Source organism: Pseudomonas sp. CFBP2511 (assembly GCF_030209255.1).
Taxonomy (GTDB): Bacteria; Pseudomonadota; Gammaproteobacteria; order Pseudomonadales; family Pseudomonadaceae; genus Aquipseudomonas; species Aquipseudomonas avellanae.
The window spans coordinates 1-57,671 of the sequence record NZ_JARVSI010000035.1 but is presented as its reverse complement, the minus strand read 5'-3'; the positions used below and the strand labels follow the sequence as shown (position 1 = coordinate 57,671).

The 57,671-nt window shown below is 60.1% G+C and carries 42 protein-coding genes, 1 tRNA gene, 2 pseudogenes and 1 riboswitch (1 of these 46 running past the window's edge); of the genes and pseudogenes, 24 read left to right on the top strand and 21 right to left on the bottom strand.

The window, feature by feature from the left end:
* Nucleotides 1-6,983, bottom strand: a pseudogene (locus QRN38_RS26310) (two-partner secretion domain-containing protein) (its annotated part extends 8,539 nt beyond the left edge of the window); the annotation flags it as partial.
* A 39-nt stretch (nucleotides 6,984-7,022) separates the two neighbouring features.
* Entirely contained in the window at nucleotides 7,023-8,732 is a 1,710-nt protein-coding gene (locus tag QRN38_RS26305; protein WP_057418291.1) for a ShlB/FhaC/HecB family hemolysin secretion/activation protein, read from the bottom strand.
* 220 nt (nucleotides 8,733-8,952) lie between these two features.
* Between QRN38_RS26305 and QRN38_RS26300 the strand changes: the two genes are divergently transcribed.
* The gene (locus QRN38_RS26300; protein WP_057418290.1) at nucleotides 8,953-9,828 is read left to right on the top strand and encodes a LysR family transcriptional regulator; all 876 of its coding nucleotides are present in this window, start codon (nucleotides 8,953-8,955) and stop codon (nucleotides 9,826-9,828) included.
* Between the two features lie 37 nt (nucleotides 9,829-9,865).
* On the opposite strand, the gene QRN38_RS26295 is transcribed toward QRN38_RS26300, so the two are convergent.
* From QRN38_RS26295 to QRN38_RS26285, 3 genes are all read right to left on the bottom strand, one after another.
* Nucleotides 9,866-10,291, bottom strand: a complete 426-nt coding sequence (locus QRN38_RS26295) for a VOC family protein (protein ID WP_005770885.1) — start codon at nucleotides 10,289-10,291, stop codon at nucleotides 9,866-9,868.
* Between the two features lie 204 nt (nucleotides 10,292-10,495).
* Entirely contained in the window at nucleotides 10,496-11,737 is a 1,242-nt protein-coding gene (locus QRN38_RS26290; protein ID WP_057418289.1) for a M20/M25/M40 family metallo-hydrolase, read from the bottom strand.
* A gap of 84 nt (nucleotides 11,738-11,821) precedes the next feature.
* On the bottom strand, nucleotides 11,822-13,309 hold the full coding sequence (locus QRN38_RS26285) for a SulP family inorganic anion transporter (RefSeq protein ID WP_057418288.1): 1,488 nt from the start codon (nucleotides 13,307-13,309) through the stop codon (nucleotides 11,822-11,824).
* 422 nt (nucleotides 13,310-13,731) lie between these two features.
* On the opposite strand from QRN38_RS26285, the gene mapR reads away from it, so the two are divergent.
* Nucleotides 13,732-15,141: a GntR family transcriptional regulator MpaR gene (mapR, locus tag QRN38_RS26280; protein ID WP_024668434.1), complete on the top strand. Its 1,410-nt coding sequence runs from the start codon at nucleotides 13,732-13,734 to the stop codon at nucleotides 15,139-15,141.
* 421 nt (nucleotides 15,142-15,562) lie between these two features.
* Here mapR and QRN38_RS26275 read toward each other — a convergent pair.
* A tRNA-Asn gene (locus QRN38_RS26275) sits at nucleotides 15,563-15,638 on the bottom strand.
* Nucleotides 15,639-16,024: 386 nt separating this feature from the next.
* On the opposite strand from QRN38_RS26275, the pseudogene QRN38_RS28420 reads away from it, so the two are divergent.
* Nucleotides 16,025-17,161, top strand: a pseudogene (locus tag QRN38_RS28420) (cache domain-containing protein); the annotation flags it as partial.
* Nucleotides 17,162-17,176: 15 nt separating this feature from the next.
* Nucleotides 17,177-18,022, top strand: a complete 846-nt coding sequence (locus tag QRN38_RS28415; protein ID WP_370687200.1) for a methyl-accepting chemotaxis protein — start codon at nucleotides 17,177-17,179, stop codon at nucleotides 18,020-18,022.
* A gap of 55 nt (nucleotides 18,023-18,077) precedes the next feature.
* Here QRN38_RS28415 and QRN38_RS26265 read toward each other — a convergent pair whose 3' ends face one another.
* The 5 genes from QRN38_RS26265 to QRN38_RS26245 are packed head-to-tail and all read right to left on the bottom strand — an operon-like array spanning nucleotide 18,078 to nucleotide 24,619.
* On the bottom strand, nucleotides 18,078-18,926 hold the full coding sequence (locus QRN38_RS26265; protein WP_057418287.1) for an energy transducer TonB: 849 nt from the start codon (nucleotides 18,924-18,926) through the stop codon (nucleotides 18,078-18,080).
* Complete coding sequence (gene tolR / locus QRN38_RS26260) at nucleotides 18,923-19,369, bottom strand: protein TolR (RefSeq protein ID WP_057418286.1); 447 nt, start codon at nucleotides 19,367-19,369, stop codon at nucleotides 18,923-18,925. The genes QRN38_RS26265 and tolR overlap by 4 nt, the downstream gene beginning before the upstream one ends.
* A gap of 9 nt (nucleotides 19,370-19,378) precedes the next feature.
* Nucleotides 19,379-20,089: a protein TolQ gene (gene tolQ, locus QRN38_RS26255; protein WP_057418285.1), complete on the bottom strand. Its 711-nt coding sequence runs from the start codon at nucleotides 20,087-20,089 to the stop codon at nucleotides 19,379-19,381.
* A 54-nt stretch (nucleotides 20,090-20,143) separates the two neighbouring features.
* Complete coding sequence (locus QRN38_RS26250) at nucleotides 20,144-22,066, bottom strand: phytase (RefSeq protein WP_122223271.1); 1,923 nt, start codon at nucleotides 22,064-22,066, stop codon at nucleotides 20,144-20,146.
* 36 nt (nucleotides 22,067-22,102) lie between these two features.
* A complete protein-coding gene (locus QRN38_RS26245) occupies nucleotides 22,103-24,619 on the bottom strand; it encodes a TonB-dependent receptor (protein ID WP_057418236.1) in 2,517 nt (838 codons plus the stop codon).
* Between the two features lie 479 nt (nucleotides 24,620-25,098).
* Here QRN38_RS26245 and QRN38_RS26240 point away from each other — a divergent pair, with 479 nt between their 5' ends.
* Both QRN38_RS26240 and QRN38_RS26235 read left to right on the top strand, forming a co-directional pair.
* On the top strand, nucleotides 25,099-26,013 hold the full coding sequence (locus QRN38_RS26240; RefSeq protein ID WP_005770863.1) for a GGDEF domain-containing protein: 915 nt from the start codon (nucleotides 25,099-25,101) through the stop codon (nucleotides 26,011-26,013).
* Between the two features lie 9 nt (nucleotides 26,014-26,022).
* Nucleotides 26,023-27,060, top strand: a complete 1,038-nt coding sequence (locus QRN38_RS26235; protein WP_007245917.1) for an AraC family transcriptional regulator — start codon at nucleotides 26,023-26,025, stop codon at nucleotides 27,058-27,060.
* 7 nt (nucleotides 27,061-27,067) lie between these two features.
* Here the strand turns inward: QRN38_RS26235 and QRN38_RS26230 are convergent, their stop codons facing one another.
* Together QRN38_RS26230 and pmrG are read right to left on the bottom strand one after the other, a co-directional pair.
* Nucleotides 27,068-27,742 (bottom strand): response regulator transcription factor, encoded by a 675-nt coding sequence (locus tag QRN38_RS26230; protein WP_057418237.1) that lies wholly within the window; start codon nucleotides 27,740-27,742, stop codon nucleotides 27,068-27,070.
* Between the two features lie 111 nt (nucleotides 27,743-27,853).
* Nucleotides 27,854-28,552, bottom strand: coding sequence for a lipopolysaccharide core heptose(II)-phosphate phosphatase PmrG (gene pmrG, locus QRN38_RS26225; RefSeq protein ID WP_007245918.1), 699 nt, complete (start codon nucleotides 28,550-28,552; stop codon nucleotides 27,854-27,856).
* A 570-nt stretch (nucleotides 28,553-29,122) separates the two neighbouring features.
* Between pmrG and QRN38_RS26220 the strand changes: the two genes are divergently transcribed.
* From QRN38_RS26220 to QRN38_RS26190, 7 genes are all read left to right on the top strand, one after another.
* A complete protein-coding gene (locus QRN38_RS26220) occupies nucleotides 29,123-30,277 on the top strand; it encodes a mandelate racemase family protein (RefSeq protein ID WP_010210634.1) in 1,155 nt (384 codons plus the stop codon).
* An 85-nt stretch (nucleotides 30,278-30,362) separates the two neighbouring features.
* The gene (locus tag QRN38_RS26215; protein ID WP_057418238.1) at nucleotides 30,363-31,985 is read left to right on the top strand and encodes an ABC transporter substrate-binding protein; all 1,623 of its coding nucleotides are present in this window, start codon (nucleotides 30,363-30,365) and stop codon (nucleotides 31,983-31,985) included.
* Nucleotides 31,986-32,025: 40 nt separating this feature from the next.
* Nucleotides 32,026-33,063 carry an ABC transporter permease gene (locus QRN38_RS26210; RefSeq protein ID WP_010220797.1) on the top strand — a complete coding sequence of 346 codons (1,038 nt, stop codon included), beginning with the start codon at nucleotides 32,026-32,028 and terminating at the stop codon, nucleotides 33,061-33,063.
* Complete coding sequence (locus QRN38_RS26205; RefSeq protein ID WP_007245922.1) at nucleotides 33,063-33,968, top strand: ABC transporter permease; 906 nt, start codon at nucleotides 33,063-33,065, stop codon at nucleotides 33,966-33,968. The genes QRN38_RS26210 and QRN38_RS26205 overlap by 1 nt, the downstream gene beginning before the upstream one ends.
* A 62-nt stretch (nucleotides 33,969-34,030) precedes the next feature.
* The gene (locus QRN38_RS26200) at nucleotides 34,031-34,870 is read left to right on the top strand and encodes an ABC transporter ATP-binding protein (protein WP_057418239.1); all 840 of its coding nucleotides are present in this window, start codon (nucleotides 34,031-34,033) and stop codon (nucleotides 34,868-34,870) included.
* Between the two features lie 10 nt (nucleotides 34,871-34,880).
* A complete protein-coding gene (locus QRN38_RS26195) occupies nucleotides 34,881-35,645 on the top strand; it encodes an ABC transporter ATP-binding protein (protein WP_057418240.1) in 765 nt (254 codons plus the stop codon).
* Nucleotides 35,646-35,779: 134 nt separating this feature from the next.
* Nucleotides 35,780-36,502 (top strand): oligogalacturonate-specific porin KdgM family protein, encoded by a 723-nt coding sequence (locus QRN38_RS26190; protein ID WP_005770839.1) that lies wholly within the window; start codon nucleotides 35,780-35,782, stop codon nucleotides 36,500-36,502.
* Between the two features lie 361 nt (nucleotides 36,503-36,863).
* On the opposite strand, the gene QRN38_RS26185 is transcribed toward QRN38_RS26190, so the two are convergent.
* Nucleotides 36,864-37,598: a FadR/GntR family transcriptional regulator gene (locus tag QRN38_RS26185; protein ID WP_005770837.1), complete on the bottom strand. Its 735-nt coding sequence runs from the start codon at nucleotides 37,596-37,598 to the stop codon at nucleotides 36,864-36,866.
* 108 nt (nucleotides 37,599-37,706) lie between these two features.
* On the opposite strand from QRN38_RS26185, the gene QRN38_RS26180 reads away from it, so the two are divergent.
* The 5 genes from QRN38_RS26180 to QRN38_RS26160 all read left to right on the top strand — a co-directional run bounded on the left by QRN38_RS26180 (nucleotide 37,707) and on the right by QRN38_RS26160 (nucleotide 43,704).
* Nucleotides 37,707-38,423, top strand: coding sequence for a FadR/GntR family transcriptional regulator (locus QRN38_RS26180; RefSeq protein ID WP_005770835.1), 717 nt, complete (start codon nucleotides 37,707-37,709; stop codon nucleotides 38,421-38,423).
* Between the two features lie 19 nt (nucleotides 38,424-38,442).
* Nucleotides 38,443-38,640: riboswitch (cobalamin riboswitch) on the top strand.
* Nucleotides 38,641-38,770: 130 nt separating this feature from the next.
* Nucleotides 38,771-39,784 carry an ABC transporter substrate-binding protein gene (locus QRN38_RS26175; RefSeq protein WP_010207498.1) on the top strand — a complete coding sequence of 338 codons (1,014 nt, stop codon included), beginning with the start codon at nucleotides 38,771-38,773 and terminating at the stop codon, nucleotides 39,782-39,784.
* Nucleotides 39,781-40,803, top strand: coding sequence for a FecCD family ABC transporter permease (locus QRN38_RS26170; protein WP_032710978.1), 1,023 nt, complete (start codon nucleotides 39,781-39,783; stop codon nucleotides 40,801-40,803). The genes QRN38_RS26175 and QRN38_RS26170 overlap by 4 nt, the downstream gene beginning before the upstream one ends.
* On the top strand, nucleotides 40,800-41,591 hold the full coding sequence (locus tag QRN38_RS26165) for an ABC transporter ATP-binding protein (RefSeq protein ID WP_044391621.1): 792 nt from the start codon (nucleotides 40,800-40,802) through the stop codon (nucleotides 41,589-41,591). Before QRN38_RS26170 ends, QRN38_RS26165 begins: the two co-directional genes overlap by 4 nt.
* Before the next feature lie 106 nt (nucleotides 41,592-41,697).
* A complete protein-coding gene (locus QRN38_RS26160) occupies nucleotides 41,698-43,704 on the top strand; it encodes a peptidase U32 family protein (protein ID WP_057418241.1) in 2,007 nt (668 codons plus the stop codon).
* Between the two features lie 46 nt (nucleotides 43,705-43,750).
* Here the strand turns inward: QRN38_RS26160 and QRN38_RS26155 are convergent, their stop codons facing one another.
* Nucleotides 43,751-44,245, bottom strand: a complete 495-nt coding sequence (locus tag QRN38_RS26155) for a GNAT family N-acetyltransferase (RefSeq protein ID WP_054090463.1) — start codon at nucleotides 44,243-44,245, stop codon at nucleotides 43,751-43,753.
* A 732-nt stretch (nucleotides 44,246-44,977) separates the two neighbouring features.
* Between QRN38_RS26155 and nirB the strand changes: the two genes are divergently transcribed.
* Nucleotides 44,978-47,539, top strand: a complete 2,562-nt coding sequence (nirB, locus tag QRN38_RS26150) for a nitrite reductase large subunit NirB (protein ID WP_044391615.1) — start codon at nucleotides 44,978-44,980, stop codon at nucleotides 47,537-47,539.
* Entirely contained in the window at nucleotides 47,539-47,925 is a 387-nt protein-coding gene (nirD, locus tag QRN38_RS26145) for a nitrite reductase small subunit NirD (protein ID WP_005770821.1), read from the top strand. The genes nirB and nirD overlap by 1 nt, the downstream gene beginning before the upstream one ends.
* Nucleotides 47,926-47,982: 57 nt before the next feature.
* Here the strand turns inward: nirD and QRN38_RS26140 are convergent, their stop codons facing one another.
* A complete protein-coding gene (locus tag QRN38_RS26140) occupies nucleotides 47,983-48,981 on the bottom strand; it encodes an alpha/beta fold hydrolase (protein WP_007245931.1) in 999 nt (332 codons plus the stop codon).
* Between the two features lie 250 nt (nucleotides 48,982-49,231).
* On the opposite strand from QRN38_RS26140, the gene QRN38_RS26135 reads away from it, so the two are divergent.
* Nucleotides 49,232-50,161 carry a LysR family transcriptional regulator gene (locus tag QRN38_RS26135; protein ID WP_007245932.1) on the top strand — a complete coding sequence of 310 codons (930 nt, stop codon included), beginning with the start codon at nucleotides 49,232-49,234 and terminating at the stop codon, nucleotides 50,159-50,161.
* Here QRN38_RS26135 and pstB read toward each other — a convergent pair whose 3' ends face one another.
* The 4 genes from pstB to pstS form a co-directional block, all read right to left on the bottom strand.
* Complete coding sequence (pstB, locus tag QRN38_RS26130; RefSeq protein ID WP_002553918.1) at nucleotides 50,162-50,941, bottom strand: phosphate ABC transporter ATP-binding protein PstB; 780 nt, start codon at nucleotides 50,939-50,941, stop codon at nucleotides 50,162-50,164.
* Nucleotides 50,941-51,825 carry a phosphate ABC transporter permease PstA gene (gene pstA / locus QRN38_RS26125; RefSeq protein ID WP_005618859.1) on the bottom strand — a complete coding sequence of 295 codons (885 nt, stop codon included), beginning with the start codon at nucleotides 51,823-51,825 and terminating at the stop codon, nucleotides 50,941-50,943. Before pstA ends, pstB begins: the two co-directional genes overlap by 1 nt.
* Nucleotides 51,822-52,817: a phosphate ABC transporter permease subunit PstC gene (gene pstC, locus QRN38_RS26120; RefSeq protein WP_005770815.1), complete on the bottom strand. Its 996-nt coding sequence runs from the start codon at nucleotides 52,815-52,817 to the stop codon at nucleotides 51,822-51,824. The genes pstA and pstC overlap by 4 nt, the downstream gene beginning before the upstream one ends.
* A gap of 81 nt (nucleotides 52,818-52,898) precedes the next feature.
* Nucleotides 52,899-53,924 carry a phosphate ABC transporter substrate-binding protein PstS gene (pstS, locus tag QRN38_RS26115; protein ID WP_005770813.1) on the bottom strand — a complete coding sequence of 342 codons (1,026 nt, stop codon included), beginning with the start codon at nucleotides 53,922-53,924 and terminating at the stop codon, nucleotides 52,899-52,901.
* Nucleotides 53,925-54,420: 496 nt separating this feature from the next.
* On the opposite strand from pstS, the gene QRN38_RS26110 reads away from it, so the two are divergent.
* Together QRN38_RS26110 and QRN38_RS26105 are read left to right on the top strand one after the other, a co-directional pair.
* Nucleotides 54,421-54,705: a hypothetical protein gene (locus tag QRN38_RS26110; protein WP_005770811.1), complete on the top strand. Its 285-nt coding sequence runs from the start codon at nucleotides 54,421-54,423 to the stop codon at nucleotides 54,703-54,705.
* 121 nt (nucleotides 54,706-54,826) lie between these two features.
* Entirely contained in the window at nucleotides 54,827-55,135 is a 309-nt protein-coding gene (locus tag QRN38_RS26105; protein WP_010210992.1) for a hypothetical protein, read from the top strand.
* Here QRN38_RS26105 and QRN38_RS26100 read toward each other — a convergent pair.
* Nucleotides 55,111-56,841: a VRR-NUC domain-containing protein gene (locus QRN38_RS26100; RefSeq protein ID WP_057418243.1), complete on the bottom strand. Its 1,731-nt coding sequence runs from the start codon at nucleotides 56,839-56,841 to the stop codon at nucleotides 55,111-55,113. The genes QRN38_RS26105 and QRN38_RS26100 overlap by 25 nt on opposite strands.
* Before the next feature lie 131 nt (nucleotides 56,842-56,972).
* Between QRN38_RS26100 and QRN38_RS26095 the strand changes: the two genes are divergently transcribed.
* Entirely contained in the window at nucleotides 56,973-57,473 is a 501-nt protein-coding gene (locus QRN38_RS26095) for a nucleoside 2-deoxyribosyltransferase (protein ID WP_024666330.1), read from the top strand.
* The last annotated feature ends 198 nt before the right edge of the window (nucleotides 57,474-57,671 follow it).

The following is a 57,671-nucleotide window of genomic DNA, read 5'->3' as shown; positions in this document are numbered from 1 at the left end:
GAAATTTCTCCGCTCTGGTTGTTGACCGACGTGAGGTTTTTCAGCAGCAATTGACCGGGGGCCGTAATCAGACCGCCCTGGTTGTTCAGCACGCCCTTGCTCAGGTCGAGGCTGACGTCACCGTTGCCATACAGTCGGCCATCGTTGCTCTGATCAAGGCCTGTGACCACGGCGGTCAGGGCCATGGCGCTGGCAATTCGCCCGGCGTCACTGTTGTTGACCTGCCCTGCATCGATCTTCAGGGTGCCGGTACTGGTCAGGCGACCGCCTTGCTGATTGTCGAACGCGCCGGTGGCAAGCGTCACACCCTTGCCGGCGATACGGCCGTTCTGGCTGTTGTCCACGCTGGCACTGCTGAGCGACAGGGTTGAATCACTGAGTATCTGCCCGCCACGGTTCACCACAGCGCCATCGACTTTCAGGACCGAAACGCCGGTACTGGTGATGCTACCCGCCGTGTTGGCCAGAGACGCGCCGCTCACATCAAGCGTGCCATCGCTGCGCACCACGCCCTGATTGTTGTTCAGTGCACCGCTGATCGTCAGGCCCAAGGTGTTTTTGGCGTAAACACTGCCGCTGCCGATGTTGGTCAGTTGCCCCAGGGTGAGTTGCACTTCCTGCTGACCGGAAACCGCACCAGCGCCTTGATTGTTCAGGTTGTCGGCCGTCAACAGCAACGCGCCGTTAGCCAGTAAACGGCCCTTGCCGCTGTTATCGAACTGACCCACAGTGGCGGTCAGTTTGCCCAGGCTGGAGAGCTCTGCATTGCGGTTGTCCAGCGTCGCGGCATTCAGTTCAACGCCGGTGGCGGAAATCAGCCCGCGAAGGTTGGTCAGCAACTGGTCAATGCGCACGATCAGCGCTTTATCGCTGATCACCGAACCTGCGGTGTTGTCCAGCGTGGTCGCGGCCAGTGTGAAGCCGTTGGCGCTGGAGATTTTGCCGCTGCGGTTGTTGACCGATGAGAGATTTTTCAGCAGCAACTGGCCAGGCGCGGATAGCTGACCGCCCTGGTTGGTCAGTACGCCGTTGCTCAGGTCCAGGCTGACATCACCGTTACCGTACAACCGGCCATCGCTGGTCTGGTCCAGACCTGTCACCACAGCCGTCAGCGCCATCGCGCTGGCGATACGGCCCGCCTCACTGTTGTTGACCTGCCCGGCATTCAGTTGCAGCGTGCCGGTGCTGATCAGACGCCCGTCCTGATGGTTGTCGAAGGCACCGGTGGTGAGCACCAGGCCTTTACTGGCGATACGCCCGCTCTGGCTGTTATCGAGGCTGGCGCTGGTGAGCGTCAGGGTTGCATCACTGAGGATTTGCCCGCCCTGATTGACCACGGCAGCATCGGTTGCCAGGCCTGAAACGCCAGCACTGGTCACGCTACCGCCGGTGTTGGCCAGAGAACCCGCTTTCAGGTCAAGCGCGCCATCACTGCGCAGCACGCCCTGATCGTTGTTCAAAGCGCCGGTCAGCGTCAGGCCCAGTCTGTTTTTTGCATAAACACTGCCTGCGCCCGTATTGCTCAGTTGGCCCAGATTCAGTTGTATGTCCTGTTGCCCGGAAACGATACCGTTCTGGTTGTTCAGGGTGTCGGCTGTCAGCAGCAGTGCGCCGTTGGCCAGCAGGCGACCTTTGTCGGTGTTGTCGAACCCGCCGAGGGTGGCAGTCAGGGTGCTCAGGCTGGACAGCTCGGCATTACGGTTGTCGAGCGTTGCGGCACTCAGGTTGACCCCGTTGGCGGAAATCTTGCCGCGCAGGTTGGTCAGCCACTGGTTGATGCGCACAACGAGGGCTTTGTCGCTGAGCAGCGAACCCTCGGTGTTGTCCAGCGAGGTGGCCGCCAGCGTGAAACCATTCGCACTGGATATTTCACCCTTTCGGTTGCTGACCGACGTGAGGTTTTTAAGCAGCAACTGGCCCGGCGCATTGATCAGGCCGCCCTGGTTGGTCAGTACGCCATTGCTCAGGTCCAGGCTGACATCGCTGTTGCTGTAAAGCCTGCCGTCGCTGGTTTGATTCAAGCCAGTGACCACGGCCGTCAGGGCCATGGCGCTGGCGATACGACCTGCGTCGCTGTTGTTGACCAGCCCGGCATTCAGTTGAAGCTCGCCGGTACTGGTCAGGCGACCGTCCTGATGGTTGTCGAAGACGCCGGTGGTGAGCACCAGGCCTTTACTCGCAATACGGCCACTCTGGCTGTTATCGAGGCTGGCGCTGGTGAGTGTCAGTGTCGCATCGCTGAGGACCTGCCCGCCCCGATTGACAACGTCGCCATCGACATTGATCGATGCAACCCCGGTACTGCTGATACTGCCCGCGTTGTTGGTCAGCGACGCGGCACGCAGCGTCAGCGAACCGTCGCTGCGCAGCACGCCCTGGTCATTGTTCACCGCCCCGATGACGGTCAGGCCGAGACTGCTTTTGGCATAGATGCTGCCGCCAGTGGTGTTGGTCAGTTGCCCCAGGTTCAGTTGCACACCTTGCTGCCCGGAAACAATTCCGTTCAGGTTATTCAAACCGTCGGCCGTCAACAGCAGCGCACCGTTGGCCAGCAGGCGGCCTTTTTCGCGGTTATCGAACTGGCCGATATTGGCCGTCAGGTTGCCAAGGCTAGACAGTTCGGCGTTGCGGTTGTCCAGCGTTGCAGCGTTCAGGGTGACGCTGCTAGCGGAAATCTGCCCGCGCACGTTGTTCAGCAACTGATTGATGCGCACGATCAGCGCTTTGTCGCTGATCAGCGAGCCGTCGGTGTTGTCCAGCGACGTGGCTGCCAGAGTGAAACCGTTGGCGCTGGAGATCTTGCCGCTCTGGTTGTTGACCACGTTGAGGTTTTTCAGCAGCAACTGGCCGGGAGCGGAGATCTGCCCGCTCTGGTTGTTCAGCAAGCCATTGCTCATGTCCAGGCTGACGTCAGTGTTGCTGTACAGACGGCCGTCGTTGGTCTGATTCAAGCCTGTGACCACGGCAGTCAACGCCATCGCGCTGGCGATGCGACCAGCAGCGCTGTTGTCGACTTGCCCCGCCGTCAGGCGCAGGGCGCCAGTACTGGACAGGCTGCCGCCCTGCTGGTTATTGAAAGCGCCGGTGCTCAGCACCACGCCGTTACCGGCGATACGCCCGCGCTGGCTGTTGTCCAGGCTGCCACTGGTGAGTGTCAGTTGAGCATCGCTGACGATCTGCCCGCCCTGATTGACAGCTGCGCCGTTGAAGTTGAGCACACCTGTTCCGGCACTGGTCACGCTGCCATTGGTGTTGGCCAGACCGGCTGCTTTCAGGTCCATCGTGCCATCACTGCGCACCACGCCCTGATCGTTTGCCAACACACCGCCCAGCGTCAGATTCAGAGCGTTTTTAGCGTAAAGACTGCCAGCACCGGTATTGTTCAGTTGCCCCAGATTCAACTGCACGCCCTGCTGCCCGGAAACAATTCCGTTCAGGTTATTCAAGCCATCCGCCGTCAACAGCAGCGCGCCGTTGGCCAGCAGGCGGCCTTTTTCACGGTTGTCGAACTGGCCGATGTTGGCCGTCAGGCCACCAAGGCTGGAAATTTCGCCATTGCGGTTGTTCAGGGAACCGGCTGTCAGATCAAGACCGGTTGCAGAAACCAGACCGCGAAGGTTGGTCAGCGACTGGTTGATGCGCACGATCAGCGCTTTGTCGCTGATCAGCGAGCCGTCGGTGTTGTCCAGCGACGTGGCCGCCAGCGTGAAACCGTTGGCGCTGGAGATCTTGCCGCTCTGGTTGTTGACCACGCTCAGGTTTTTCAGCACCAGTTGGCCAGGTGCATTGATCAAACCACCCTGGTTAGTTAGCAAGCCATTGCTCAGGTCCAGGCTGACGTCGCTGTTACTGTACAGACGGCCATCGTTGGTTTGATTGAGGCCCGTCACCACGGCAGTCAATGCCATCGCGCTGGCGATGCGACCGGCAGCGCTGTTGTCGACTTGCCCAGCCGTCAGGCGCAGGGCACCAGTACTGGACAGGCTGCCGCCCTGCTGGTTGTTGAACGTGCCGGTGCTCAGCAACACGCCGTTACCGGCAATACGCCCGCGCTGGCTGTTGTCCAGGCTGCCACTGGTGAGTGTCAGTTGAGCATCGCTGACGATCTGCCCGCCCTGATTGACAGCTGCGCCGTTGAAGTTGAGCACACCTGTTCCGGCACTGGTCACGCTGCCATTGGTGTTGGCCAGACCAGCTGCGTTCAGGTCCATCGTGCCATCACTGCGCACCACGCCCTGATCATTGTTCAACGTTCCGCTTACGTTCAGGCCGAGACTGCTCTTGGCATAAAGACTGCCAGCGCCGGTATTGTTCAGTTGCCCCAGGTTCAGTTGCACGCCCTGCTGCCCGGAAACAACCCCGTTCAGGTTGTTCAAACCGTCGGCCGTCAACAGCAGCGCGCCGTTGGCCAGCAAGCGACCTTTTTCACGGTTGTCGAACTGGCCGATATTGGCCGTCAGGTTGCCAAGGCTGGAAATTTCGCCATTGCGGTTGTTCAGGGAACCGGCTGTCAGATCAAGACCGGTTGCAGAAACCAGACCGCGCAGATTGGTCAGCAACTGGTTGATGCGCACGATCAGCGCTTTGTCGCTGATCAGCGAGCCGTCGGTGTTGTCCAGCGACGTGGCCGCCAGCGTGAAACCGTTGGCGCTGGAGATCTTGCCGTTCTGGTTGTTGACCACGTTGAGTTTTTTCAGCACCAGTTGGCCCGGTGCATTGATCAAACCACCCTGGTTAGTCAGCAAGCCATTGCTCAGGTCCAGGCTGACGTCAGTGTTGCTGTACAGGCGGCCGTCGTTGGCCTGATTCAGGCCCGTCACCGCGGCAGTCAATGCCATCGCGCTGGCGATGAGACCTGCGTCGCTGTTATTGACTTGCGCTGCGGTCAACTGAAGCGTGCCGGTGCTCGACAAATTGCCGCTACGCTGGTTGTCGAAAGCCCCGGTGCTCAGCACCACGCCGTTACCGGCAATACGCCCGCTCTGGCTGTTATCAAGGCTGCCACTGATGAGCGTCAGGCCCGCATCACTCAGGATCTGCCCGCCCCGGCTGACGACTGCACCGCTGGTGCTGACCGACGCCGCCCCGGCGCTGGTTGTGCTGCCGCTGTTGTTGCTCAGTGAGGCCGCGCGCACATCCAGCGTGCCGTCACTGCGCAGTGCACCTTGATCGTTGTTCAGCGCGCCGCTGAGGGTCAGGTTCAGATTGTTCTTACCGTAAACACTGCCGTTGCCGGTATTGGTCAGTTGCCCCAGCGTCAGTTGCACGTTCTGCTGACCGGCCAGCGAGCCGTTCTGGTTATTCAGAGTGTCGGATGTCAGCTGCAATGAACCATTGGCCAGCAGGCGGCCTTTTTCGCTGTTGTTGAACTGCCCCACGGTCGAAGTCAGGTTGCCGAGGGTGGAAATTTCTGCGCTGCGGTTGTCCAGTGTGGCGGCGTTGAGCAGCAGATCACCGTTGGCACTGACAAGGCCCAACTGATTGAGGAACTGACCGGAAATACGCGCGGACAACGCACTGCTGCTGGACAGCTTGCCTTGCTGGCTGTTGTCCAGAGACCCGGCGGTGATCGTCAGGCTACCGCTGCTGCTGATCAAGCCGCTCTGGCTGTTCAGCACCTGAGAGGCGTTGATGTCCACGCTGCCACTCTGGCTCAGTATTCTGCCCGACTGGCGGTTGTCGATCGCGGCAGCCGCAATGCGTGTGCTGGCCTGCCCGTTCAGTGTTGCACCCTGGTTATTCAGGGTCTGAGTAACAGTGGCCTGCAAGGCACGGCTGGCGGTGATGCTGCCGCTGTTGCTCAGCCCTGTGGCCGACAACGTGACATCGCCCGAACCGTTGCGGCTGTTATCGGCGTTGACGCCTGCTTCGATCACCGCCGAGTTGTTGAGCTGACCGCCTGCGGACAGTGTCAGCGCATCGCGTGCGGCGACGTTCTGACGGGTCACGAGATCACCCGCCGTGGTCACGGCCAGCGACGCGCCCGCATAGACCGGCCCGTTGACTTCGGCACTGTTGGCCTTGACCGTAACGGCAGCACTTGCAGCGGTCTGCATTACGTTCAAATGACCGTTGGCATCGATCTGAATATCACCGCCACTGGCCGCCAGATTACCGGCCAGCCTGACGCCGACACCTGCTTCGGTGCCCACCAGACGGATCGTCCCGGCGTACATCCCGCCCAGTGCCGAGCTGTCGATGGCCAGTTCCGGTTTGGCGCTGCCGTCGTCAGCCAAGGCTGTGGCGTTCAGGGTCTGCGCGTCGACATCGTTACGACCGGCAATGATGTTGAGGCGTCTGGCGTGCAGTTCGGCGTTGATCTTCGCGCTGCGGGTGATGATGTCGAACTGGTCAACGTTGTCGGCATTAAGCCCCACGCCGTCGATGGAAATACTTCCGCCCTGAACGTTGAAACGCTGCAACTGGCCATTGGCGTCCAGCACCGGCTTGCCGGTGGTCAGCGTGACCTGCGGGGTGTTGATGAAGCCGCAACCGTTGCAACTGATGCCGTAGGGGTTGGCAACAATGACTCGCGCCGCCTGCCCTGCAACCTCCGTATACCCCTTGAGCTGGCTGGCGTTGGCCCCGACCACTTCGTTGAGAATGGTGGTCGCCGCCGTGCCACGCAGGTTGGAGTTGCCAACGATGATCCCGCCCAGTTGGGTACTCTGGGTCTGGTTGGTGGAGTTGTTGAGGATGACGCCCTGGCTTTCGACGTTGAACTGCTGGTACTGGTTATGCGACAGGCCGCTGGCATTGGGCGTGGCAATGTTGACGATCGGCACGCCATTGCCCGCCTGACTCAGGCTGGTATTTGGCCCACTGACCACAATGCCTTCGGCCTGGACCAGCAACGGCTGCCAGAACATCGCATTGGCGAGAATCAGCGCGAGGCCGCGCTTGGGCATTCCCCAGAAAGACCTGCGTTCGGTCAGCACAGCAGAAGGCTGACGAGCAAGCAGGGCCAGTTGGTGAACGTCCATCTAAATGACCTCGAAACAGTGGGATTGGAAACGGCGTTATTAAAGGAAGAAGTCCACACGGAAATAGACCGGCGCTTCGCGCTCGATCACATCGGGACGTTCCAGGGAGCGAGCGAAGGTCACCGAGGCGGCAACGTGCTGGCCACGGGTAAACAGCTCGAACGAGTTGCTGGACAAGCGACCATGCTGGTCGCCGTTGTAACGGTCATTGCGGATCACGCCCTGGTCGTAACCAGCCGCCGCGCCATATTCGGCAAACACCGGGCGCAGCCAGTCGAACGTCACCGGGCGGGTCAGGCGTATTTCATTGCGCCAATAGCCGCCGCTGTCGCCGGACAGAAACTCATCCTTGTAGCCACGCACTGATGAAGATCCGCCCAGGCTCTGGCGCTGCGGGCTGAACAACACATCCTCGCTACGCTGCCCGGTGGCCAGGCTGGTGAAACTCAGGTTTTCACCCCACACCTGAAACGGATGCAGGTAGCTGATAGTGCCGGTGTATTTGCGATAGCGTGCATCGGGCTGGCCTGGCCCGGGGTTGTGGTTGCCCTGCGCATCCAGAGCACCGATGCCCTGCTGCATGCCCAGGTCGATGTTGACGAACGCCGAGCCCACCCGCCGACCGTGGTTGATGCCGAACTGAGCTTCGGTGATACGGTTGCTGCTGACCGCCAGCTTGCTATCTTCGACATAATTGTTGGTGCGCAAGTACGCCAGCCCGGCATTGAGCGAGGTCTTGCTCAGGGCATCTCGGTACACGACGCGCTCGGCCTTGAACTGATGGTTCTGGCTGTCGCCGTCCTGCTTGAAGTTGATGTTGGATGACTGCGCCACCGAACGGTATTCGCTGGTGCTGTACAGGTAGCTGAACGTCCACCAGCCCCACGGCAGGCTGTAGGAAAGCGAGGCATTGCGAGAGGCTTTCTGGCGATCGCTGATCGCATCGTGACCGCCACGCAGGCTGAGCTGATCCGCCAGACCCAGCGGATTGTCCCACTCAAGCCCGGCATTCCATTGCTGCTCACCGGTACTGCGCTGCCCCTCGTTGGTACGCGACAGATTGGCCCGCCACGGCTTTTGCGGCGTGCTTTTGACCACCACATCGCTGCCGCCCACTTCTTTGCCGGGCGTCAGTTCCATCTGCGCCTGACTGGATGGCAGACGATTGAGCTGATCGACCATCTGCTCGATTTCGCGCAGGTTGACGATCTGGCCTTCCTGACCGGGAAAGGTCATGGCCAGTTGGCGATCCGACAGGCCACTGTCAGCCGCGCCGTGCAGTTTTTCCAGCTTGCCTTCGATGACCAGCACTTGCAGATCGCCCGTCGACAGGTCCTGCTGCGGCAGGTAGGCGCGAGTGGTTACCAGGCCCTTGTCGAGGTAGTGATCGGTGATGGTTTTGAGAAGGTCGTTGAGTTGCGCCACGCCAAGGCATTTGTTCTGAAAAGGCTTGATCAACGCGTCGCGTTCGGCAGGCGACAAGGAGTCGGCACCTTTGAGCTCGATACGACTGATAGTGAAACAGCGTGTGTCCTCAGGCGTCGCGGGCGCCACGGGCGTGGCCTGCTTGCCGGGCAACTCCTTGAGTTCGTCAAGGCGGCGACGCTGCTCTTCCAGCAGACGGTCCTGACGGTCACGGATAAGGTCTTGCACCCCGGGTGTATCAGCCGGAGCGGTAGCCGCAAATGCAGGGGCGGCCACGAGGGCGAGCGAGAGCAGCAGCGCCGTTTTGAGAGCATGGAGATACACAGTGCGTCCTTGCAGTAGCAGATTGACATCAAAAGGTTGGCAATACTAGATCGCCATCATCATGGCGTCAAATATTTGTATCGACCTTGTATCCGATTTATTGAACTTTATTTCAAAAAACGGTCCCGGCATCACGAGGCTGCTCCAGAGAGTCAACAACATTCTCTTTCAATCAAAAAAACAAATATCCGCACGCCACAAACACAACTAATATTTGCCAATGATCAAAGAATTGAAAACCCTCATCGCTGTCGCAAGAGAAGGCACGTTCGCCGCAGCGGGAGACCGTATCGGGCTCACTCAAGCGGCCGTCAGTGCGCAAATGCAGCGCCTTGAAGCGCAACTGGGTGTCGAGTTGTTCGACCGCAAGGGACGTTCGGCGCAGTTGAACCGGATGGGCCAGCAGGTGCTGCTGCAAGGTCAGGAACTGGTGCGCCTTTATGGCAGCCTGGGCAATTCGGCCACTGGCTCTGCGCCCAACGTGCTGGTGACGATTGGCGCTATCGCGTCTGTGCAGCGCTCGTTCCTGCCGGACGCGCTGGCGCTGTTTCACCGGCAATTTCCGCAATGCCGGACCCGGGTCATACCGGGCCTGTCGATGGACCTGGTCAATCAGGTGGACGCGGGCGAAGTGGACCTGGCGGCAATCATTCGTCCGCCCTTTTCGCTGCACAGCGATCTGCGCTGGACCACCCTCATGCGCGAACCCTATCGCCTTATCGTTCCGGCCGATCTTCAGGGTGAGGACTGGGCAGAGCTGATTTCAAGCCAGCCTTTCATTCGCTACGACAGGTCTTCTTTTGGCGGGCGGCAAGTTGACCGCTTTCTGCGTCAGACGCACGTTTCGCTGCGCGAGGTATGTGAGCTTGACGAGCTGGACGCCATTGTCAAACTGGTCGCCAATGGCGTTGGCGTGGCGCTGGTGCCGGAAACCGCGACCATTCAGGCGTGGCCCGCCGGGGTACGTGCTGTGGACCTTGGGCCGCACACGTTTCATCGCGATATTGGACTGGTGCATCGTGCACGCCGTAGCCTTGCCGAGCCGGTCAATGTGCTGGCTCGGTTACTGATAGCGCAGGTTCAGGACACACAGTGACCGGCCAGCGTGGCCCGGTCACTGTTACAGGAAGACATTACTTGGCGAACAACTGGCTCATGTCCTTGAACGCCTTGAACTCCAGCGCATTACCGCACGGATCAAACAGGAACATGGTGGCCTGCTCGCCGACCTGCCCTTTGAAGCGGATGTAGGGTTCGATCACAAATTTGGTGTCGAATGACCTCAACCGCTCGGCCAGTGCTTCCCACTGCGCCCATTGCAGAATGATGCCGAAATGCGGAACCGGCACGTCATGCCCATCCACAGGGTTGCTGTGCACGCTTTCCTGTGACGCTGTTTTCGGGTGTTCATGAATGACCAGTTGATGGCCATAAAAATCGAAGTCCACCCACTGCGCACTTGAACGCCCCTCGGCAAGCCCGAAGACTTCACCGTAGAAAGTCCGGGTGGCGGCCAGGTCATATACAGGGATTGCGAGGTGAAAAGGAGAAAGGCTCATCAGAACTCCAGGTACTTTTTTAGATTTCCAGGCAGGCAAACATCGACAGCGCCTACGGCGATGCAACGGTCTGCTGAACGCTGGCGTCATCCTAGGACCGGCTCACCAAAAATAAAATCAACATGTTTTGTTGGGAAGCACAAATAAAATTTGTGCTTCCCAGTGCTCGACCTGCAGTCGCTCAACAATCAGATACCGTGCGAATCACTGCTGCCCGGACAACTTCATGATCATTCGCGACAGCAGGTAGATACGCGGCGCCACACTGCCGACCTCGGCATATTCCTCGGGCGTATGAATGTTGCCGCCGACGATTCCGAAGCCATCCAGCGTCGGCGTGCCCACGCTGGCAGACAGGCTCGAATCAGCCGCCCCGCCGCTGCCTTCAATGGTCAGCTTGCGCCCCAATTCTGCGTAAATGCCTTGAGCCATGGCGACCAGCGCATCGGACTGCGCAGTTTGCGGCATCGGCGGCAGGCCACGGACCAGGCTGGTCTTGACCTCGGTGTCGGGCACCAGCTTATTGGCCGAGACCTTGGCGAGATCTTTTTCGATCCGGTCGAACTCTTCCGGCACTGCCGCGCGCACATCCGCCTTGGCGCTGGCTTGATCCGGGATCACGTTGGTGCGATCACCCGCCTTGAGCACAGTGAAGTTGATGGTGGTTTTCTTTTGCTCATCGCCCAGCTTGCCGAGCTGGAGAATCTGATGCGCCACTTCGGTGGCGGCATTGCGACCCAGTTCCGGCGCAACGCCTGCATGCGAAGCCTTGCCCTTGACTTCAACCAGCGCAGTGGCAGAACCCTTGCGCCACACCACCAGCCCATCGGCCGGGCGACCCGGTTCCAGGTTCAGCGTGACATCGTGTTCCCTGGCGGTTTTCTTGATCAGTTCAGTGGCGACCACAGAGCCGGTTTCCTCGCTGGCGTCGAGCAATACGGTGATCTGCGCGTAGTCGGTGAATTTCAGGTTGTGCAGGACCTTCAGTGCATAGATAGCGGCAACAATACCGCCCTTGTCGTCCATCACGCCGGGGCCGTAGGCACGACCGTCCTTGATGTGAAACGGCCGCTCGGCCGCCGAGCCTTCCTTGAACACGGTGTCCATGTGCGCCATCAACAGAATCTTCGCCTTACCGGTGCCTTTCAGGGTGGCAAGGACATGATTGCTGGCCTCCGGTGTGTTCGGCACAAGCTCGATGGTGGCACCAAGTTTTTTAAGCTCTTCAATCGCAATGTCGCTGACCTGGGTCAGGCCCCGCACGTAACCGGAACCCGAATCGATGTTGACCAGACGCTCCAGCAGCTTCAAGGCCTCGCCCTGGTATTGCTCGGCATCGGCCTGAATCACCTTGTGCGGATCGGCCATGACCATCGGCGTCAACGCCGTCAGCACAAAAGCGAGGCCCAGATGAGCAGCAAGCGGCGTGCGGGAAAATGAGCGCATGGTTGTTCCTTCCTTGTGTCGGATTAACGTCGATTTTCAGGAACATACCGCACAAAAGTGCTGACTGTCATGAGTACGCGCCGCTCAATGCCCCATCAACGAATCGATACCGTCCGGCTTGTCATGCACGCCAAACCGGTCCACCAGCGTGGCCGTCGCGCGGTTCATGCCAACGACGTCGACGCTAATGCCCGCCCTCCTCAGCTTCAGCACTACCTTGTCCAGCGCCGCCACGGCGGTGATGTCCCAGAAATGCGCCTCGCGCAGATCGATGGCCAGCGTTTCAACCTTCTCACGCAAGTCGAATGACGCTGTAAAGCGGTCGGCGGAGGCGAAAAAAACCTGGCCAGTGACGTAGTACGTGCGGTGGCTGTGCTCGGGGTCGCGGCGCGATGTGACGTCGAGATAACGCGCGATCTTGCTGGCAAAGAACATCGCGGCCAGCAGGGATCCGACCAATACGCCGTAGGCCAGGTTGTGGGTCGCAACCACCACGGCAACTGTCACCACCATCACGATATTGGTCGAGAGCGGGTACTGCCGGAGGTTGCGGATCGAGCCCCAACTGAACGTACTGATCGACACCATGATCATCACCGCCACCAGCGCCGCCATCGGAATACGCGCCAGCCAGTCGCCCAGAAACAGCATCATGATCAGCAACAGAATGCCCGCACTGAGGGTCGAGAGGCGCGTTCTGCCGCCTGATTTCACGTTGATCATCGACTGACCGATCATGGCACAGCCGGCCATGCCGCCAATCAACCCGCTGGCGATATTGGCAATGCCCTGCCCTTTGCATTCACGGTTGCGGTCACTGCTGGTGTCGGTCAGGTCATCGACAATGGTTGCGGTCATCATCGACTCAAGCAGGCCCACTACGGCCAGCGCAGCGGAGTACGGAAGAATGATCAGCAACGTGTCGAAATTCGGCGCAACGTCCGGCCACATGAAGGTCGGCAGGCTGTCAGGCATTGCGCCCATGTCGCCCACTGTCCGCACGTCGAGGCCCATGTAGATGGCAATGGCTGTCAGCACCAGAATGCACACCAGCGGCGACGGCAGCAGCCTGCCTGCCACGGGAATGCGTGGAAACAGGTAGATGATCGCCAGCCCGGCGGCGGTCATCGCGTAGACCGGCCAAGTGACATGGGTGAGCTCTGGCAGTTGCGCCATGAAAATCAGGATCGCCAATGCATTCACAAAGCCGGTGACCACCGAGCGCGAAACAAAGCGCATCAACTCCCCGAGGCGCAAGTACCCGGCGATAATCTGCAACACGCCGCAAAGCAACGTGGCCGCCAGCAAATACTGAAGGCCGTGATCTTTCACCAGGTTGACCATCAGCAACGCCATCGCCCCTGTGGCGGCAGAGATCATCGCCGGGCGGCCGCCCACGAACGCAATGACCACACAGATACAGAACGAAGCATAAAGCCCGACTTTCGGGTCCACGCCCGTGATGATGGAGAACGCGATCGCTTCCGGGATCAGCGCCAGAGCAACGACCAGCCCGGCCAGCACATCGGCACGGATGTTGGAAAACCACGTAGTTTTGATTTTTTCGAGCATGGAAATACCTATGGCGAACACAACAAGGCGCGCAGCAGCGGGTGCCGGACGTGCGTGTGCTTCAGTTTTCAAATGAGGGGGTAATGGCGTGGCAGCGGCCGTTAAAACGGGCACGGCAACAAGCGACTGCAGCAAAGGCAGTCAGGGTGTGGCGAGGGGGCGTAGCGCTAAGGCGGCGTAGGCAGCCAGTTGCAACGAGACAAGAGCGTTTCCTTAGAGGGTCGAAGGACGCGGGCATGATAGACCTATCCGTTTGAGGGGTTCAAGCCGGTTCTGACCGCTGGGGGTTGCGAGAAGCCCGGGGTTTTAGCACCCGACAAGGCAAACAAAAAACATCTGATACGGTTTTTTTGGCATATCTTCTTCTGTTTGCCAATCTCGTTTTCGCTCATGATGCACGTATCTTTTGCTCGAAGCCGCTAATGAAACGCTACGAAAAATTCGCCGCTGACATCTCGGAAATGATTCGTAGCGGCGTATTGCCCGCCGGTGAAAAAGTCCCGTCTGTCAGGGTCGCCAGTCGCACTTATTCGGTCAGCCCCGCCACCGTCTTCAAGGCGTATTACCTCTTGGAAGACAAAGGGCTGATCCAGGCCCGTGCGCGCTCTGGCTACTACGTGCGCGAGCATGCCGCCAATGCGCTGACCGAGCCTGAGCTGGTCCGGCACAGCAGTGAGGGCACGGAACTTGGGGTCAGTGATCTGATCTTTTCGGTCCTCGGTTCGCTCAAGAACCCCGACACCGTTCCCTTTGGCTCGGCATTTCCCAGCCCGCATCTGTACCCATTGCCGAGCCTGGCCAAATCGATGGCCTCAGCGGTAAGGGCGATGACGCCTGCGGACATTGTCAGTGACATGACCACCGGCAATTCCGAGCTGCGTCGGCAAATTGCCCTGCGTTACATGATGGGCGGCACGCGCCTGCCCGCCAATGAACTGGTGATCACCAACGGCGCGATGGAAGCCCTGAACCTGTGCCTGCAGTGTGTCACCGAGCCCGGCGATCTGGTCGCCATCGAAGCGCCTGCGTTTTACGCCTGCCTTCAAGTGCTGGAGCGGCTCAAGCTTAAAGCGGTCGAAATCCCCGTGCACCCGCGCGACGGCGTGGACCTGGACTCCTTGCAGGACAGCCTGCAACGCCTGCCGATCAAGGCTTGCTGGTTCATGAGCAGCTTTCAGAACCCGCTCGGCGCGAGCATGACTGAAGAGAACAAAGCCAGGCTTTACGACTTGCTGGAACAGCAACAGATCCCGCTGATCGAAGACGATGTGTATGCCGAACTGTACTACGGCGCCAAAGCGCCCCAGCCGATCAAAAGCCTGGATCGCAGCGGACTGGTGATGCATTGCAGCTCGTTCTCAAAGACCCTGGCCCCCGGCTATCGCGTCGGCTGGGTGGCAGGCGGACGCTTTACCGAGCAGATCGATCGCCTGAAACTCATGACCACGATTTCACCCTCTGTCCCCGCCCAGGCAGCGATTGCCGACTACCTCAAACACGGCGGCTATGACCGACACTTGCGCAAACTGCGCGACACCCTCGAACTTCAACAAGGTGCAATGCTGGCGGCTGCCGCACGTTATTTCCCGACCGGAACGCGCGTGACCAAACCGGTGGGCGGTTATTTTTTATGGTTCGAATTCCCCGAGCAGGTGGATTCGCTGCAACTGTTCCAGCTAGCGCTGGCCCAGGGCATCAGCCTGGCACCCGGCCCGATCTTCTCGGCCTCGCAACGCTTCAAGCACTGCGCACGCCTGAACTACGGCACGCCGTGGGATGAACGCAGCGAGCAAGCGATGGCCATGCTGGGGCGCATCATTGCGTCGTTTTGAGGTGTTTGCGTTCGGCTCACGTACAACTGATCCGTATTTTTAAGCTGTTTCTGAATCTGTACCAGAATCTGCCTGCGCAGGATAATGGCAACGCATTCAAACGCGCAGGACAACCGCCAGAAACCGGAGCCTGCGGCTCGTTACAGACAGATCAGTCAGCAGGAGACGCTCATGGGCAAGCTCGGACTTTCATTGATAGGTTTTTTATTGTTGGCGATTGCGGTGGGTTTGCTGGGGACTATTTCGCCGTATTGAGGGTCACAGTTGGTTGGCTGATCACCGTCGCCACGCGCTGATAAACGGCGACTGTCGACTCGCACTTCAGCCAGAAAATGCCGAGGGCCAGCCAGAACGAAAAAACCCGCCAAAAAGGCGGGTTTTCAGTTTCAGAAGCGCTGGATATTGCTCCTGAAATATAGTCTGGCTCCACGACCTGGACTCGAACCAGGGACCCAGTGATTAACAGTCACTTGCTCTACCAACTGAGCTATCGCGGAATGAGCGCTATGTTACTGATTAGGAAAAGGAAGTCAAGCAAGGGCTAAAAAAATTTCGGCGGCGCGGCTTGCGCGCGCCCAGTGTTACAAACACGTCTCAAGGTGGCTATAGAACGATCCTCTGCCCGCAGGCCGTAGGACTTTCAGGAGGTTACGACGGCTACGATGGGCTTCGAGCGGACCCCAAACAGGCCACCTCGGTTGTAGCAGATATACCGCATGCACCAGTTTTACTGCCGGTTCCCGGCAGATCGCGGGCAAGCCAAGCGTCGCCAGGTCAATCTGATCGTACTGAAATTGGCGTTTATGTCACATCAAGAAATATCTGTACCCGCCGACACCTCGGTCAGGTAGTCCCTTTCCCACGGCTCAGGTATAACAAAAAAATGGCCTCGCTCAAGACAGTGCAAGCTCGCTACACCGCAACCTTCGTGGGGTTCATGGCCTTGGTGATCGTTCTGACGGTTTACGGCATCGGTCAGTTCGTCTCCCCCAGGCTCACCGCCAACGATGAAAACATGCTGACCGCCAAGGCGGCAGATATCAGCAACGAGATCAAGACCGAGCTGGCCCGCGTGCAGGCGCAGGCGCGGGTGATTACTGAACTGGTGCCGCAGCTTTCCAGCGACGATATCGATCGTCTGCTGCCTTTCATGGTCAACCAGTACGGTGAGGCCAAGGTATTCGGCGGCGGGATCTGGCCTTTGCCGAACGTGCGCACGCCCGGTCGTGCCAAGCACAGCACCTTTTACCATCGCGATGCGTCGGGCAAGTTGATCGTCAACACTCACTGGAACTCGCCCGAGTCGCTCAACTATTTCGAACAGGGCTGGCATAAAGGCGGTTTGAACTCCCCTGCCGGCCAGTGCGCCTGGGCGCCCGCCTATCAGGACGCCGCCAGCCCGGAACCGCGCACCAACTGCGCCATGGCCATTACCAAAGACGGACAGCCGTGGGGCGTGTCGACCATCGACGTGACGCTGGGCTTTTTCAACAAGCTGGTTGAAGCCAAAGAGCAGGAAGTCCACGGCCGGATCATGATCATCGAAGCCGATGGCAAGATCTTGTCCAACGTGCCAGGCAGCAGCGACAAGATCGTGTTGCGCAATGTCTCCGAACTGGCCGCGCAGTCACCGTTCATCAATGGCATCAAGTCGGCGCTGGCCGCCAAAGGTACTGGCACGTCGCGCCTGACCTACCAGAACAGTGATGGCGAGGAATCGACGCTGTTTCTGATGCCGGTCGCGGGCACGCCGTGGCTGTTGGCGGTCTCGCAAAATACCGATTTGTTGAAAAGTCAGAGCGAGACGGTTCTCAAGACCCTGGCCTGGCTACAGATACCGATGGTTCTGGTCCTGCTGATCCTGATGATCGTCGCGCTGCGCACGCTGATGAATCGCTTGAGCGTGCTGAAAGTCAACATCGACACGCTGTCGGCTGGCGATGCCGACCTGACTCGGCGCATTACCGTTAAAGGGCATGATGAAGTCGATCAGGTGGGCGAGTCGGTCAACAACTTCATTGCCTATCTGCAACGCATGATGCTCGACGTCAGCAGTTCCACCAGCGAGATTGCCAGCGGTATCGAACAACTGCGCAGCCAGGCTGGCGTGACCAATGCGATTCTGATCCGTCACGCCAACGAGACTGATCAGGCCGTGACGGCGATCACCGAGATGTCCTCAACCGCCGACGAAGTGGCCCGTAGTGCAGCGCAGACCGCAAGCTTTACGCAGTCGGCCAACGAGAACGCGCAGGTCTCGAAAACCGTGGTTGCGGACGCTTCTGACAGCGTGAATGCACTGATCAGCGAGGTCGATTCGGCCACCAGCAAAGTGCAGTCGATGGAGCAGGACGCCAAGCGCATCAATGCAGTACTGGCGGTGATCGGCGAAATTGCCGGGCAGACCAACCTGTTGGCGCTCAATGCGGCCATTGAAGCGGCGCGTGCCGGTGAACAGGGTCGCGGTTTTGCGGTGGTGGCTGATGAAGTCCGCGCCCTCGCCGCGCGTACCCAGGCCAGTACGTCAGAAATCAACGAAATGCTCAGCAGCCTGCAACAGGGCGTCAGCGCTGCCGTCGCGGCGATGGAAAAAACCCGTCAAAGCTGCCAGGCCACTGCGGGAAAGACCACCGCCGTGACCACCGGGCTGGACGACATGACCCGTTCGGTGCTGCAGATCAACGACCTGAGCACGCAAATCGCCACAGCGGCCGAAGAGCAAAGCGCGGTGTCCGAGGAGATCAGCCGCAACATCATTGCTGTGCGCCACATCGTCGAAGAACTGGTCGAAGGTGGCTCCAGCAACGAGAGAAGCACCGCGGCACTGTCCGAGTCCAACACCCGCCTGATTGCGCTGGTACGACGCTTCAAGGTCAGTTAAGCCTGTGCGGGCCTGACGCGCCTTGCGTCAGGCCCGCTTTCTGCTTGCTTCGGCGCTACTTGATCCGGTAGTGAAAGGTATTTTTCACGCCGGACACCATCACCGCCCTGCCCTCGACGATCCTTGGCTGATAGCGAAAAGTCTCTGCTGCAGCCAGCGACGGGCGCATGAACAGCGGGTGGCAGCTGCCCTGCACTTGCGGGTTGACGACTTTGCCTTGCGGCGAGACGTCGTAGACCACCGTGCAATCCCCCTCTATGCCTTTGTCCAGCGCCCGCTCGGGGTAGTCAGGGGCTTCCTTGCTCAGCGGCTGGTATTGACTGCTGTCAGCGGCGGCCTGTGATTGTGTTTGCTGTTGTGTCTGTTGCTGCGCTTGCGATTGACGAGCACGCTCGGCGGACTGGCGCGCCTGCTCGGCCTGGCGTTGCTGCTCAGCCTGAGCCTGTTGGCGCTGCTGCTCGGCTTCCCGAGCGTTTTGCGCACGCTGGCGTTGCTCGCTTTCACGCTCGCGCTTTTGCTCGTCGACACGCTTGCGTGACAGCGCCGCCTGCTCAAGCTGGCGCTGCGGTTCTGCCTGCGGTTTGGGGGCTTCTAGTGGTTTTACCACCGGCGGCGGTGCAACCACGGGGGCCGGTGGTGGCGTTTGAACAGCTTCGGCAACGGCGACTGGCGCTGCTGACACAGGTGGGGGCGCTGGCGGCAACATCACCAGTTGGGTGGTCAGTGTTCTTGGCGGCTCTGGGCGTTTTTCCTGCGCGTTCCAGCCAAGCATCAGGCCGCCCAGCAGCGCACCGTGCAAGGCCAGCGCAACGGCAGCCGCCAGGCCATTGCTGCGCAGCAACGGCCCGTTCAGCCACTCGCGCGTTGGTGGGGCATCCTCGAGCGTCAGGGTCATGGTGGTCATTGCGGTGCCTCGGTCACCAGCCCCAACTGGGTCACGCCACTGCGTTGCAGCGCAGCCATGGCAGCGACCACCCGGCCATAATCGGCTTTGTCGTCGGCACGGATAAACACCTGGGTGTCCTTGCGCTCGGCAACCAGTTGGGCAATGCGCCCCTGCATGTCTTCCAGGCTGGCGGCCTGATCGGTCTGCGCCTGGGTGTCAAGTGTTTCACCGAGGTTCCAGTAGTAGCCGCCCTGCGCTTTGACGGACAAGGTCACGATGCGCTGCCGGGTATCGCTGGCAAGGGCCTCGCTGGCGATTTTCGGCAAATCGAGCTTCACACCTTGAGTGAGCATCGGCGCGGTGACCATGAAGATCACCAGCAGCACCAGCATCACGTCGATGTACGGCACGACATTCATTTCGGCTTTCGGGCCATGTTTGCGTTGCGGTTTGACCAGCATGGCAAGTCCTCAGGCCGCAGCGGCCATGTTGCGTGGCAGACCTTGCAGCGTGCGGTTGAGGCGCACCTGCAGTTCGTTGCCAAAGGTGTAGTAACGCGCCGTCAGGGTCTGGCCGCGTGCGGCAAAACGGTTATAGGCAATGACCGCCGGAATGGCGGCGAACAGGCCGATGGCGGTTGCAATCAACGCTTCGGCGATACCAGGCGCCACCGTGGACAGCGTGGCCTGTTGCACCTGCGACAGGCCGATGAAGGAATTCATGATCCCCCACACCGTGCCGAACAGGCCGATGTACGGGCTGACGGAGCCCACAGTGGCGAGAAACTGCAGGCCCTTTTCCAGCTGCAATTCCTGCTCGCTGATCGCCACCTGCAACGAGCGTTCGACGCCTGACAGCACCCCATCGGGATCGATGCCGGGGCTATGTTTGAGCTGCACGTACTCGGCGTAGCCGGCCTGAAAGATCGAGCCGATGCCGCCAGCATCGCGTTGGGCTGAAGACGCCTGCGCGTACAGCGGCGCCAGCTCGGCTTCGCTGCGAAAACGCTGCTGGAAGGCATCCAGCGAACGCTCGTAATGACGCAGGGCCAGGCTGCGCTGAACGATCAGGAACCAGCTGACCAGCGAGGCGAGCAGCAGAATCAGCATAACGGCCTTGACCAGCAGGCTGGCGTCGCTGATCAGGCCCCAGACGGTCATGTGTTCGAGTGTGGCGTGCATCGGGTAGTCCTCTGTAATGAAACGAATGATTAGCACCGCTTGATGACAAACGATTTACGGCAGCTTGAGGGTTTTCGTCACCTCGGCCCACGGCACGAACTTGAAGTTCTGCGCCTGTTCCGGCATGCGTTTGCGCCCGTCCTGAACCACCAGCATGCCTTTGCTCCACGGGCCGCCGAGGTTCATGGAGGTCACTTCGATGCCGTCGGTTTCCGAGGTACCGTCAATCCCGGCGCTTGCATTGAGGCCGACCCGAAACGCACCGCGCAGCGTGTAAGGCGGCTCGGCATCGACCACCACGTAGCTGTCGTTGCCCTGGCTCGAAATCACCAGATAGTCGTGGCCATCGCTCTGATACAGCGCCAACCCCTCGACATCGGCGTGCACCACGTCGCCCACCTTGATCACGCTGGACAGGGTCGCGGGCTGATCGGCACGCGCATCGACTTCCCAGACGCCAACGTCCTCTTCACCGAGAAACAGGCGTTGACGCTGGTCATCCGCGACGCAGCCTTCCGGCTGGGTTTCAACCTTGAAACTGCGCACCAGCTCGCCTTGCGCCTTGCCATCCGGCGCGCTGAGCCGGTACTGAAGAAAGCTGCCGTCCTTGCCATTGGCGAACGCATACAACTCGCCGCTGGCAGGCTTGAACAGGCAGACGCCGTAGATTTCCGCCAACGGCGTGGGGATCTCGCCCGCTTCACTGATGGCGCCACTGGCGCGGTCGATGCTGAACAGGCTCAGGCTGTTGCGGTCACGGTTGCTGGCCACCGCCAGATCGACGTTCTTTTTGCCGAGCATGAAACCGGGCCGGATATCGACGTTGTTCAAGCGCCCGACCGGCAGTTCCTGCAGTTGCCTGCCACTCAGGTCGTAGGCCAGCAGGCCCTGTTTCTTGTTGGTGCCCAGCACCCGGCTCAGCGCCTGATTCTGTGGGTTGACCCAGATGGCCGGGTCATCGGCAGCGTCACCCTGTCGACCGACGGGTTGGCTCTGGCTGACCGGCATGACAACGGGCAGCGGCGCAGCAACCGCCACCGGTTGTGGCGTCCAGCCTACTTCACCCTGATACAGCCGCTCGCCGTCGTTATCGTTGACCAGCACCTGCAAACCGTTCTTGTCCTGACGCGCAGACAAGCCTTCGGGCTTTTTCAGGTTCATTAGTGACAGCTCGGCGACCGGCGTCCAGCTCTCGCCCTTGTTCTGATAAAGATGTAAAGACTTGCCTTTCGGGTCCAGCGCCAGCAAGCCACCGGGCACGACGGCCATAGCCCCCGCAGCCTGCTTCACCTCGCCAAACGGCTCGCGCAAGGCCACCGGCTGACGGGCGACATCGGCTTCGGGGTGCGCCGGGTAGGCCCACCAGCCAATGTTTTCCTCGTTGACGAACAGCCGGTGCGCGGCGTCGTCGACCTGACAGAACTCCGCATTCGGCGGCAACGGCAGATTGCGCACCAAGCGCGGCGTGGCATTCACGTGATCGCCTGCGCCGACCAGCCATTGCTCACCCTTGCCCTCCTCGCCCACCAGAAACACAAACAGGTTGCTGGCGTCATCGCAGTACAGACACAGGCCTGCCACCGAGTAATCGCGGGCGGGCAGATAAACCGGTTTGGACCACTGCGCTTTTGCTGAATCAAGCTGAGTCAGCATGGCCTGCTGGCGGGTGTTGTCCAGCGTCGCGACCAGCACGCTGGCGCCTGTCAGGCGACTGTCCAGCCCTTGGAAAGAACCCGGCATGTTAGCCAGTTCGTGACCCTGATCGTCCAGCAACAACAAGCCAGCCTTGACGCTGGCGGCCAGGCGACGGGCCCCGTCGCTGCCTGGCAGGAAAGCTGCAGATTGAGCCTTGAACGCTGTTTTTTCAGCCCAGCGCGTCAGGCTCAAGTCAGTGGGCGGCGAGGCGTGTGCGGCACCGGCGAGCAGACCCAGCAGCAGCGTCAGGCAAGCCGGTTTGGGTGATAACGAAATCATCATGAAGGGTTGAATCCTTTGAATGAGCGCATCGGTCGGTCAGAAGTGGGTAAACGTCAGGCCGACTTTGTAGGTCGGGCCGTACTCTTCGTACTGGCCGTTGTAGGCGCGATGGCCGCTGTAGACGAAATACGGCTGATCGGTGAGGTTCTGCGCCTCGAAACTGACCTTGAGGTTCTTGGTCAGTGAGTAACGCGCGCTGAAATCGACGAAGGTCTGCGCATCCACGTACTGGTCGTGGTCCTTGTCGCCAATCGCCGCCAGTTCATACAGATAGGCTGACTTATAGTTGGCCGACAGACGCAGGCTGAGGGTGTCGTTCTCCCAACCGAGCATGACGTTACCGACGGTTTTCGACTGGCTGGGCAGGTCGATGTCGCGCTTGCGATTGGTCCCAGTGCTCTGGTCGAAGCCGTTGATGCTCGCGTCGGAGCGGCTCAACGTGGCGTTGGCCCCCAGCAGCAGGCCGTCCCATGGTGATGGCAGCCAGTCGAGCTTCTGTGAGTAGGCCAGCTCAAGCCCATACAGCTTGGCCTTGTCGCCGTTGGCGAAGGTGTTGGCTTCGGAGAAGTTCGCCCATTGTCCAGTGCCCGCCAGGTCGGTGTTGTAGACGAAGTTCTGGATGTCCTTGTAGAACACGAACGCAGACACCGTGCCCGCGCGGCCCATGAAGTGTTCGATGCCCAGGTCCAGGTTACTGGACTCCAGCGGCTTGAGGTTCGGATTGCCAAACGTGGCTTCGTCATCGTCGATTACAAAGCCCGGTGCCAGCTGGCCGAAGGTCGGGCGCACTACAGTTTTGGTCCAGGCGGCACGCAACTGGGTGCTTTTGTCGATCTGATACCGCGCATGCAGCCCCGGTAACCAGTGGTGATAACGGCGCTTGGTGTCGTTGGGCTCGAAAGCACCGTCACGCACCCCCGTGCCCTTGGCGTCCATTTCCGTGCCTTCGTAGCGCAGGCCGGCGATGAAGCGCCATTTGTCGACATCCAGGGTGTTCATGAAGTAACCGGCGTTGATGTCTTCGTTGATCTTGAAGTCATTCGCGCGGGACTCGGCGGGGTCGTAGGCGCTGGCTGCATCAAGGCCGCCTATCAGCCCTTTGACGGCGCCGGGGCTGATGCCACTGCCAAAGTTGCCCAGTCGATAGTCGATGCTGCCCTTCTGGAACTGGCTGAGGTTCAGTTGCTGATCGCTGAAACCCTGGTCGTCGAAATCCTCGTATTTCCAGACTTCCAGATCGTTGCTCTTGTCGCGCCGGCTGACCTTGCCGCCAAACTTGAACTGCGAGGCGTAGCCTTTGAAGTCGTAGTCGCGGGCCAGGTCCAGACGTACGTTTTTTTCGGTGTCCTTGGTGTACTGCTTTTCCCAATCGACCTTGTCCAGGGTGAAGTTCGAAGTGTCGTAGAACGAGGAGCCGACAATCGGCCTGGGTTTGTCGCGATCGTAGAAACCGGTACCGGCAAAATCGTCGTTGCCCACGAACGTGGCGCCGGCGATGTGACCGGGGCTGTCTTCGCTGGATTCGCTGTAACCGGCCTGGCCGCTGAGGGTCCACAGGCCCATCATGCGCTCGCCGCCAAACACGTAGGACTGGATTTCCTGGGTTTCGGTGCGCGCCTTGAGCTTGCGGGTGCCCTCGGCATCGCCGGTCTCGCCTGCACGCTGCGCATCGGCAAACTCGAACGCGTTGGTGGTGCGTACTTCGTCGTCCTTGAAGCGGCTGTACAGGGTGCGCAGGTAATATTTGCTGACGTCATCGGGTTTGTAATCGAAGTTCAGGCCACCGCCAGCACGCTCGCGGCTGATGTCATAGTCGCGCTGTTCGAATGACTGCAGGCGCGTGCCGTCCCAGTCACCGCCGGTCTCGACATTGTCGGAGCCGAAGTCGCGCTTCTGCCAGCTCAACGCTGCAGCCACGCCAACGTTGTCGATGCCGTCACCAAGGTTGAAACGGTTGCTCGCCGCGCCAGAAAACTTGGGGCTGGTCTGGCGGGTGTTCTTGTCGTAGCTGGCCTCGCTGCTGCCGGTGTAGAACAAACCCTTGTGGTCGAAGGCAGACAAACTCTCGACGTCGATGGTGCCACCCAGCGAGTTGGCATCCATGTCCGGGGTCAGGGTCTTGATCACTGACAGCGACTGCACCAGTTCGGCCGGCAGAACGTCCAGCGCCACGGCGCGTCGGCCACTTTCCGGGGCGGGCACCAGCGTGCCGTTGATAGTCACGCTGTTCAGGTCAGGGGCCAGGCCACGCACCGTTACAAAGCGCCCTTCCCCCTGATCGCGCTCGACACTCACGCCCGGCAGACGCTGCACCGCTTCGGCCACGTTCTGGTCAGGCAGCTGCGCCACGCCGTCGGCATGCACCACGCTTTTGATGCTGTCGGCGCTGCGCTGTTCCTTGAGCGCGTTGTCGATGCTCGCCGCCTGCCCCACCACTTGCACGTGCTCGGTAGGGCCGGCTTCGGCGGCCTGTAAACGCCCGCTGGCAATACCAAGCGCCAGTGAACCGAGTGTGAAGCCAACCAGTTGAGCCCTGCTGCGACGCCTGTACATGTGAGTCCCCCCAATCCCGACGGCCAGGCAAATGGCCCGGCAACTGGAGGCGCAAGCTAGAGCGGTGCAATGACGGTTCTGTGACAAGTCAGGGCTGCGCAGGTCGGAAATGGAGGGTTTGAGGGGAAATGGACGGGTAAATGAGCTGATTTGACTTTGAGGGCATGCGGTGTCTCTAGAGCTTCAGGAGGTTACGACGGCTGCGATGGGCGGCAAAGCGGCCCTGAAAAGGCCACCTCGGCTGAATCTGATGCACCGGAGCAGCCGGTTTTGCTGCCGGTTCCCGGCAGTTCGCGGACAAGTCCGCTACTACATTCCGGCAATCGCGGACAAGCGAAGCGTGACCTGGTCCACTCCACAAAAAACCTGCAACATGTGTGAGCTGATTCGACCTCTTGCCCTTCACGTTACTCGTCACCCTAGTGTCATGTGCATCTGTTCTGCTGGCCGATAATCAGCACATCGGGAGCCGGCTGTTCATGTTCAGGATCATTCAACCCCATCGCTGGAAACTCGCCGTGCTGATGATTGCCGCCAATCTGGGGCTGCTGGCGTTTCTGGCGTTTGGCACTATCAAGCACGTCAGCGAATGGCAATGGCTCGACATCGTCGGCGAAGGTGGCTCGGCACTGCTGTCGCTGGTCTGGCTGTTTCTGGTGTTCAAGAGCCGACCGGCCGGACGGGTAACCAACTACCTGTCGGTGGGGCTGAGTTGCGTGTTTTTCTCATGGTGGATCGACGCGCTGGACGAGTTCATTCGCCTGCCCGCCGAGATCGAATGGGACCACTGGCTGGAATCCGGCCCCATGCCGGTCGGCCTGATCCTGCTGACCCTCGGCATCTACCACTGGCATCGCGAACAGTTGGCGATCAGCGCGCAGATGGAAAAACGCGAACGTGGCTTTCGTGAGCACCGGCTGTACGACAAACTCACCCCGCTGGGCAGCGCCGACTATCTGAAACGGCAATTGATCGTGAGCCTGGAGCAAAGCCTTTGTCAGCAGCAACCGCTGTCGCTGCTGGCGCTGGATCTCGACGGTTTCAGCACCATCAACAATGCGTTTGGTCATGCCGAGGGCGATGAAGTCCTGTCCGCGATCAGCCATTTGCTGGTGCTCAACCTGCGCCGTCAGGACCTGCTCTGCCGGCTGGCCGGCGACCGTTTTGTGGTGCTGCTGCCCAACACGGGCGAGAGCCAGGCGAAGCTGCTGGCGCTGGAGTTGCAGCAAGCGGTCGCCAGCCTGGCGCACAAGACCCGGCAACAGGGCGAGCGCCTTCATCTGTCCGCCAGCGTGGCGGTGGTGATGGCGCTCAATGAAACGCCGGATAATCTGCTGCGCCGCCTCAACCTGTCGCTGGCCCGTGCCCGACGCCCCCTTACGCGCACCGCCTGAGCAGCCGCCATGACCCTTAAAAGTGATTGGTACGAGGCCGACAGCCGCTTCATCCCCGGCCATTATCAGCCCGCCACGCTGATTGACCTGGCGTTGTCGCGCGGGATCGACAGCCATCGACTGCTCAAAGGCACCGGCCTGTTCTACGAAGACATCGTGGCAGGCAAGACGCGGCTCAGCCCCCAGCAGTGCTTCGCCCTGATCGCTAACGCGCAACGGCAGATGGACGCAGACGACACCAGTTTTCTATTCGGCCAACGGCTGTTTCCCGGCCACTACGGCGCGGCCAGTCACGCGCTGCGCCATGCGCAAAATCTGCATCAGGCGCTGGAGATTCTGCTGCGCCAGCAAGCGCTGCTCAGCCCGCTGCTCACCCCGCGCCTGGAGCTGGACGAACACTTTGCCTACCTTTACTGGCTGGACAGTTGCGGCGCAGGTGAACAACAGCGGTTTCTGCTGGAGGCCAGCATGACCGCGCTGGTCGCGATGAGTCAGTTACTGGGCAATACGCGGCTGCCGTGGGAATGCAGTTTCTGTCACGAAGAGCCGCGTTACGTCGAACAATATTGGGTTCATCTGGGCGAAAACACCGTGTTCGGTCGCCCGCTGGACATGATGCGCCTGCCCAGGCATTGCCTCACTCAGGCGTGGCCGGGGGCGTCGCCCATTGCGGTGCAGGTCGCCCAGCAGGAGGCTGCCGGGCAACTGGCGGCGCTGGGCATGCAGGCCAGCCTGCTCGACCGGCTGCACCAGCACCTGCGTGACAACGTGCGCGAGGCTGCAAGCCTGGAACAGGTTGCCCAGGCTTTTGCCATGAGCCCGGCCACCCTGAAGCGCAAGCTGCACAAGCACGGCACGAGTTTTCAGGCCCAGCACGACCTGGCACGCAAACATGTTGCGCTGTCCCTGTACCAGATCAAGGGGATGAGCAACGAGGCCGTCGCCGACTACCTGAATTTCAACGACCCGGCCAACTTTCGCCGCTCGTTCAAACGCTGGACCGGCAGCACACCTACGCTGATCCAGCGGCTGTTCAATTTCGACTGAGAAAGCCTCAGCTTTGTACGCACAGTTTGTAGCCAAGACCGTGTGCAGTGTGCAGCAGCGGGGTTTCATGACCGCCGTCCAGCGCTCGCCGGAGGATATGAATATTGCTGCGCAGGCTGCTGCTGTTCGGGGCATCGCGCCCCCAGAGCACTTCTTCCAGCTCGGAGCGTTTGACGATGTGCGGGCTCTTGCGCATCAACAATTCAAGCAGTTTCATGTTGGTCGGGTTGAGTTTCAATGGCGCACCGTTGCGGCTTATCTCGAGGGTGTCCAGATCGAACTGCAGATCGGCGACCACCATCACCCGGTTGTCCTTGCGCTGGCGTCGGCCGACCACTGCTTCGACGCGGGCGAGCACCTCGGACATCGCAAAGGGCTTGGTGATGTAATCGTCGGCGCCCACCTTGAAGCCGATAAGACGGTCATCCAGCTCATCACGGGCGCTGAGCATGACGATGGCGACTTCCGATTTTGAATATTGACGCAGGCTGCGGCAGATCTGGTTGCCATCAATGCCTGGCAGCATGATGTCGAGAATGATCGCGTCGTAACGTTTTGATGCAGCCAGATGCAGCCCGCTAAGGCCGTCCAGCGCACCTTCTACCGCATGGCCTCTGAGCTCGAAGAATTCCAGCAGGTTATCGTGGATATCACGGTGGTCTTCAATAACCAGAATGTTCATTGCAGCGCCTTCTTGTTTTTTCTACCCGGCCAACCGGGACACTGTAGCCGCTGAGCCGGCAGGTTGAGTGATGAGCGTATTGCGCTGGCTTGAAGCCAATGACCGGTGGGATCAATTGAATTGCTCGCGGCTGAGGTTGACCCATTGCCCGGCGTTCAGGGAGCCTAGAACCTTCGGCCGATGACTGCCGTCCATCTGCACGAAAAACGCCTGGGCATACTCACTGGAGCGCTCGCCACCCGGTACACCAAGCTTGCGTTCGAACTGGTCGATGCAACCGCTGTGCGTCACCAGCACCAGGTTTTCACCGCTGACCTTGTGCGCCTGAACGACCTTCATGAAGTCGCCATCGCAGTCGTTGATCCATTCCTGCCCGATCACCGCATGCCCTGCCAGCAATTGCGCCGTCTGTTGCGTGCGGGTTTTCGGGCTGGCGATCATCTGAACGTGCTGCATGCCCATCTTCTGCAGACCTGCGCCCACCGCCAGCGCCGCCTCCCGGCCGTTGGAGGTGATGCCGTCAGCGTCGGCCATGCAGGGATTTGTCGAGCGGTCACAGCGTTCGGCGTGACGAATCATGACCACTACGTCGCCGCGCAGCCATTGCTCGCGCAGGCCGGATACTTTCAGGTTGCTGCCCATTCCAAGGTCCATCACATGCACGCTGGAAAAAGCCATGTAAAACCACGCGCAGATGGCCATCAATACGACTGTGACCGAAATCGATACGATGTGCCGCTGCAATTTGTAGCGCTGGCGGATACCTGAATCGGGCAGGATATTCTTGTTGTCGATTAGCGTGTCAGCCAAGTGGCTACTCCTACACTGAGCTTATTGTGTGGCGTTGACTCGAGAGACCCTCGGAATCGTTACCGCCCTCATGAAGGCAGAGTAGGTTCAGCATGGTGCTGACGCAGTGAAGAAGATGTGAAAAATGTGTTATGGCCGAGAGCCATGTTTTTCAGGAAAGGCCGTAGGTTGGGGCTTTTGCGGCTTTTTCGGGTTTGAACATGAAGATAATTTAAGCGTTTTTCTGCGCTGGAGCGTACGGATCAACTGTCGTACGACGCTCCGCGTCGTATGCCGTTCTGGACGCTCTGCGTCCGATGCCCAGCGCAGACTTGTGGCCTGCATGCCGACACACTGGCACCTGGGTCATCGAACCCAAAAAGGTATAACGACTTAACTGCTATCTGCACACCACTCATCCTCAGCCAGAACACGTCAAATCAAACATAACTATCAATAATCCCTGTGAATACTGGAAATAGTCGTCATACGACTATTGACATTGTCCTACAAAGACGTAAATAATCGCCTCAATGTTGTATGACGACATACCAATAAAACCTGATAACAACAATATCCATGAAGGTCACCATGAACATTACCTCGGTCAGTGTCGACGTCTTTTCCTTCCCTTCGCGCCGCGCTGTAGACAGCGCGGGCCACGCTCATCCCGGCGAAGAAAAACCGGTCAGAATGGCCATGCTGCGCATCGCTTGTGACGATGGCAGCGAAGGGTTTTCCTTCGGTCCGCCGGAATTGATTCGGCCGCACATCATCGAGTCGTTCGTCAAGAAAGTGCTGATCGGCCAGAACCCGATTAACCGCGAGAAAATCTGGCAGGAACTGGCCCACTGGCAACGTGGCAGCGCCAGTCAGTTCACCGACCGTGCGTTGGCACTGGTGGAGCAGGCATTGTGGGATCTGGCCGGACGCGCCTTGAAACTGCCCGTGCACAAACTGCTGGGCGGCTATCGCGACAAGGTGCTGGCCTACGGCTCGACCATGTGCGGCGACGACCTGCCCGGCGGGCTTTCCACGCCAGATGAGTATGGGCAATTTGCCGAAAAGCTGGTTCAGCGCGGCTACAAGGGCATCAAGCTGCACACCTGGATGCCACCGATTTCGTTTGCGCCAAACCCGCGCATGGATGTCCAGGCCTGCGCCGCTGTGCGCGAAGCAGTTGGGCCGGACATCGCCCTGATGCTCGACGGCTACCACTGGTACAGCCGCACCGACGCGCTGTTTATCGGTCGCCAATTGCAAAAGCTCGACTTCGCCTGGTTCGAAGAACCGATGATGGAAGACTCCGCCGAATCCTATGCCTGGCTGGCGGCCAATCTGGATATTCCTGTGCTCGGCCCGGAGAGCATTGCCGGCAAGTATCACAGCCGCGCCAGTTGGGTAACCAACAAGGCCTGCGACATTCTGCGTGCCGGCGTGGCGGGCGTCGGCGGCATCGGGCCATGTTTAAAGGTCGCGCATCTGGCCGAGTCGTTCGGCATGGACTGTGAAGTCCACGGCAACGGCGCTGCCAACCTGGCCGTAGTAGGCGCAATCAGCAACTGCCGCTGGTACGAGCGCGGCCTGCTGCACCCGTTTCTTGATTACGACGACGTGCCCGCTTACCTCAACACCCTCGTCGACCCGATGGACAGCGACGGTTTTGTGCACCTCTGCGAAAAGCCGGGGCTGGGCGAAGACATCAACTTCAGCTATATCGAGACCCACACCGAACAACGCTACTGACTGGCAACACCGCGAAGGGCCGGAAGCGCGCCCCTCGCAAGGCATCTGTGCACCGCGTCTAATAAATATAAAAAAGGACTGCCCCATGAAATTCTGGCCCCAGCGCCTGCCCTGGCTGCTATGCCTCGCCATGACGGCGACATTCATGCACACCCCGCCCGCCCTGGCACGTGGCGAAACACCGGTCGATCAACTGGTCATCGGCATGAGCATGATCAACCTGTTGTCGCTGGACCCGGCAGGTGCCACCGGCCTCGAGGTGTCCGAGGTCAACGCCAATGTCTACGACATGCTGCTGGAGCAGGATGCCGCGCGCCCAGATCAGTTGATTGCGGCGCTGGCCGAGCGCTGGGAAATCAGCCCTGACCGCATGCGCCTGACCTTCCACTTGCGTGCGGGTGTGACGTTTCACTCCGGCAACCCGCTTACGGCTCAGGACGTTGCCTGGTCGCTGCAACGCGTGGTTACACTCAACAAGGCCCTGGCCTCGACCTGGAAAGCCTACGGTTACACCGCGAAAAACGTCAGCGAATTGATGCGCGCCGAAGGGCCTTCGACCTTTGTGCTCGACCTGCCCAAAGCCACCGACCCGATGCTGGTGCTCAACACCCTGGCGACCTCGCCCAGCGCATTCGTCATCGACCGCCTGACCGCGCTGCAACACGCCAGGGGCGATGATCTGGGCGCCGGCTGGCTGACCACCCACACGGCGGGCTCCGGGGCGTTCAAGCTGGACATCTGGCGCGCCAACGACGTGATCCTGATGAGCCGATTCGACTCGTACTGGCGCGGACCGGCGAAAATGCGCCGGGTGATCATGCGCAACATGACTGAGTCCCAGGCGCTGCGCCTGATGGTCGAGCGCGGCGATCTGGACGTGGCGCGCGGCATGGCAGCCAGCGACATCAAGGCCCTGACCCGCTCGCAAGACGTCAGCGTGCAGGCCATACCGCGCGGCACGCTGTACTACGTCGCGCTGAGCATGGAGCAACCCCTGTTTCAGGACATCCGGGTGCGTCAGGCGATCCGTGCACTGATCGACTATCAGGGCATCAACAACGTAGTGATGCCGCATTACGGCGTGATCAATCAGCGCCCGTTGCAACTGGGGCTGGCGGCCAGGCTTGATGATCCGGGCTACGCGCTGAATGTCGCCGAGGCCAGTCGCCTGCTGGCCGAAGCCGGGCACCCGAACGGTTTCAAGATCACCATTCGTTCGCTGACCGATTCACCGTTCATCAACATCGCCACCAGCCTGCAATCGACCCTGGCCCAGGCCGGCATTCAGGCGACGATCATCACCGGCACCGGCAACCAGATCTATGGCGCAATGCGCGATCGGCGTTTCGACATTCTGGTCGGGCGTGGTGGTGGCGGCGCCGAGCGCCATCCGCACTCCAGCCTGCGCGCGCTGATCTACAACCCGGACAACCGCGAAGAGGCCAGGCTGAGCAACTTTCAGGGCTGGCGCACCTCGTTCTACAACGCCGAAATCAACCAACTGATCGAGCAGGCCGAGCGTGAGCGCGATGCCGGGCAACAATTGGCCGACTATCAGCGCATTCAGACGCTCTACGACCAGAAAGCCGGGCCGATCATGCCGCTTTCACAGATGACCGACGAAGTGGTGATCCACGCCGATGTCCAGAATTACCTGGGGCACAGCGCCGCCACCACCCGACTGCGTGACGTCTACAAGCAACGCTGAACCCACGCATTCAATCGCTCAAGCCAAGGCAGGAATAACCATGTCGAGTGCATCGATTTCATTTTGGAGCAGTCGGGTCGCCCACGGCACCCGGCGCAGCGGATCAGTGGCGGCGACCCTGTTCGGCCTGCTGTTGCTCACTTTCTTCATTGGCCGGGTCATGCCGCTGGACCCGGTGCTGGCCATCGTCGGCCCGGACGCCGATGCAGCCGCCTACGCTCAGGCGTATCAGGAACTGGGCCTGGACAAACCATTGACCACCCAGTTCGTGATGTACCTCAGCGACCTGCTGCACGGCGACCTGGGCAAAGCCCTGCTCACCGGGCACCCGGTGATCGACGACATCGTGCGGGTGTTCCCGGCGACCCTGGAACTGGCCACGCTGGCGATTCTGTTCGGCGTGCTCATCGGCCTGCCGCTGGGCGTTTACGCCGCCACGCATCAAGGCCGCAGCGGCGACCACATCGCCCGGGTGATCACCCTGTTCGGCTACTCCACACCCATTTTCTGGCTGGGCATGATGGCTTTTCTGGTGTTCTACGCCTGGCTGGGTTGGGCTGGCGGGGTGGGACGCATCGGCCTGGCGTATGACGGCCTGATCGAAACCCGCACCGGCCTGCTGCTGATCGACACCGCACTGTCCGGTGACTGGGACGCCTTTCGCAGTGCACTGCGCCACATCCTGTTACCCGCGGTGATCCTCAGTTTCAATTCGGTGGCCTACATCAGCCGCATGACGCGCAGTTTCATGCTCGAGCAGCTGTCGCAGGAGTACATCATCACGGCACGGGTCAAAGGCCTCTCGCAGCGACGCATCGTCTGGGGCCATGCGTTCCGCAATATTCGCGTGCAGTTGCTGACCATCGTCGCCCTCGCTTACGGCGGTCTGCTGGAAGGCGCGGTATTGATAGAAACCGTCTTTGCCTGGCCCGGCTTCGGCCAGTACCTGACCAGCAGCCTGCTGCTCGGTGACATGAATGCGGTGATGGCCTGTGTACTGCTGATCGGTCTGATCTTCGTGATCCTCAACCAGATCAGCGACGCGCTTTATAAAGTCTTCGACCCGAGAACCCGCTGATGACGACTTCCCTTGCAAGCAGCGCCAAACCGCTCATCCACGCCCCGACGTCAAGCCTTGCAGCCTTCGCTGCCAGCGGCGTTCGCCTGATGCGTTTTCTGTTGCGCAACCCGATGACCCTGGCGGGCCTGATTGTCATCGTGACGTTGCTGATTGTTGCCCTGTTCGCGCCGTGGATCGCCACCCATGACCCGCTCGCCCAGGACCTGTCTGCAGCCTTGCGCATGCCCGGCGCACAGCACTGGTTCGGCACCGATGAATACGGCCGCGATGTGTTCAGCCGGCTGGTGTACGGCTCGCGCATCACGCTGTACATCGTGATGCTGGTGACCGTGATCGTCGGCCCGATCGGCCTGTTGATCGGCACTGTTTCCGGCTATTTCGGTGGCTGGGTGGACAGCCTGTTCATGCGCATCACCGATATCTTCATCTCGTTCCCCAGCCTGGTGCTGGCGCTGGCGTTCATCGCCGCCCTTGGTCCGGGACTGGAGCACGCGGTCATCGCCATCGCCCTCACCGCCTGGCCGCCAATCGCACGCCTGGCGCGGGCCGAAACCCTGTCGCTGCGCAACGCCGATTTCGTTGTGGCGGTGAAGCTGCAAGGCGCCTCGGCAGTGCGGGTGATCGGTCGCCACATCATTCCGATGTGCCTGTCCTCGGTGATCATCCGCCTGACCATGAACATGGCCAGCATCATCCTCACTGCCGCGGCACTGGGCTTTCTCGGCCTCGGCGCTCAGGCACCGCTGCCGGAATGGGGCGCGATGATCTCCAGCGGCCGGCGCTACATGCTCGAAAGCTGGTGGCTGGTGGCGGCACCCGGCGCCACCATCATGCTGGTCAGCCTGGCGTTCAATCTGCTGGGCGACGGCCTGCGCGATGTGCTCGACCCGCGCAGCGAATGACCTGTATCGAATAACAAGCAGCGAATGACACGCAAAGAATAAAAATAACGGAGGCTCAAACCATGTCACAGATAAAGCTTGCGGTGGAAGATTTACGGGTCGAGTTCAGTCATGCGGGCAAGGTCACAGCGGCCGTCCGCGATGTGTCGTTCGCGCTGGGCCGCGAGAAACTGGCGATTGTCGGCGAGTCCGGCTCGGGCAAGTCCACCGTTGGCCGCAGCCTGTTGCGCCTGCACCCGGCAACGGCGAAGGTCACCGCCAAGACCCTGCGTTTTGAGGATATCAACCTGCTCGACTGCAGCGAAAAACAGATGCAGGGCATTCGCGGCCGGCGCATGTCGATGATCATGCAGGACCCGAAATACTCGTTGAACCCGGTGATCAAGGTGGGCGAACAGATTGCCGAGGCTTATCTGGCGCATCACAAGATCTCGAAAAGAGAAGCGCGCGAACGCACATTGGAGATGCTCGCCAAGGTGCACATTCGCGAACCGGCGCGGGTTTACGAGCTGTACCCCCACGAAGTTTCCGGCGGCATGGGCCAACGGATCATGATCGCAATGATGGTCATCACCGACCCGCAGGTGATCATCGCCGACGAGCCTACGTCGGCACTGGATGTGTCGGTGCGGCGCCAGGTGCTCAACGTCCTGGAAGAACTGGTCAGCGAGCGCGATCTGGGACTGATCTTCATCAGTCACGACCTGAACATGGTGCGCCACTTCTGCGACCGGGTGCTGGTGATGTATGCCGGGCGGGTGGTGGAATCGCTGAACGCCAACGAACTGGATCAGGCGCGCCATCCGTATACCCGCGGCCTGCTTGCCGCCCTGCCCAGCCTCGACCGCCCGCGCGCCAGCCTGCCGGTGTTGCAGCGCGATCCCCTCTGGCTCACTCACTGAGAACGCTCCCATGGCAATGATCACAGTCGATTCACTGAACCTGAGTTTCGGCACTGGCAGCGCGCTTAATCACGTGCTGCGTGACGTCAACCTGCGGGTCGAACAAGGCCAGTCGTTCGGGCTGGTGGGCGAGTCCGGCTCGGGCAAGACCACCGTGCTGCGCTGCCTGGCCGGGCAATATCAGCACTGGACCGGTGCCTTGAGCGTGGCCGGCCAGGCGGTGCAGCGCAAGCTCGACGCCAGCCATTACCGCACCGTGCAAATGGTCTTTCAGGACCCCTACGCCTCACTGCATCCGCGCCACACCATCGACGCTGCGCTCAAGGAGCCGCTGAGCATCCACACGATCGGCGATCGTGATCGGCGCGTCTGCGAGGTGCTCGACAAGGTCGATCTCAACGAGAGTTTTCGTTTTCGCTACCCGCATCAGTTGTCTGGCGGTCAACGTCAGCGTGTGGCGATTGCACGGGCGCTGATTCTCGAACCCCGCGTGCTGCTGCTCGACGAGCCGACCTCGGCGCTGGATGTTTCGGTGCAGGCCGAAATTCTCAACCTGTTGGCCGACTTGCGCCGTCAGCAAGGCCTGACCTACCTGATGGTGACCCACGACCTGGGTGTGGTGGCGCACCTGTGTGACCGGGTGGCGGTCATGCAGCAGGGCCAGGTGCTGGAGACGCTCGACAGCAGCCAACTGGTCAACAATCAGGCTCGACACGAATATTCGCGCATGCTGATCCAGGCCAGTCGCGACATGGACCTGCGCCCGACGGGATGACCCGTCTTCCGGCGGGTGACCGCTGAAACCTGACACTTGCTGACGCCGTGAGCCCTGGCCGAAACGGCCACAGGATCCGGCTGCCTGCGATTTGTTCAAACACACCCAAAACGTCAACCCACAAGAATAAAAAAATGAAAAAATCACTCGCTCTGCTCGCTTTTGCCACCCTGCTGCCCAGTGCATGGACCCATGCCGACAGCGCCTACATCAACTACCGCCACCAATACGCGGAAAGCACGCGCATGCATGCCGACCGGGTCAAATTCGGCAGCCGCCTGGACAGCGGCTGGGGCTTTGAAGGCGAGCTTAAATACAAGACCGCAGGCGACCGACAGGACGTTGCATTCGACAACACCGTCGGTAACGGCCACGAACTGACGACCAGCTATCAATATCGGCTTAATGACAAATGGATGCTCACCCCGTCACTGGCACTGGAAAGCATCGAGAAGTCCACGGCCTATAAAATGGGCCTCAAGCTGGGTTACAAAGTGAATGACCAGTTGAGCGTCTCGGGCCGCTATCGCTACGACTCGATCAAACTTGACCGCGACAAGGTCAACCACGACATGCCTGACAACCAGATGGACGATCAGTCGATCAATCGTTACGACGTCTGGGTCAATTACGCCAGCAAAGGCCCCTGGGCTTATGAGTATCAGTTCACCTACTTCGACGCCGATTACATCCGTTACGACAATGGCAGGACCGACTACGAACAGAACGCGGCCTTCAAATACAGGTGGGACAAGCACTGGGTGCCGTTCTTTGAGGTGGGCGACATCAAGGTGGACTCGGAAGACGACAAGCGCCAGCTGAGATTAAGGGTGGGGGTGCAGTACAACTTCTTATAGCGCAGATTGCGACGCGGAGTGTCACGGCACGCATTTCGCGAACGATCTGACTATCGTGCGACGCTCCGCGTCGCATGCGTTTCTGGACGCTCCGCGTCCGCTCTCGAATGCGCGGTGCGGCGCAGATCTGTGACGCGGAGCGTCATGCAAGGTATTCCCACGCTGGAGCGTGCGGAACGATAACGCCTGAGTATGATTATCGTGCGACGCTCCGCGTCGCATGCGTTTCTGGACGCTCCGCGTCCTCTCTTGAATGCGCGGTGCGGCGCAGATCTGTGACGCGGAGCGTCACGCAAGGCATTCCCACGGAGTGGACGGAACGATAATCTCAACTATCGTACGACGCTCATCCTGAATCAGCTCAGTCGCTGTACAACGCCTGAGTACGGCGCAGGCGCATGCGGCTGCCGTTGAGGTGCAGGTACATTGCAGCGCGCGCGGCATCGACGTTGCCTTCGGCGATGGCGTTGTAGATTTGCCGGTGTTCGGCGTTGATCCCGGCAAGGTAGGCGCTGCGGTCGCTTTGCCCGGTGTAGGCCGAATTCATGCGGGTGCGCGGGATCAGCTTGGTGCCCAGGTGTTTCATGATGTCGATCAGGTAGGCATTGCCTGACGCCTTGGCGATCTTGAGGTGAAACTGAAAGTCGGCGTTGATGGTCGTCCCGGACTTCTGCGGCCCTTCGAGCAAAGCATCAAAAGCACGCTTCAGTTCCAGCAGCGCCTCCGGGCTGCGGCGCTGGGCGGCAAGACCGGCCGCCTCGACCTCAAGGCTCAGGCGAAACTCCAGCAGGTTCAGCACATCGGCAACGCTGGCGATGGTCGCCGGGCCGACGGAAAAACCTTCGGGCGGCGGCATGTCAAGGACGAACGTACCCACACCGTGGCGGGTTTCCACCAGCCCCGCCGCCTGCATCCGCGACAAGGCATCACGCACCACCGTGCGACTCACACCTTCGGCTTCCATGATGTGGATCTCCGACGGCAGTTTTTCTCCGCGCACCAGCACACCGTCACGCATGCGCTGGGCAAAGCGGTCAACCAGGGTTTCTGCCAGGCGTCGATGGTTTTTTTGCGGGGAAAGCGCGTTGTCCGACATTGCAGCCTCAGTTCTGTCCGATACGCGAGTATAGGCTGCGATACCCGCACAAAACACGTTCCGAGTACGGTTATACTCAGCCACCCCAAACGGACCGATCACCTTGCCATGGAACACTCCTCTTCCCCCAAAGGCCGCCGTTCCAGCCTGACCCAGCAACTGGTCGCCGAATTCGCGCGCAGGATTCGCGATGGCGAGATCCAGAGCGGCGAAAAGCTGCCCACCGAGCAGGTAATCATTCGCGAAAGCGGAGTCAGCCGCACCGTGGTTCGGGAAGCGATGTCGCGCTTGCAGGCCGAGGGGCTGGTGGAAACCCGCCACGGCATTGGCACCTTTGTGGTCGATGCCTCGCAGCCCGGCCACTCCAGTCAGGACCAATCCTCCATCGGCACACCTGGCGATGCGGTGTCGATCATCGAGCTGCGCCTGAGCCTGGAGCCGGAATCAGCCGCCCTCGCCGCCCAACGACGCACGCCCGAGCAACTCGACGCGATCCGCCAGGCGCTCGATGAACTGCACCGTTGCACGCGCCAAGGCAAAGACACCCTGCAAGCCGACTTCGAATTCCACCGGCAGATCTCGCTGTGCACCGCCAACAGCTTTTTTACCGACGTAATGAGCCAGTTGGGCAGCAGCATTCTGCCGCGCGCGCGCAGCGGCTTCGGCAACATCGCCTTGGCGCATGCCATAGATGACCCGGACATTCAGCGCCGCGAGCAGGAAAGCATCTATGAAGCCATCGCTCATCAGGACCGCGATGCCGCGCGCGCCGCGATGCGCCTGCATCTGATCAACAGCCTGCTGCGCGTGCGCGCAAAGCATTAGCTATCAAGAACCCTTATCGTTTACCATGCCGGCCGTCGGTTTCCGAGAGGAACTAACAGGGAATTCGCCAGCTTTGTTTCAAAGGCCAAAACGAAACTGCCCCCGCAACTGTAGGCATCGAGCCTGCTCCAAGACTGCCACTGGATTCAGATCCGGGAAGGCCGGAGCATGGTGATGACATGCCAGTCAGGAGACCTGCCGACCCGATTCAACCAACTAACCGGCGGGGTGTCCGGGAAGGACATCCGCACGCGTCGGCACCTTTTGCCGTGCCCGGTCATCTGCCGGGGATGTGTTTCCTGATGTGCATTGCGCCTTGGCACCTGCTCCAATGGAGACCGCATTTCATGTCGCTGCCCCGCCTCGCCGCAATCGCCGCCTGCCTGACGTTGTCTACCCTGACGTTCGCCGCCCCCACGCAGTATCCGCTGACCGTGGAAAACTGCGGCTCAACCCTGACGTTCGCGCATGCACCGACCAAAGCCGTGACCATTGGCCAGGCGGGCACTGAAATGCTCTATGAACTGGGGTTGGGCGACAAGCTGGTCGGCACCTCGCTGTGGTTCAACAACGTGCTGCCGCGCTTCAAGGCACAAAACGACAAGGTGGAGCGCCTGGCCGATAACGAACCGGGTTTTGAGGCGGTGATCGGCAAACGTCCCGAACTGGTGGTCGTGCAGCTGGAATGGATGGTCGGCAAACAGGGCGCAGTCGGTACCCGCGAGCAGTTTCATGATCTGAAAATCCCCACGTACATTCTGCCGTCCGATTGCGAAGGCAAAGACAACCTGGTCGGCGCCGATGGCACCCGCCTGGAGCCGTTTCGCATCGAGACCATCTACAAGAGCATCGAACAACTGGCGCAGGTTTTCGATGTGCAGGATCGCGGCGACGCATTGGTCGCGCAGCTGAAAACGCGCCTGAGCGCAGCGATTGCCAACGTCAGACAGAACAAGGCTAACGATGTGTCTGCGCTGTTCTGGTTTTCCAGCTCCGAGATCGCCAGCGATCCTTTTGTAGCAGGCCGCAAAGGCATCCCGGACTTCATGCTCAACAGCCTGGGCATGCGCAACATCGTCCAGTCCGACGAAGAATGGCCAACCGTGGGCTGGGAAACCATTGCCAAGGCCAACCCGAGCATTCTGGTGATTGCACGCATGGACCGTCGCCGCTTTCCGGCCGACGACTACCTGAAGAAGATCGCCTTCCTCAAGAGCGACCCGGTGACGCGCAACATGGACGCGGTCAAGCATGACCGGATCGTGATCATCGACGCCGAGGGCATGCAGGCAGGTCTGCGCCTGTTCACCGGGTTCGAAGAACTGGCCGACGCCGCCAACCGTTTCAACGCCGCACGATGAGACTGCCTGTGGCGCTGGGCCATCTGCTCTGGGTTGCAGCCATCCTGGTGCTGGCAATCATGGTCGGCGCGGCGATTGGTGAAACCTCGATCAGCCTCGACGTGGTTTTTCAGGTGCTGGCCAACAAACTCTGGGCGGCCGGTTATGTGCTGGACCCTATCGACGAAGGCATCGTCTGGAATTACCGGCTGACCCGGGCCATCGTCGCGGCAGCCTGCGGAGCCGGCCTGGCGATTTGCGGCGTGGTGCTGCAATCATTGCTGCGCAACCCGCTGGCCGACCCTTATTTGCTGGGGATTTCCGCCGGGGCCTCGACCGGCGCGGTGCTGGTGGCCATTCTGGGCTTTGGCGCGGGGGCGATTTCCATGTCGGTCGGCGCGTTCGCCGGGGCCGTAGCGGCGTTTTCACTGGTCGCCCTGCTCGCACATTCCTCACGGGGCACCACAGCGTCGGTGCAGATCATTCTGGCGGGTATCGCCGGTTCACAACTGTTCAACGCGCTGACCTCGTTCATGATCACCAAATCCGCCAGTTCCGAACAGGCTCGCGGCATCATGTTCTGGTTGCTGGGCAACCTCAGCGGGGTGCGCTGGCACTCGGTGTGGCTGGCGGTGCCGACGGTGCTGGCCGGTTTGCTGGTGTGCCTTTGGTACAGGCGCGCGCTGGATGCCTTCACGTTCGGCAGCGACTCGGCCGCGTCGCTCGGCATTGCGGTGCGACGTGTGCAGATCATCCTGATCGCCACGGCAGCGCTGGTGACGGCGGTGATGGTGTCGATTGTCGGCTCCATCGGTTTTGTCGGGCTGGTGATTCCGCATGCGGTGCGCATGCTGGTCGGCGTGCGTCACGCGCGGCTGGTGCCGCTGAGCGCACTGAGCGGCGCGCTATTTCTGATCGCTGCGGATATCCTTTCGCGCACGATGATCAAAGGCCAGGCGCTGCCGATCGGGGTGATTACTGCGCTGATCGGCGCGCCGGTCTTCGCCTTGATTCTTGTCCGGGGCAACAGCACGCGATGAACGAGTTTGCGCAGTCGCCCCGCTCTTGCGTACTCGGTTGCTCCGGGCTCGGCTATTCGGTGCGTGGCACGCCCCTGCTGAGCGATGTCGATCTGAGCATTGCCACAGGCGAGACACTCGCGGTGGTCGGCCCTAATGGTTCGGGCAAATCCACCCTGCTCAAGCTGCTGGCTGGCATTCAGAAGCCGGGCAGCGGCGCGGTCAGGCTGGGTGAGCAGGCACTCGCCGCGATGAGCCGCAGAGACGTGGCACGCCTGTTGGCGGTGGTCGAGCAGCAGGCCGAAACCAGCGACGCGGTGACCGTGCTCGACGCCGTCGAACTGGGCCGCACGCCCTGGCTGTCGGCACTGGAGCCGTGGAGCGCGAATGACGACGCCATCGTGCGTCAGGCCTTGCAGGATGTGGACATGCTGCACATGCAAAAACGGGCCTGGCACACCCTGTCCGGGGGCGAGCGGCAACGTGTGCACATCGCCCGAGCGCTGGCACAACGGCCGCAAATTCTGCTGCTGGATGAGCCGACCAATCATCTGGACATCCAGCATCAGCTCACTATTCTCGGCCTGGTCAGGGCTTTGCCGGTGACCACGGTGATTGCCCTGCATGACCTGAATCAGGCACTGGACTGCGACCGTGTCGCCGTTATGGAAAAAGGCCGACTGGTGGCGCTGGGCACGCCGGTCGAGGTACTGACGCCCGAGCGCCTGCTGAGCACCTTCGGCGTCGTGGCGCACTGGCTGACCGACCCCTTCGATGGCGCGAAAATCCTGCGTTTGCGCTCGCGCTGAGGCAGCGCCGGTGGTCAGTCCATGACCTGCGCAAACCGGCAACAGGTGCGCCGCGCGGCCGGTGGCACTACAATGCGCGCTTTGCCCGCTGCCGGATCCCGTTGCCATGTCGTTACCCAAGCACCACCTGGAATTGCTCAGCCCTGCCCGGGATGTGACCATCGCCCGCGAAGCCATCCTGCATGGCGCCGACGCGGTATACATCGGCGGGCCGAGCTTTGGTGCGCGACACAACGCCTGCAACGAGGTCAGCGATATCGCCGAACTGGTGAAATTTGCCCATCGCTACCACGCGCGAATCTTCACCACGATCAACACCATCCTGCATGACGACGAGCTGGAACCGGCGCGCAAGCTGATCCATCAGCTCTACGATGCAGGTGTCGATGCGCTGATCGTCCAAGACCTCGGGGTCATGGAGCTGGACATTCCGCCCATCGAGCTGCACGCCAGCACGCAGACCGATATTCGCACCCTGGGCCGGGCGAAGTTTCTTGATCAGGCCGGTTTCTCGCAACTGGTGCTGGCCCGCGAGCTGAACCTGCAGGAAATTCGTGACATCGCCCGTGAAACCGACGCGGCCATCGAGTTCTTCATCCACGGCGCACTGTGTGTGGCGTTCTCCGGGCAGTGCAACATTTCCCATGCGCAAAATGGCCGCAGCGCCAACCGTGGCGACTGCTCGCAAGCCTGCCGCCTGCCGTACACGCTCAAGGATGATCAGGGCCGAGTCGTCGCTTTCGAAAAACACCTGCTGTCGATGAAAGACAACAACCAGAGCGCCAACCTGGGCGATCTGGTGGACGCTGGCGTGCGCTCGTTCAAGATCGAAGGTCGCTATAAAGACGCAGGCTACGTCAAAAACATTACCGCCTATTACCGTCAGCGTCTGGACGAGATTCTTGAAGACCGCCCGGACCTGGCGCGCGCCTCCAGCGGCCGCACCGCGCATTTTTTCGTGCCCGACCCGGAGAAGACCTTTCACCGTGGCAGCACCGATTACTTTGTCAGCGACCGCAAGATCGACATCGGCGCATTCGATACGCCGACGTTTACCGGCTTGGCAGTCGGCACCGTCGAGAAACTCGGCAAGCGTGACCTGATCGCTGTCACCCATGAGCCGCTGTCCAATGGCGACGGCCTCAATGTGCAGATCAAGCGTGAAGTGGTGGGCTTCCGGGCCAATATCTGCGAGCTCAAAGGCGAGTTTGAAGAAGAAGGCGAGAAGCGCTGGCGCTACCGAGTAGAGCCCAACGAGATGCCGGCGGCACTCTCCCGCCTGCGCCCCAACCATCCGCTGAACCGTAACCTGGATCACAACTGGCAGCAGGCGTTGCTCAAGACCTCAGCCGAGCGCCGCATCGGCATTCAGTGGCAGGTTACGTTGCGTGAAGATCACTTGAGCCTTAACGCGACCAGTGAAGAAGGCGTGAGCGTGACGGTCGGCCTGGACGGCCCGTTCGGTGCAGCCAACAAGCCCGAGCAGGCGCTGGATCAGTTGCGTGATCTGCTCATCCAGCTAGGCACCACGATCTACCATGCTCAGGATGTGGAACTGGATGCGCATCAAGCGTTTTTCGTGCCCAATTCGCAACTCAAGGCACTGCGCCGCGATGCCATCGAGGCGCTGACCGAGGCGCGCATACAGGCTCACCCGCGCGGTGGACGCAAGGCAGAAACCACCCCGCCACCGGTTTACCCTGATTCGCACCTGTCGTTTCTGGCCAACGTTTACAACCAGAAAGCTCGCGACTTCTACCACCGCCACGGCGTGCAGTTGATCGATGCGGCTTACGAAGCGCATGAGGAAACCGGCGAGGTGCCGGTGATGATCACCAAGCATTGTCTGCGCTTCTCGTTCAACCTGTGCCCGAAACAGGCAAAAGGCGTGACCGGCGTGCGCACCAAGGTCGCGCCCATGCAGTTGGTGCAGGGTGACGAAGTGCTGACCCTGAAGTTCGACTGCAAGCCGTGTGAAATGCACGTGATCGGCAAGATGAAGGGCCACATCCTCGACCTGCCATTGCCCGGCAGCGCTGCGGCCAAATCGGTAGTCGGCCACATCACCCCGGAAGACCTGCTCAAGACTGCCCGCCAGCGTCATCCGCGCTGATCTTGCAATAAAGGGGCTGGTTCACTACGCGCCCCCCATACCCTTTCTACAGCACGCGTTCCATATGCGTCGTGTTCCACAGCGGATCGCTTTCCACATCGGTGACGGCAAAGCCCTGTTTTTCCCAGAAGCGAATAGCACCGGGTAGAAACGGGTGGGTGTGCAGGTACAGCACTTCTATTGCGCCCGCAGCGGCATGCGCCCAAAGCGCCTGACATAGCTGACTGGCCAGGCCGTCGCCGCGAAACTCTGGCGTGACATAAAGGCGCACGATCTCGACGGTCCGGCGCCCTGTGTAGTCGAGTTGCGCAAAACGGTGGTCGTAAGGCAGGTAGCCGACTGCTGCGATGATCCGCTCGTCACAGCGGGCAATCAGAAATTTTCCGTCCTTGCCACTCAGGTAAACCTGTTCGAAACCGGCCAGATCAGGGGGTACGGTGATGGCGTCGAGCAACGGAAAAATCTCGGCACGGGCACGCATGACGAAGTCGACGGTTTGCGGGATATCAGCGGGGGGCACTTCGGTGATGGTGATGTTCATGGCAACTGACTTGGCTGGGGGGCGCAGAGTAATACAAATGTTGCGCCAGGCATGAGTGAGCCGGCCGATTCGCGTGCCGGTGCTGGAGCGTGAGGAACAATAATCTCGACTATCGTGCGACGCTCCGCGTCGCATGCAGTTCTGGACGCTCTGCGTCCGATCTTGAGTGTGCGGCGCAACCATGTAACGGTTCTGCTATGTCAGTTGTATGTGTTCCGACTCAAGTCACCTTTTCGCCCCTCGGCGACTGACTTTGAAGGATCAAAGCAAGCAAAATCCCGGCTCCGTTTCCGGCCCGACTTCGTCGGGTTCCTTCGCCCTGACGCTGAGCGTCACAACCTGAATCACCACGCGAAGCATTATCTCGACCGCATTTGAGACAGCGAACAGGTCATACGCACCAATCCAGGGCAATACCGGAGCGGACTGTCCAGGCATATTACCCCGCAAACACCCCGACAACGCAGCCAGGCGGCCCCAGCCACAAACTGGCACAACCTCTGCATGACTCGACATAACCCTACCCTGAATGTGGTCGGGCTTGCTCCGGTTGATCGATGTCGATCGCCAGTCTCGTAGAGGCCAGAGGGCTATTGAGGTGCATCCGGCAACGTCGCTCGATGGCGCTCAGAAACTCCACTAAGAGAACAGGCAAAGGCGCCTGGGACCGAAAGGTTCCGGGCGCCTTTTTTTTGCTTCAAAAAACCTGATTGGCCTTGGCCGGGACTCGCTATGAACACCACAGTCTTCCCCCGCACCGATGTAAAAACCCTGATCGTCGTCGGCAATGGCATGGTCGGTCATCATTGCGTCGAGCAGTTGATCGAAGGCGGCGCGCTTGAGCATTATCGTATTCACGTTTTCGGCGAGGAGTCTCAGCGTGCCTATGATCGTGTGCACCTGTCCGAGTATTTCACCGGGCGCGACGCCGAATCGCTGGCCATGAGTGAAATGGCCTTGTATGAGCAAGCCGGCCTCACCTTGCACCTGGGCGTACCGGTGCTGGAGATCGACCGTGGCCGTCACGAGATCATTACCGCAGAAGGCTGTTTCTGTTACGACAAACTGATCCTGGCCACCGGTTCCTATCCGTTCGTGCCGCCTATCGAAGGCGCGCAGGGTAATTCCCGGCTGGTCTACCGCACCCTCGAAGACCTGGACACCATTCGTTACGCCGCCTCTAAAGCAAAACGCGGCGTGGTGGTTGGTGGTGGCTTGCTGGGGCTGGAGGCGGCCAATGCGTTGAAGTCACTCGGCCTTGAAGCCCATGTCGTCGAATTTGCCCCGCGCCTGATGCCGGTGCAGCTGGACGAGCACGGCGGTGCCGCGCTGAAAGCGCGCATCGAAGCGTTGGGGGTCGGTGTGCATCTGTCCCGCGCCACGCAATCGATCAGCGACGGCAAGCAATATCGCTATCGGATGAATTTTGCCAACGACGAATTTCTGGAAACCGATCTGATCGTGTTTTCCGCCGGTATTCGTCCGCAGGATTCGCTGGCCCGGCAGTGCGCGCTGGAACTCGGCCCGCGCGGCGGTGTTGCCATCGACGAACACTGCCGCACCAGCGACGCCGATATCTATGCAATTGGCGAATGCGCGGCCTGGAACGGCAGTGTGTTCGGTCTGGTTGCCCCCGGCTATCAGATGGCCCGTGGCGTGGCAGCGCAGTTGTGCGGAAAAGAAACCGACGCGTTCTTCGGCGCCGACATGTCCACCAAGCTCAAACTGCTGGGCGTAGACGTGGGCTCTATCGGTGATGCGCACGGTGCGCTGGCCGGGGCCGTAAGCTATCGCTTTATCGACGAGGCCAGCGGCAGTTACAGGCGCCTGGTGGTGTCGGCCGACGGCAAGCAGGTGCTCGGCGCTGTGCTGGTCGGCGACAACAGTTATTACGACACACTGCTGCAGTACGCGCAGAACGGCATCACCCTGCCAGCCGACCCGTCTAGCCTGATCCTGCCGCGTGGCGAAGGTGCGCCGACGCTGGGCGCCGATGCCCTGCCCGCCACAGCGACCATCTGTTCCTGTCATAACGTCAGCAAAGGCTCGATCTGTTCAGCCATCGACAATGGCTGCACCGACCTGGCCGGGATCAAGGCCTGCACCAAGGCCGCCACCGGTTGCGGCGGCTGTACGGCGCTGCTCAAGCAGGTGTTCGAACATGAACTGATTGCCCGTGGCGTGGCGGTGGACAAGAGCCTCTGCGAACACTTCGCCTACACCCGCCAGGAGTTGTACTCGATCGTGCGCGTCGAAGGCATCGAAAGCTTCGATGAACTGCTGGATCGGCACGGCAAGGGCGCGCATGGCTGCGACATCTGCAAGCCTGCGGTCGGCTCGATTCTCGCCTCATGCTGGAACCGTCCGATCACCGAGCCTTCGCTGGTGCCATTGCAGGACACCAACGACACGTTCATGGCCAACATGCAGAAAAACGGCACTTACTCGGTCGTGCCGCGCATTCCAGGTGGCGAAATCACCCCCGACGGGTTGATCGCGATTGGCGCGGTGGCCAAGAAATACGACCTGTACACCAAGATCACCGGCGGCCAGCGTATCGATCTGTTTGGCGCGCAATTGCACGAGTTGCCAGACATCTGGAGCGAGTTGATCGCCGCCGGTTTCGAGACCGGGCATGCCTACGGTAAATCGACCCGCACGGTGAAGTCCTGCGTCGGCAGCACCTGGTGCCGCTATGGCGTGCAGGACAGCGTCGCCATGGCGTTACGCATCGAAGATCGTTACAAGGGCCTGCGTTCGCCACACAAACTCAAGTTCGCAGTGTCCGGCTGCACCCGCGAATGCGCCGAAGCACAGAGCAAGGACGTTGGTGTGATCGCCACCGAGAATGGCTGGAACCTGTACCTGTGCGGCAACGGCGGCATGCGCCCGCGCCACGCCGAGCTGTTCGCCACTGATCTGGATGACGAGACCCTGATCCGTTACATCGACCGCTTCCTGATGCTCTACATCCGCACCGCCGACAAGCTGCAGCGCACCTCGGTGTGGCGAGAAACACTGGAAGGTGGCCTGGACTACCTCAAAGCGGTGATTCTCGATGACAGCCTGGGCCTGGCAGCCGAGCTTGAATCGCAGATGCAACTGGTGGTGGATCGCTACGAGTGCGAGTGGGCCAATGCCCTCAAGGACCCGGAAAAACTCAAGCGCTTCCGCACCTTCGTCAACGACGGGCGCAGCGACCCCGACGTGCACTTCGTCAAGGAACGCGCTCAGCGTCGCCCGGCAAAACCTGAAGAACTGGCGCTTATTCCGTTGTTCAAGGAGGTGGTGTAATGAATTCGCCTGAAACAACGTGGACTGAAGAAAACAGCTCTTGCGCGCTGCATCTGCACTGGTATGCCCTGTGTGAGCGCAAGGACCTGGTCGCCAATTCCGGCGTGGTGGCCTGGCTGGACGGGAAACAGATAGCGCTGTTCTATCTACCTGACACAGCGCAAGGAGAGCAATTGTTTGCCATCGACAACCGCGACCCGAAATCCGGTGCGAATGTGATCGGACGTGGGCTGACTGGCCAGATTGCGGGTGAGCTGGTTATTGCCTCGCCGCTGTACAAGCAGCATTTTCGCCTGCACGACGGCAGTTGCATCGAGTACCCGGAACAGCGCCTGGAAGTCTGGCCGGTGCGCCTGAACGGCGAACGGGTGGAAATTGCGGTCTAGGGTCTGATCGGCAACCTGATCACTGAAAGATCAGGTTGTCGCGTGGCTGCCAGCGGCTTACTTGAGTTCAGACACCAGCGATGTGTTGAAGCCCGCCGGGTCTTCCATTTGTGGAGCATGACCCATGCCCTTGAACTCGACGAGCCTGGCGCCCGGAATCATCTGCGCGACCTGCTTGCCCAGCACCTTGTACTGACCGATTCTGGCCTTGACCTCCGGCGGCGCGATGTCGCTGCCGATGGCCGTTGTATCCGCATCGCCGATCATCAACACGGTCGGCACCTGCAACTTTGCAAACTCGTAGAACACCGGCTGGGTGAAAATCATGTCGTAGATCAGCGCCGAGTTCCAGGCAACGATCTTGTGCCCCGGCCCCTTGTTCAGACCGGCCAGCATATCCACCCATTTGTCATACTCGGGCTTCCAGCGGCCGTCGTAATAGGTCTTCTGCTCGTAGGCGCGAATGCCCTCGGCGGTGGTTTTCAGCTCGCGTTCGTACCATTGATCGATACTGCGATAGGGCACGCCGAGCGCCTTCCAGTCCTCCAGCCCGATCGGGTTGACCATCACCAGTTTTTCGGTCTGTTTCGGGTACATCAGTGCGTAGCGTGTGGCCAGCATGCCGCCAGTGGAATGGCCGACAACCGAGGCCTTGTCGACACCCAGTTTCTCAAGCAGCGCGTGGGTGTTCATCGACAGTTGCTGGAAGCTGTACTGATAGTGCTCGGGTTTGGTCGAGGTGCAGAAGCCGATCTGATCGGGTGCCACAACCCTGTAGCCCGCAGCACTCAACCCCTTGATGGTGTCTTCCCAGGTGGCGGCGCAGAAGTTCTTGCCATGCATCAGCACCGCAGTGCGACCATTGGCCTTGCCGGTGGGTTTGACATCCATGTAGCCCATTTCCAGAGACTGGCCCTGCGACTCGAACGGGAATTTCAGGAGCGGATGAGGATAATCGAAGCCTTCCAGTTGCTGACCGTAGCTGGGCGTTTCAGCCAGCGCCGTGGCTGACAGCGTCAGAGACATCAACACACCGGCAATCTTTGCAGCCCGCATAAGGGGCACCTCCTGTAAATGGAATCAAATGCTCGAACCGCCGGACCGCTGGCGGCAGACCTGCAAGTAGACCCTGTTTCCCACAACAGATTCGCCCTTTTCCTACTGACGAACCGTAAGCAGACGTTTCGTCGCTCAACTGCAACGACGGCCAAGGCAAAACGCTGGACGCCTGCTGCTGCGCTTGCCTAGACTTAGCCGTCTGTTAAGGGCCGTCGTGGCCAGCAGGGCATGATGCCAAGGAATAGCAATGAATCGAAATGAGCTGCGCAAGGCCGACATCAATCTGATGGTCGTCTTCGAGACCTTGATGCAGGAACGTAACGTGACCCGCGCAGCGGAAAAGCTGTTCCTTGGCCAACCCACGATAAGCGCCGCCCTGAACCGCCTGCGCAACCTGCTCAATGACCCGCTGTTCATCCGGGTTGGCCATCGCATGGAGCCCACCGCCCGCGCCCACGAAATTCTCAAACACCTCACGCCCGCGCTGGACGCCATGTCCACGGCGCTGAGCCTGACCACCGATTTCGAGCCTTCGGTCAGCAAGATGACCTTCCGCATCGGCTTGAGCGATGACGTCGAATTCGGCTTGCTGCCAGCCATGCTCAAGGCCATCCGCGAGGAAGCGCCGGGGGTGGTGATTGTGGTCAAGCACGTCGATTACCTGAATATTTCCGAGGTGCTGATGTCCGGCGACATCACCGTCGGTGTCTGCCTGACCCGCGAGCTGCCGGCCAATGCCAAGCGCAAGACGCTGCGCAATGTGCAGCCGCGCCTGGTGCGGGCCGACAAGCCTTCCAGCCCCATGAGCATGGACGAATACTGCTCGCGCCCACACGTCGTGGTGTCGCATGTGGCGAGTGTCAGCAGCTTTGCGGATGAATGGCTTACCGCGCTGGGTCGCAAGCGCCAGGTGGTGTTGTCGGTACCACAGTTCGCCACCCTGCCCGCGCTGATGGCCGGCACTGACCTGATTTCGGGGTTGTCCGACTACGCGGCAAGCGCCATGAGTGCGCTGGGGCTGCTGTATGACGAGCCACTGCCCTTCCCTACGCCGGGGCTGGACCTGTCGATGACATGGCTGAGTGTGATGGACAGCGACCCTGCCGAGCGCTGGTTGCGCAGCAGGATCGAGGCATTCATGAGCGAGCGCCGGGAGGCACCCGCCCTGGCCGGTTGATCAGCCGAAACGACCGGTGATGTAATCTTCGGTCTGGGTCTTGGAGGGTTTGGTGAAGATGGTGTCAGTGTCGCCATGCTCGATCAGTTCGCCCATGAACATGAACGCCGTGTAGTCCGAGCAGCGCGCCGCCTGTTGCATGTTGTGGGTCACGATGATCACGGTGAACTGCTCTTTGAGCTCGGTGATCAGTTGTTCGATACGACCGGTCGAAATCGGATCGAGCGCGGAAGTCGGCTCATCCAGCAGCAACACCTGCGGGCGCAGCGCGATGGTACGGGCGATACACAGACGCTGCTGCTGACCGCCGGACAGACCGGTCGCGCTCTGTTTAAGCTTGTCCTTGACCTCATCCCACAATGCGGCACCACGCAGAGCTTGTTCGACGCGATCTTCCATTTCGCGGCGCGACAGTTTTTCGTGGTGCTTGATGGCGTAGGAAATGTTGTCGTAGATCGACATCGGGAACGGCACAGGCTTCTGGAACACCATGCCCACATGACTGCGCAGGCGGTTCATCGAGTAGCCCGGCGCCAGGATGTTCTCGCCATTGAGCAGCACTTCGCCGCGCGCTTCCTGTTTCGGGTACATCGCGTAGATACGGTTGAACACGCGCAGCAGGGTCGATTTACCGCAACCCGACGGGCCGATGATCGCAGTGATGCGCTTCTCGGGAATGGTCATGTCGATGGACTTCAACGACTTCTGGTTGTTGTAGAAAAACTCCAGACCGCGCACTTGGATCTTGGTTTTTTCGTTGGCCAGGGAAAGGTTGTTCATCAGGACGCCCTATTGCGCAGAAGAATTAAGCGAGACAGCAGACTCAGTATCAGTACGAACAGCGTCATGACCAGTGCACCGGCCCATGCGAGGGAATGCCAGTCTTCAAACGGGCTCATTGCGTACTGGAAAACCACCACCGGAACACTGGCGATTGGTTTGAGCAGATCGCTGCTCCAGAACTGGTTGCCGAAAGCGGTAAACAACAGCGGCGCGGTTTCGCCGGTGATACGTGCCAGCGCCAGCAGGACACCTGTGACCACGCCCGCCTTGGCGGCGCGCAGAACGATTTGCAGGGTCAGCTTCCATTGCGGCACACCCAGTGCCAGCGCAGCTTCACGCATGGTCGAGGGTTGCAGTTGCATCATTTCGTCGGTGGTGCGCACCACAACCGGGATGACCAGCAGCGCCAGCGCCAAGGCACCGGCCAGTGCCGAAAAGCCCACCTGATGGCCTGTGACCGCGTTGAGCGGCAACACCACAACGGTGTAAACGAACAGGCCGAGCACAATGGACGGTGCCGACAGCAGGATGTCGTTGATGAAGCGCACAGTGTTGCCCAACTTGGTGTAGCGGGCAAACTCGGCCAGCCAGATGCCGGCCATCAGGCCGATCGGTGTGCCGATCAGCAGGCCGATGCCGGACATCAGAACGCTGCCGTAGAACGCGTTGGCCAGACCACCCTCAGTGCCAGGTGGTGGCGTCATGCCGGTAAACAACTGCAGGTTGAGCGCATCGATGCCTTTGATGATAGTGGTCAGCAGGATCCAGACCAGCCACAACAGGCCAAACGCAGTGGCGCCACAACTGAGCACCATCGCAATCTTGTTCTTGAAATTGCGAGCCCGGTAAATACGCTCGCTGCCCGTCATGTCCTTACTCATAACCCCTCCTTACGCGAAAGGCGCGACAGCATCAGACGTGCAAGGGCCAGCACGATGAAGGTGACGATAAACAGCAGGAAGCCCAGTGCAATCAATGCCGAACGGTGCAAGTCGGTGTAGGCCTCGTTGAACTCGTTGGCGATCACCGAGGCAATGGAACTGCTCGGCATCATCAGCGATGCAGAGAACTGGTGGGCGTTACCCAGTACGAAGGTTACCGCCATGGTTTCGCCCAGCGCGCGTCCCAAACCGAGGAAAATGCCACCGACCACTGCCGAACGGGTGTAAGGCAGCACGATATCCCAGACCACTTCCCAGGTGGTGCCACCCAGTGCGTAAGCAGACTCCTTGAGCGCAACGGGCACGGTGCGGAAAACTTCCTGCATGACCGAGGTAATGAACGGGGTAATCATGATCGCCAGTACGATACCGGCGGTCAGCATGCCGATGCCCAATGGCGGGCCTTGGAACATCGGGCCGATCAGCGGCAGTGCGCCGAGGTTTTCGGTGATCCAGGGTGACAAGTGCTCAGCCATGAACGGGCCGAACACGAACAGCCCCCACATGCCGTAGATGATCGAAGGTATCCCTGCCAGCAATTCGATTGCAGAGGCAATCGGCATCCGCAACCAGGGCGGAGCCACTTCGGTCAGAAAGATCGCAATGCCGAAACTCACCGGAACGGCGATCAGCAAAGCCAGAAAAGAAGTCACCAGCGTGCCGTAAATCGGAACCAGTGCGCCAAACTTGCCGGCGTTCACGTCCCACTCGGTGCTGGTCAGAAACTCAAACCCGAAGGTCTGAAATGCCAGACTGCCGCCCCACAGGGTCGACAGGGCGATACAACCCAGCAAAGCAAGCACCAGCATCGCTGCGGCCTGCAATGAACGCTTGAACCACAGGTCATGACGATGATCCCGTTTGGCGCGTTTCTCGCCCTCGGACTCACCAGCGGAGACATTCGCGGACAGGTATTGGGTGTTTTCAGTCATGTTGAGGCCACTCGCAAGGAAAAGCCCCTGTCACCGAGCCGATATCGCGGCTGATGACAGGGGTGGTACGGGTTGAATCACTTACTTGGTGAATTCCGTTTTCCAGTAGTTCTCTACGCGATCAACCAGCGATTTCGGCAAAGCGACATAGTCCAGTTTCTCGGCCTGTTGCTGGCCGTTTTCCAGGGACCATTTGAAGAAGTCGAAAGCAGCAGCGCTTTTCTCTTCGTTCTTGGCTTTCTTGTACATGATGATCCAGGTGGTCGCGGTGATCGGCCACGCAGTATCACCCGGAGCGTTGGTCATGATCAGGTTGAAGTCCTTGGCATCTTCCCACTTGGCCGAGTCGGCAGCAGCAGCGAAAGCCTTGGCGTCTGGCTTGATGAATTTGCCGGCAGCGTTCTTCAACTGGGTGTAGGACAGCTTGTTGGTGACCGCGTACGAGTACTCGACGTAGCCGATCGAACCCTTGATCTGTTTCACGTAGGCAGAAACACCTTCGTTACCTTTACCGCCCACACCGGCAGGCCATTGCACGGTCGAACCAAACTTCAGCTTCTCGTTCCACTCCGGGCTGACTTTGCTCAGGTAGTTGGTGAAGTTGTAGGTAGTGCCCGAGCCGTCCGAACGGTGAACGACAGTGATCGCGGTCTCAGGCAGCTTGACGCCTGGGTTCAGAGCGACGATTGCAGGGTCGTTCCACTTCTTGACTTCGCCCATGAAGATCTTGGCAAGCAATGCGCCGTCCAGTTTCAACTCACCGCTTTCAACGCCTTCGACGTTGACGATCGGCACGATACCGCCGATCACGCTCGGGAACTGACCCAGGCCACCGGCTTGCAGGTCCTCAGCGGACATCGGGGCATCGGATGCGCCGAAGTCAACGGTAGCCGCCTTGATCTGAGCGATACCACCGCCCGAACCGATGGACTGGTAGTTGATGCGATTTTTGGAATCGTTGCTCTTGCTGTAGTCCTGGGACCACGCCGAAATAACCGGGAAAACGAAACTCGAACCAGCGCCGGTTACGTCAGTCGCGTGGGCCACACCGCTGAGGCACAGCGAAGCGATCAGAAGCGACAAGCGTTTTTTAGTCAGCAGTATCACGGTAATACCTCAGTCCAGGAGATTGTGTGGTGGCCCAGTTAAGGAGGCCCGAGGCGGATTTAAAACCTGAAATGTTGCTGTTTAATGACAATCAAACGAATCGTGTAGGACCGGGAACTTTTTTGGTGCTGTTTTTATGCGTTGACGGCAGCTATGAATCTGCTATCGCCTAGCGTTTACGGGGCAGTCACCACACCGCATGCTGAATAGCGTTATGCCACCCCTAAGGAAATGGCAGAACGCCACCTACGTTATAAAAGTGTAAGAAAGTGTGCATTTTAATAATCGACCTGAGCGACCTGTCGGTCACGTTATAGCCAAATAAGCTAAAAACCCGGTTCAAGTCGCCTGATCAGGCGCAATAAATCAGCGACTGCGCTAGCTGCGTTGCACGGCCAAAGACTCGCGGAGAAAATACCGTTCGTCGGGTTCAAGGGCACCTATGGCCACTGGCCAATGACCAATGTGGGTACTTTAAAATAACGGAGTAAACATCATGATCAAGACCAAACTGACTGCCCTCACCCTGGCTGGCCTGATGGCTGCTGTTTCAGGTGTCGCCTTCGCCGAGTCGACAACTACTACACCTGAAACGCCGATCAACAAGAACGCGACCAAACTGCCGGGCACCAACACCCAGCCAATGGACCGCACCTCGTCCGAAACTCCGGGCGCACAGACTGAAAGCAAGGAAGCGGCTGCTGAACGCTCGATGAAGCACGACAAGACTCATGGTAAGCACGACAAAAGCAACGTTACCGAGAAAACCAAGACTCAGTAACGCGGCAGCGCGAGCGGACAGGGACATGCCCTGCCCGCTGCTCGGTGACCCTCCTGTGTAGCACCCATTTCCGTGCTGACGCTCGATGGCTGTAGCAACCACACTCGTAGAGGTTTTCATCATGATGGATAAACGACTGGCAGCATTGAGTCTCGCAACACTGCTGGCGTGTGCCAGCGCCGGTGCCATGGCGGGCTCGACCGGCCCGACTCATCCAGACAGCGGCATGCAGCCGCTGCCGGGAACCGGTACCGGTATTGAAAAGAACGTCGACGGAACCAGCCCTGGCGCACCGGGTACCAGCCCCGGCACCAAAGGCATGGACCCGGAACCGGCTCGCAAAGGCGGCATGAATGGCCAGCCACATGATTCAAAAAAGGCGACTGACATGGGTCATGACGACGATCAGGACGACGACAAGGCGCCTTGATTGATCGACACTTCGACTTCGGGGCTTTCCATAGCCCATTGCACGTAACACACCTCCACCGGCATGCCATGCTCGGCACAGAAGTCCAGCCAGCGCAGTTGGTTGTCCTGGAGGCGATCACCTGGCCCCTTTACCTCAATCATTCGGTAACCGCGCTGCTCCGGGAAAAACTGGATCAGGTCGGGCATTCCTGTGCGATTAGCCTTGATGTCCTGCAGTAGACGCCGAAACCACAAACGCAGATGATCTGCCGGCAGGCAATGCAGCGCCTGCTCCAACAACTGCGGTGTCAGTGCCCCCCAGAATACGAAGGGTGATTGCAGGCCGGACTTGCTTTGGAAATGCTCGCGGATGGTTACCCGATAATCATTCGATTCCAGTTGCAGCAGGCACTCATCGAACAGCGCTGCCCGACGCTGGTAAAAATCCGGACTGTAAAGGTCGCTGGGGGCGCTGTGAAACGGATGAAAGAACGCACCCGGCAAGGGCGCAAAAATCGCCCGCCAGCACAACAGGCCAAACAGCGAATTGATCAGCGTGTTCTCGACGTAGTGCACTTCCCCGCCCTGCTGTTCTTCGAGGTGCAGACGTATCAGACGCTCGACGCTGGTTCCGGGTGATGGCGTGACCTGCACGTCCAGCCGCGAAACAACCCGCGCAGCCGGTCGACGCGCTGCGTTCAGGCCGAGCTTGCGTTGCAGGCGTGGCGTGACCCGTGACAGATGCTGAACCTCAGCGTCGCTCTCCGGTGCAAGCCCGGCCTGCTCCACCAGCGCCATCGCCTCGGTGTATTCGGCGTTGCGTTCCAGCACGCGAATTTGCCGCGAGCGCGCCCCCGGATAGTTGGACTGACGGTACACCGACAAGGCCAGCGGCCAGTCCTGCAAGCGCTCGGCTTGTTGCCCGATGCGGTACAACAGTTTAGCGCGGCGCATGTTCAGCCATGGGTTACTGCATTCGATGGCGATGGCGCGCTCGGCCAGCGTATGCAACTCGACGCAGCTTTCCAGCGCTTCCCGACAGGCGTGCAGTTGCAGGCAGACGTCGATGTCGTCGCGCTGGCTGATACCGCGCGAGTCGGCCGAAAACTCGACTTTTTCGTACCGATAGATACCCAGATCGGCCAGAACGAATTCCGACCATTCCTGATACAGATTGCCGAAATACAGCAATCGCAGGCGATCACAGAGCGGCATTATCTTCAGGCCGAACACTGCATCGGGTAGCAGCGGATGCCATTGTTCAAGCGGCTGCGCTGTTTCATACAACGGCTGCAGGCGCTCCAGCCATTCATGCTTGCGCTCCGGACCTTTGACGGCGTGGGCCTTGAAGCACTGGCTCAGCTCGTCCCGGCGCAGCAACTGGAACAGCTCGCTCAGGCCCAATGGCGGGCTGGTGTCGACCCAATCCTGTTGCAACAGCGGCAACACGGCCTGGTGGGGGTCACCGATCTCGGCATAACTCAGTTTACTGGCCCGAAACATCACGCCTTTGCGCATCACCATGCGTACCAGCAGGCCTTGGGCAGGCATTGGCAGACCAGCGAACTCGGTGATAAAGCGACGCTCGGACGCATCGAGCAGATCGTCGTAACGCTGCGCGATCCAGCCGAGCACCTGGCGGAAGTTTTCCAGGTAATAAAACGGGTTGTCGAGAGGTGAAGTATTCAAGGCCAGTGCCACACAGCATATAGACAGACCTGCCAAGGATACTGGTTATCCGTACAGATTCCAGCGCAAAACCCTTTGCTTGCCTGTCGGCCGATCAATGGCGCGTATCGTTGCCAGGCCATCAGTCGTAGTATTGGCGGGATATTGTTGGCAGCAGAGAGTCGGGTATGCAAGCGCCATTGGTTTATCTGGCTGGGTTCGACGTGTTTCGACCCGATGCGATCGAGTACGGTCGCTACCTCAAGGCGTTGTGCGCGGCGCATGGGCTTGAAGGGCTGTATCCGTTCGACAACGAGGTGACGCCGGGGCAAACGCCGCATGAAACCGCGCGGCAGATTTATGCGATGAATGTCGCGATGATTCAGCGCTGTTCTGCGGTGCTGGCCAATCTGAATGTGTTTCGCGGCCTGGAGCCGGACTCGGGCACTGCGTTTGAAGTGGGTATGGCTGTGGCGTTGAACAAGCCGGTGTGGGTGTACTTTGAGCCGGTGGCTTCGCTGCGCGAACTGGTCGTTCATGACGACAACGGTCTGGACCGGAACGGTTTTACGGTTGAGGACTTTGAGCTGCCGCGTAATCTGATGCTCGCCTGCAGTTGGGCGGGAACCAGTTCGACGGTGGAGCTTGGGGCTGAGGCGCTGGCGAAGTACTTGAGTGAGCGTGTTTGATTATTGTCGGTATTTAGACCTCTCATCGTTATCTCAACTATCGTGCGGCGCTCCGCGTCGCATGCCGTTCTGGACGCTCTGCGTCCTCTATGTGGCGCTTCGCGCCACACCAGGGTTCTACGATGTCAGCTAGATTGATGTAAGACTCAAGTCACCTTTTCGCCCCTCGGCGACTGACTTTGAAGGATCAAAGTAAGC

Excerpts from the sequence above, each read along its gene's own strand:
- QRN38_RS26300 (WP_057418290.1), top strand. The coding sequence starts at position 8,953 with ATGATCAAAGAATTGAAAACCCTCATCGCTGTCGCAAGAGAAGGCACG.
- QRN38_RS26295 (WP_005770885.1), bottom strand. The coding sequence starts at position 10,291 with ATGAGCCTTTCTCCTTTTCACCTCGCAATCCCTGTATATGACCTGGCC.
- QRN38_RS26290 (WP_057418289.1), bottom strand. The coding sequence starts at position 11,737 with ATGCGCTCATTTTCCCGCACGCCGCTTGCTGCTCATCTGGGCCTCGCT.
- QRN38_RS26285 (WP_057418288.1), bottom strand. The coding sequence starts at position 13,309 with ATGCTCGAAAAAATCAAAACTACGTGGTTTTCCAACATCCGTGCCGAT.
- mapR (WP_024668434.1), top strand. The coding sequence starts at position 13,732 with ATGAAACGCTACGAAAAATTCGCCGCTGACATCTCGGAAATGATTCGT.
- QRN38_RS28415 (WP_370687200.1), top strand. The coding sequence starts at position 17,177 with ATGATGCTCGACGTCAGCAGTTCCACCAGCGAGATTGCCAGCGGTATC.
- QRN38_RS26265 (WP_057418287.1), bottom strand. The coding sequence starts at position 18,926 with ATGACCACCATGACCCTGACGCTCGAGGATGCCCCACCAACGCGCGAG.
- tolR (WP_057418286.1), bottom strand. The coding sequence starts at position 19,369 with ATGCTGGTCAAACCGCAACGCAAACATGGCCCGAAAGCCGAAATGAAT.
- tolQ (WP_057418285.1), bottom strand. The coding sequence starts at position 20,089 with ATGCACGCCACACTCGAACACATGACCGTCTGGGGCCTGATCAGCGAC.
- QRN38_RS26250 (WP_122223271.1), bottom strand. The coding sequence starts at position 22,066 with ATGATGATTTCGTTATCACCCAAACCGGCTTGCCTGACGCTGCTGCTG.
- QRN38_RS26245 (WP_057418236.1), bottom strand. The coding sequence starts at position 24,619 with ATGTACAGGCGTCGCAGCAGGGCTCAACTGGTTGGCTTCACACTCGGT.
- QRN38_RS26240 (WP_005770863.1), top strand. The coding sequence starts at position 25,099 with ATGTTCAGGATCATTCAACCCCATCGCTGGAAACTCGCCGTGCTGATG.
- QRN38_RS26235 (WP_007245917.1), top strand. The coding sequence starts at position 26,023 with ATGACCCTTAAAAGTGATTGGTACGAGGCCGACAGCCGCTTCATCCCC.
- QRN38_RS26230 (WP_057418237.1), bottom strand. The coding sequence starts at position 27,742 with ATGAACATTCTGGTTATTGAAGACCACCGTGATATCCACGATAACCTG.
- QRN38_RS26220 (WP_010210634.1), top strand. The coding sequence starts at position 29,123 with ATGAACATTACCTCGGTCAGTGTCGACGTCTTTTCCTTCCCTTCGCGC.
- QRN38_RS26215 (WP_057418238.1), top strand. The coding sequence starts at position 30,363 with ATGAAATTCTGGCCCCAGCGCCTGCCCTGGCTGCTATGCCTCGCCATG.
- QRN38_RS26210 (WP_010220797.1), top strand. The coding sequence starts at position 32,026 with ATGTCGAGTGCATCGATTTCATTTTGGAGCAGTCGGGTCGCCCACGGC.
- QRN38_RS26205 (WP_007245922.1), top strand. The coding sequence starts at position 33,063 with ATGACGACTTCCCTTGCAAGCAGCGCCAAACCGCTCATCCACGCCCCG.
- QRN38_RS26200 (WP_057418239.1), top strand. The coding sequence starts at position 34,031 with ATGTCACAGATAAAGCTTGCGGTGGAAGATTTACGGGTCGAGTTCAGT.
- QRN38_RS26195 (WP_057418240.1), top strand. The coding sequence starts at position 34,881 with ATGGCAATGATCACAGTCGATTCACTGAACCTGAGTTTCGGCACTGGC.
- QRN38_RS26190 (WP_005770839.1), top strand. The coding sequence starts at position 35,780 with ATGAAAAAATCACTCGCTCTGCTCGCTTTTGCCACCCTGCTGCCCAGT.
- QRN38_RS26185 (WP_005770837.1), bottom strand. The coding sequence starts at position 37,598 with ATGTCGGACAACGCGCTTTCCCCGCAAAAAAACCATCGACGCCTGGCA.
- QRN38_RS26180 (WP_005770835.1), top strand. The coding sequence starts at position 37,707 with ATGGAACACTCCTCTTCCCCCAAAGGCCGCCGTTCCAGCCTGACCCAG.
- QRN38_RS26175 (WP_010207498.1), top strand. The coding sequence starts at position 38,771 with ATGTCGCTGCCCCGCCTCGCCGCAATCGCCGCCTGCCTGACGTTGTCT.
- QRN38_RS26170 (WP_032710978.1), top strand. The coding sequence starts at position 39,781 with ATGAGACTGCCTGTGGCGCTGGGCCATCTGCTCTGGGTTGCAGCCATC.
- QRN38_RS26165 (WP_044391621.1), top strand. The coding sequence starts at position 40,800 with ATGAACGAGTTTGCGCAGTCGCCCCGCTCTTGCGTACTCGGTTGCTCC.
- QRN38_RS26160 (WP_057418241.1), top strand. The coding sequence starts at position 41,698 with ATGTCGTTACCCAAGCACCACCTGGAATTGCTCAGCCCTGCCCGGGAT.
- QRN38_RS26155 (WP_054090463.1), bottom strand. The coding sequence starts at position 44,245 with ATGAACATCACCATCACCGAAGTGCCCCCCGCTGATATCCCGCAAACC.
- nirB (WP_044391615.1), top strand. The coding sequence starts at position 44,978 with ATGAACACCACAGTCTTCCCCCGCACCGATGTAAAAACCCTGATCGTC.
- nirD (WP_005770821.1), top strand. The coding sequence starts at position 47,539 with ATGAATTCGCCTGAAACAACGTGGACTGAAGAAAACAGCTCTTGCGCG.
- QRN38_RS26140 (WP_007245931.1), bottom strand. The coding sequence starts at position 48,981 with ATGCGGGCTGCAAAGATTGCCGGTGTGTTGATGTCTCTGACGCTGTCA.
- QRN38_RS26135 (WP_007245932.1), top strand. The coding sequence starts at position 49,232 with ATGAATCGAAATGAGCTGCGCAAGGCCGACATCAATCTGATGGTCGTC.
- pstB (WP_002553918.1), bottom strand. The coding sequence starts at position 50,941 with ATGAACAACCTTTCCCTGGCCAACGAAAAAACCAAGATCCAAGTGCGC.
- pstA (WP_005618859.1), bottom strand. The coding sequence starts at position 51,825 with ATGAGTAAGGACATGACGGGCAGCGAGCGTATTTACCGGGCTCGCAAT.
- pstC (WP_005770815.1), bottom strand. The coding sequence starts at position 52,817 with ATGACTGAAAACACCCAATACCTGTCCGCGAATGTCTCCGCTGGTGAG.
- QRN38_RS26110 (WP_005770811.1), top strand. The coding sequence starts at position 54,421 with ATGATCAAGACCAAACTGACTGCCCTCACCCTGGCTGGCCTGATGGCT.
- QRN38_RS26105 (WP_010210992.1), top strand. The coding sequence starts at position 54,827 with ATGATGGATAAACGACTGGCAGCATTGAGTCTCGCAACACTGCTGGCG.
- QRN38_RS26095 (WP_024666330.1), top strand. The coding sequence starts at position 56,973 with ATGCAAGCGCCATTGGTTTATCTGGCTGGGTTCGACGTGTTTCGACCC.